Below are 57,671 nucleotides of genomic sequence, written 5' to 3'. Positions count from 1 at the left end.
GGCTACCCTTGAGCAATATCTGTTGCAGGATGAACTGGACATCGCCTTGGTCGAAGGAAATATAGAATCTGAATATTTGCGAGAAATTCCTTTTCTTGAAGACGAACTGATACTTGTGGCTGCTCCAGGCAACAAGGATGTGTTGACCAAGGATGAGATTGCCAGTTGTGACTTCATCATGCGGGAAGAAGGCAGCGGCACGAGGAATCTCTTTGAACAGGTCATGAGGGAGAAAAAACTAACACCACATGTTGTCGGTGTATACAACAATTCCGCTAGTATTAAGCAGGCAGTCATGGCCAATCTAGGTATCACTGCGTTATCTCGTAAATTGGTGGAAAAAGAAATCGGAGATGGCAGCCTCATCAGGCTCACCGTCCCTGGCATACAATTCAAGAGAGATTTTCGGCTGGTTTATCATGTAAACAAATACATCACACCCAGTCTTAAGCTATTCATGGAAATTTGCCAATGCGAGTACTAACATAAGGCTTGGTGCAAGGGATGTAGCAATAACACAAATAACTCTAATCACCGCATATGAGTGATTAGAGTTATTTGTGTTATCTTAATGTATCATGCCCCAGCCTACTCATAGAGCAAGAATGCTTTCTGTAGCTGCTCCAGGAATCGCTCCGCTATAGGCGAAAAGGTGGGGGATTTTTTCCAGACGATGTAAGGTTACGGCCAACGGTTACTTTGATTACGACAAAGATGAGGCCACCATCAAGCGTGAACGCATGGAGAACCGCAAGAAGCTGAACGCCCAGTCGTACCATTGATTATAAGAATGGCACCTATGCTCACGAAGGCGGCGTTCCCGACAATATGCCGGATGATGCCCCGGATATGTTCAAGCAGTATTACGATTACTACAAGACCGAGCGTGGCTACCATCCTCGTTCCTTGAACTCCAATAACGGCAGGAATCTGACTTCGCAGCTGGTCTTCCTCAATACGCCCCAGCTGGCCTATGCAGATGAGATTGACCGCCCAGTACTCCTGGTGCATGGTGAAAAGGCCCACAGCCGCTATTTCTCTGAGTACGCCTTTGAAAAATGACGGGTGTAAAGCCGGAAGGCAAGAGCATGACAGTTGGCAACAAAGAACTTGTCATCGTCCCTGGTGCTATCCACTGCGACCTTTATGATGGCGGTGGCAAGAACGCTATCCCCTTCGACAAGATTGAGCAGTTCGTGAACCCTCACCCGACTAAAGTCGGGTGCTTCCAACGGCATGAATAAGTTCGTGTCATGCTGTCTTTAGGACAGCGGATTGCCTTTCTACGATAAGGCTCTGAACTCAGAAATCTTGTCGGCATTACGCCGCAAGCTCCGCATTCAGGCTAAGTAACGTAGACAAGGTGCAGGTGGTTTTCTTGGTACATTGAGGAACTTTTGCCTCAATGCCCAACCTCGCCTTCGCAGGTAAGGATTTTAGGAGTTCCCGGATAAATTACCGGGCACCAATGTTATAACTGGCGGAAAGGTCACAATGATACCTCTTTATAATTTTCCATAGTGGTAGACAGCATCAAGAATACCCACTCTGGCACCATCAGGGTAGTGGGCGTGAAGGAAGTCATCATGGATGATGAAGCAGCCAAAGGCTGCATTACTTTTACACGGTCTGCCCACTGTGCCTGACATCCTTGCAGGCAGCCAAGAATTGCCGCTGAGTTTCCCGAAGGGATTGCCAGCCTTTTGCAAAATAGGCAAATCTTTTATGGGGAATCCATACAAAATAGCTAAATCTTAAGCTGGACATACTGGTGTAGCTCTTGAGCGAATGCAAAACAAAGTGATAAGAGCATATAACATAAGTCACTCAAAACACTGCATATAAGTGATTCGAGTGACTTGTGTTACCTTTTTTATCTATTTTCCCTTAAAAATAGCCATATTATAATGGGAAATGTGAACGTAGAGAATCAATCTTTCAGTTTCAGCCCGTCATGGAAGGCCTTGCCTACTACCGGCCCCACCAGTCGGTAGGTCTTGGTGGCAATATCGAAAATGATGGGCTGCAGCTTGTCGTAGTCCACTACGCCGTCCGTCAGAACTGCTTCATCTGCTTGCTGAGCAATGATTTTGCCTACCAGAATGCTCGGTTAGCAGCAAGCAGAGCTGTTAGAAGAACGGTTCGTCGCGTTCTATGTGTTTTCAGAACAATTGGGAATGAGCATAAGGAACACTTGCCGTGCAAAAGATGGAAATTTTCGCTCATTTTTAGTATAATTAAAAAAGACGAAGGGATATAATGCTGGCATGACCTGAGAACAGTTTTAGGATGTACTGGTGAGTAAAATTGAGGAGTGAATAGTCAGTGAGAGTATATCTCGATATGTGCTGTTATAACAGGCCGTATGATGACCAATCAAGCCTGAAAGTAGCTATGGAGACACAATCAAAGATTCATATACAAAATCTCATTAAGAAGGGAGTATATGACCTTATAGGTTCATATACATTGGACTATGAGGTAAGCAAGAATCCCTTCGAAATGCGAAGAAAATCCATAGTCAAATTTATCAATGACAATATCAAAGGATACGTAGGTACCGAAAGAGCAGAACTCCTCAAGCCCATTGCTGAGGAACTGATGGGGATGGGAGCTAAGGAAAAGGATGCATACCATGTTGCTTCGGCTATTTATGCCAAATGTGAATACTTTATATCGACAGATATTCGACTGATAAAATGCAAAACTGATAAAATAAAAATGGTCACTCCTATAGAATTTGTAGTTGAAACGGAGGGCGAAAATGATGATGGCGACAAATGATATTATGAATCGTGGTATGGAATGCCTTACGGCTTCATTGGGCATAGTGGAGGCAGAGCACTTCATTTCTACAATCATTAGGGAAAAATTTGACTATACCACTTGGCAGAGACAGTATTTTGATGCTATGGAACCGGGGGCGTTCCATAAAAACGCTGTAGAATATGCAAATGCACATCCTTATAAAGGAAATGCCGAAAGACTTTGAAGTGATAAGAGTAAATAACACAAGTCACTCAAATCACTTATATGCAGTGGTTTGAGTGACTTGTGTTACCCTTATTCATCTGCTTTCCCCTTAAAAATAGACGTATTATAAGGGGAAGTGGAGGTTGATGGCATCATTCACCGGGAGGTTTATCCAGTGGTTCCGCCGAAAACAGAATATAGCCTGACGGACTTTGGTCGCACCATGTCCCCGGTGCTGAATGCTATGTGTGAGTGGGGCAAGGACATATGGCCGATAAAATTCGGCAGGATGCCGTGTGAAAATGGCAAGGAGAGGGGTGTTCAGCGTGAAGGCTACTGATGATTTGGCGAGAATACTTAAGGATAGCACCAGAGCTGTATTCTTCGGTGGTGCTGGTATGTCCACGGAATCTGGCATTCCGGATTTTAGAGGAGCTGGGGGCATATATAGTCAATCCCTCCATCGTGAGTTTCGTCCCGAGGAGATGGCTTCGCATAGTTTCTTGGTGAATCACCCAGAAGAGTTTTTCGATTTCTATCGTAATCGAATGCTGTTCATGAACGCTGAACCTAATGCCGGCCACATGGCTCTGGCTAAGCTGGAGCGGGAAGGCGTACTTCAGGCTGTGGTCACCCAGAATATTGATGGTCTGCACCAGCTGGCAGGGAGTAAAAGGGTTTATGAGCTGCATGGTTCCAGTCTACGCTGGCCCTGTATGAAATGCGGCAAGGTTTATCCCATGGAATATGCCTTAAGAGAAGAAAATAAGCCCATTCCTCATTGTGAAACCTGCGGAGGCGTTGTGCGTCCTGGCGTTGTTCTCTACGAGGAAGGGCTGGATGAGGAAGTTCTAGAAAATGCTGTTAAAGCCATCAGAGAGGCTGATACGCTTATTGTTGGCGGTACATCATTGGTGGTTTATCCGGCGGCAGGGCTGATTGATTATTTCCGTGGCAAACATCTTGTGCTTATAAATAAGACCGCAACAAAAGCAGATTCAATGGCGGAACTGGTTATTCGTGATGCCATAGGAAAAGTGCTGAGCGAGGCAGCGGGGCGTGTTTTTCCTGTCTAATCATGCATTACAAAACTAGCATTCCAACGCTTCGCTAAGACTGTGGGGGATTCCCCTCGGTCCCCTCACAGCATAGATACCATATTGAAATATGCAGAGGCTAATCATGCGGCACCAATCTGGATGTATACCTTTTCGTCAACCGGTCGGCAACATGAGCGTAACGGGCTGTTATCTTCGGGTCCCGGTGCCGCAGCACTTCCTGAACAAGCCGCAAATCCTTGGTTTCCTGATACTCAATGTTTCGCAGTCCCTCTATCCCATCAGGTATAGGATGAGCTTGTTCCTGTATCTGGTAAAATACACAGAAATAAAGAAAATATATTGTATTTTTCTTTATATATGATAGAATATAGATAGATAAGGATGGAGGAGGTGGTTTGCATGGCACAGACAGTAAGTGTAAATTTCAAACTGGATTATGATGTCAAGAAAAGTATGGAACAGGCTTGTGCGGATATGGGACTTTCCATGAGTGCAGCATTTACTATTTTCGCCAAGACGGTAGGTCGGGAAAGAAGAATACCTTTTGAAGTGTCTGCTGACCCGTTTTACTCTGCGGCAAATATCCGCTACTTGGAGAAAAAGATGGAAGCTTACAAGGCTGGGCACTTGCAGGTGGCTGAACATGAACTGATTGAGGATTGACCATGCAGATAAGACGGTTAGAATGGGATATCGATGCGTGGGAAGATTACATGTACTGGCATATGCAGGACAAGAAAACGTTGAAGCGTATCAATGAACTCATAAAAGATATGTTGCGGCATCCATTTGATGGTAAAGGCAAGCCGGAACCCTTGAAGCGAAATTTGCAGGGATTCTGGAGCCGAAGGATTGATGGCACAAATAGAATTGTATACGCAGTCGAGGATGAAAAGGTCATAGTAATCGCTTGCCGTAATCATTATGATAACTGAGCAAAGTCGCAGGAAAGAGAATCTTCTGCGACTTTGTTGTGCGTGTGTATAGAAACAGCTACCGTTCGGTGGCTGTCTAGCAGGTTGGTAAATCTATAGAGACTAATCATGCGGCACCAGTCTAGATGTATATCGTTTCGTCAAACGGTCGGCCACATGAGCGTAGCGAGCGGTAATCTTCGGGTCCCGGTGCCGCAGCACTTCCTGAACAAGCCGCAAATCCTTGGTTTCCTGATACAAATTAGTCCCGCAGCTGTGACGGAAAATATGGCAGGAGCAGCCCGGATTCTTTAGGCCACAGACATCCAGAGTTTTGTTCATGATAGACCGAATCCCGTTACGGGAAATGCGTCCCATCAGGTTCCTATTGGAGGAGGAAAGAATCAGCGGCGTAAGTACGCCGTCTTTTTTTATCGTTCGGTCAGTGGGGATGGCCTTCAGATATTCTTCAAGAACAGCAAAGGTCTCGTCACAGGGATAGATAGGCTCCAGTCTGCCCTTGTGCCCCTTTCCACGAATCATAATTGCCTTAGCCTCCCAGTTGATATCTTCCACGCAGGCCCGGTGAACCTCAATATTTCGCAATCCCTCTACTCCCATAAGATACAGGATGAGCTTGTTTCTGTATCTGGTAAAAGGAACCTTATCCTCATCAATGACGCGGACTATCTCATTCATCTGCTGGGGGGTATAGATGTGCAGAAGGGAATCATCTCTGCTCCCGGCAGTAGGGGCTTCGACTTTAGCAGCTGGATTGACCTGGATAAGCTCCAGTCTCTTGGCGGCAGCATAGAATGCCCGCACAGAGGTTAACATAATTTGGATGCTGTCCGGTTTGTACTGCCGGTTCAGCAGAAATTCCCGGTACATGAGCATCTGGTATTCGTTCATTGCCAACGGGCTGCGTTCGTGGGATAAGCACCAGCGAATAAAGAAATCAATCTGGTTGATGTAGTGCCGCATGGTATCTTCAGACGGATTTCCCTTGGCAATGACCCGGGGAATGAATTCGGCATAATGCAGGATAAAGTATTCCGGGGTAATTTGGTGGACATCCAGAGTCTGGGCTAATGTATTAGTTGTGGTTGTCAAGTTCCTGTTGGACATAGAATACCTCCTCTCAAAAATAGTCAGATAATTATGGGAATATCAATTGGCACGAAAAAGATGGTGGAAATGTTTCTATTTATATTTTAGTGTGGCTTTGAGGAATTAGCAACACTAAATATAACAAAATTCACTTTTGGAAATCAGCTCCACATATACTTGCATTATATCATGAATTTGGTATGGAATCCGAATTCGTTGATATAGAGTACCAGGCTTCCAAGTCCAACTTCAATCAAAAGATATGGAACATGAGCCAAAGCTGCTACAAAGGATTAAGAATAACTTCCTCAAGTACATACTGCCCCTCGATGAGGTCAACGCAACAGCTGACTACGATGGGATAAGGAAGACAAATGTCCTGAAGTGGCTGCTTGAAGGATAAGTATGAGCAGTAATCCAGGTCAAGACAAACAACGCTATATCCCATTCAATCGGTCATAAAATGTATTTTTACGCTCATAAAGGAATGCAAAATGGCAAGAGCCGATTTAAGGCACCTGACAGCCCCTGTGAGCGTTTTTATAATTTAAGCGACAGTTTATATACACGATAGAGATATCATGGCTTACAGACGATTCTACGAGGTCAATTTTTCTGAGAGCCAAGTGAAATTAGCAAATGTTGAGTTGTTAGCATCATCAACTTTAATACTGTTATTAAAGTTGATGACTCTATTAGTGTTTCTAACTCAAAAAATCTCAAAAAAATATCGTACAGGTACCGGATTCCAGCGAGCCCTCCAAAAATATAGTACCATTTATATAGAAGGCAGTGCGAAAAACTGCGAGACAATCTTAGACTCGCTCATGTGGCGAATTACAAAGAAGAGGAGGACTTTGCTATGGAAATAGTTGACTTCATGAGCGGCAGGGAATATCGGGTCAAGCATCAGAAGCTTCGCATCACGAAGATTACTGACCTGCAGGATGCTCACAAGTTGCTTGTGGAAGCATATTTTCGTGTCAGCTACAATCAACGTATCAATCTGAAGGGCTTTATTCCCTACAGTGCTATTGCCAATGAGGCTCGCGGCAAGGGCAAAGACGCATATACCGTCACGCATCATGCTACTGATGACATGATTGACTCGGTTATCTTGAAACTGCCTGTGGGCATTCCCTCAAAAGAGCTCACCCTCTTTGAGCACAACCTGATGAAAGCAGTCTGCCGCACCCTTGTAATGGCTACCCCCACGCTCTCCATTAAGGATATCCGTACAGCTCCCCCTGCTATTGTGGCTCTTATTGAACGTATCGAGAAAAATGGTTATCGTGACCTAAACCTTCCTTTGGATGAAATTATTCGAGCCGTCGAAAAAGATGAGGTTGAAACTGAGATGGAGCTGTGGTCCGGGAGGTCTTTCGTGAATATCCGCTGCGTCAATGGTGTTGATATGGTTTCTGCATCCGCAGAGCTGGTATCCCTGTTCTATATTGTTTCCAATCGTCCACTTTTCGCTGAAGAGGATATCATTGATGAGTACTACTTCTATGACGAAGTTCCCGAAGCACCTGAGGACCTTGGCCAAGAACATGATATCCCTGATAGTCTTTAATGATGATGGCCATCAGAAAGGAGTTCTAACGTGAACCATTTCGTAACCATGTCTTTCCAACAAGTGATTGCAGATTTGCCCCTATATATCCGAAGCTTTTTCTCGAAGGCCGCCATATATAGAGCTAGTTACATCAAAAAAGAAGTCCGTTCTATCGGTTCCAAGTCTTCTGTCAGTATTTGTCTACATCCTGTCCTTTTTGCAGAAGGCGACCAAATCCATACCCCGCAGCTGGCAGGAGCGGAAGTCATTCCAGGTTCCAGCCTCATTCGGACAAGAATTCATGGAGACTTGATATACGACGAGGAAAATAAGATTTTGTTCTTTTTGGAAGCCAAACTTATTGGAAAAAAGAAGCAGACTTCGCAGCTGGATATTCGCCAGAATCACAAAAATAAAACCCGAAAAATCCTTACGTTTTTGTCACATCTTATCCATTATGATGGAGACAATGTGAAGTTACGTTCTATCCAAAATAAACCCCATGTCAATTATAGAACTGTGACTTCATTGGGTCGATAATCTAACTTTTTAGAGCAAAAGAATAAACAAAGCCTATTTAGACAAAAAATCCCAAACATGAGCATTGATATACAGCTCATGTTTGGGATTTTTTTAGATTTTTTCCATTTCAACTTTCATGGATATTCTACGCGGAGTATTCATCTTATCAAACTGGATAATGTAAACAGCCATATCTGTATCTACAGAGACGATTTCTCCCATCCCAAATACTTTATGTGCCACCTTGTCACCTTTATGATAATGGCCGGTTTTCTCTTCTGCTGTACGTTCCATAAGACCTTCCATATCTTTGATATAGCCCAATGCATCTTGCTTTTCTGTATCAGAGATAGTGGTAACATACTCCAGAAGGTTCTCATCAATATCCAAAAGGAAACGTGACGGATATCTGACAGATTCATCGAAATTAACTCCACCTGCAGAAGACAAGTACAACCGCTTTTCTGCTCTGGTCACAGCCACAAAAGCCAGCCTCCGCTCTTCTTCCATTCCTTCGATAGTTTTGACATTCCTGGAAGGAAAAACTCCCTCATTTAGGCCGCATAGGAATACATAAGGAAACTCCAGCCCCTTGGCCGCATGAATAGTCATCAGCTTTACATTGTCGCCGTTCTTTGCTGTGTCGTTGTTAGTGAAAAGAGCCACCCGAGCTAAGTAATCGTCTAACATGGCTTCTTCGCCACAGGATGCTTCATAATCATAGATGGACTGCTCCAGCTCTGCTAAATTGTCTAATCTTTCTTGGTTGCCCTCAGTACGAAGCATTTCCTCATAGCCACTGACCTCAAGAACATCAGACAACAATTCAGAAATCGGCTTGCCCCTGTAACTGGAAGAGAACTCCTCTATCAGTGAGACAAAGGCCCCTGCCTTCGTTCCTTTAAACATCTCATGCTCCAAATTATCAGTCAACGCCTCATAAAGAGTGCAATTGTTCTGCTTCGCATAATCCTGAAGAAACTTCATTCGTGTCTTCCCAACCTTTCTTTTGGGCTCGTTTACAACACGCTTAAAAGACAAATCATCCTTGTAAACAAGCATCCTAAGATAAGATACAGCGTCTTTGATTTCTTTTCTATCGAAAAAATTAGTTCCGCTGTAAAGCACGTAAGGCAGTTTTTCCTTAATAAATAATTCTTCTAATGGGCGTGTAAGATAATGGGCTCTGTAGAGAATAGCAATATCCTTATAAGATACTCCTAATTCGTGAAGTTTGGCAATTTCTCCACATATCCACTTAGCTTCATTTTCTGGAGAATTCCAACTGGAACAAAGAACCGATTCGCCTGCTGACAGCATAGGAATCAAACTCTTCTTAATACGGTTTTTGTTCCTGTCAATAAGAGCATTAGCAACAGCTATAATTTCTGGGGTAGAACGATAATTCTCTACCATATAAATGGTCTTAGCTGGTGAAAACTCTTGGTCAAAATTCTGAATGTATCGGATATTAGCCCCACGCCATGTATATATCGTTTGGTCTGGGTCCCCTACCACAAAGAGATTCTTATGATAACCGCTAAGAACTTTCATTAAGCGGTACTGGAGTTCGTCAATATCCTGGAACTCATCTATCATGATATACTCCAGCTTTTCTTGCCACTTTAAGCGTATTTCTTCAAAGTGCTCTAAAACGTGCAATGTGACTGTGATTAAGTCCGTGTAATCAAGACCGAAACACTTTTTTTCATGATAAAGATAGCCATAGAAGATAATATCTTCAGTGTCAATAGCCTGCTCGTATTTTTCCTTGATTGCTTCCCGAGTCAGGGCAATAATATCCATATAATAATTGGGTTCAGTGCTGGTTTTCCTGTTTTGAATCATCCCCCGAGCCTTAGCATAGGTCATGTCTCTAAGGGACAGACTCCGCTCTTCATAGATTGTCTTCAGCATCGCATCAATATCGCTATTGTCAAGCACGATAAAATTGCGAGGATACTGTATTGCAAAGCTTTCCTCTTTCAGCACCAACAAACAAAAGCTGTGAAATGTGCTTATATATCCTGTATCATGTTCTCCAACAAGCTTACGAATCCGCTTTCTCATTTCCATGGCAGATTTATTGGTAAAGGTAATGCACAGAATATTGCCTGGCATAATGCCAACTTCTTCCACTAGGTAGGCATACCTATGGGAAAGTGCTCGTGTCTTTCCTGCCCCTGCACCAGCAATAACACGTACATATCCTTCTGTTGTCGTCACAGCCTCCACCTGGGCAGCATTAAGACCTACAAGTATCGCATCTTTTTTCATCTTCTCAATTCCTTTCTTTTTACCTCAATCCATCTCGACAAGCAAAATATAGCAAAAAGGATGCCCTTTCTATGGGATTTTTTAAAAAAAGTTTTTTTTTGCAAACCGCGAAAACTCCTGAGGATATACCGGTTTTTCCTTCGTCTTTACATTATTTGCAGTCTGCTTCCCATAAAGAACAACAGAAAGCCGCCATGACGCACAACGTGAATCCGTTGCATGCCATGGCGGCTTTGTACACTCTCTATGAAATTCTTGTTTCCTAATGGCTTATCCTTTGAGTTTTAGCCCGTCATGAAAAGCCTTACCCACAACCGGCCCCACCAGACGGTAGGTCTTGGTGGCGATGTCAAAGACAATCGGCTGGAGCTTGTCATAATCAACTACTCCATTTGTCAGCACCGCTTCATCGGCCTGCTGGGCTACGATTTTCCCAACCAGAATCCCCGTCTCGTCGCTGTAGCTTACGCACTCGCACTCCAGAGTCACGGGAAATTCCTCGATAATGGGAGCGTTGACATGAGCACTCTTGTGGACATGACAGCCAGCCTTCTCTATCTTGTTGACCTTGTTGCCAGTTTCCACGCCAAAGTAGTCAGCGATTTCCACCGTGTCCTTGGTGGCAAAAGCTACGGTGAAGGCATTGGTATGCTTGATGTTCTCCGTGGTCTTGTGCTTGGCCAGAAACAAGGTGATTTCATCAAAATCCGACTGTGCTCCCCAGGCTGCGTTCATGGCGTTGGGAACTCCGTTCTCGTCATAGGTGCCGATGATGAATACGCCCTCCGGGGCGATGCAGGCTTTCTTGCAGGTGAATTCTACACTCATAATTTTACATCCTCCATACCTTCGCTTTCCTTCATATAAGAAATATATTCCTTTCCCCAGACTTCCATGGCCTCCAGCACAGGATGAAACTTCTGGCCGATTTCGCTTAGGGAGTATTCCACCCGTGGTGGTATGGATTCGTACTGGTGACGGATAACCAGCCCATGCTCTATCAGGGTCTTCAGCTGGACGAACAGGGTGGCGTGCGTCATCTTCGGCAACTGACGTTGCAAATCGTTGAAACGCACCGGGCCATCTTCCAGGCTATGCAGAATAAGCATAGCCCACTTGCCGGATATGAGCTTCTGAACCGTAGCATAGGGACACTTCCCGAACCACTCATCCATGAGAACAGGGGGATTTTCGCCATTTTACCCTCAGACATCAAATTCTTCCTTCATGTCCAAAATACCACGAATCTCAGCATGGCCGTTCTCAAGATAAAAGAGCCCCATTTCCCAGCCATTCTTGTCGTACATGTCCATTATCTGGGGCATTATCTCCCGCACCTTAGCCAGCAGGGCATCATCCTTTACTACCTTGGCCAAGCCGTCATAACGCATGAACTCGCCGCCGACCACGGCCAGAACCTCCACCTTGGGATTAGCCACCAGCTGTTTGTAAACATTCTTAAAGGTGCCGCAGCCAAAATATACCTTGCCATCCACCAACATGTGAAAGCCAAAAGGACGCCCCTTCGGCTGGTCACCGTCCGTGGTCAGGAAATAGAAGGTCTTTGCCTTGTCCAGGAATTCGTTTACCTTTTCTGCATTAGTCATAATAGGAAGCCTCCCCAAGTCACTTTATTGAACTGCTTTAATTATACGACTCCCAAAATCACCGTACAAGTACGATTATTTATGATAGTAGGTATCTTTGATGATACCTGCCTGCCATTGACATTTGGGACTTTCTGCGATAAATTCTTACCTATGAGAAAGAACACCAAAACCACCATCAAAGAACAGGGAAAAGCATACCTTGATACCATCCGAGCTATCGAGGACACTCTGCTTGCCACCTATGGCTGCCTGCTCCCCTCCGGGGAAGTTAACGGTCACCCTTGTCATGCCGTGGACGAAAGAGGGTGTTCTGGGCGAACTTAAACGGCAGGGTAAGATTTTGGCGTGGAAGTTGGATAAGGATTATGAAGACGGTAATAACCGCCGGTACTTTATCACACTAGACTCAGACAGGATTTGAAGACGGCGAAAGGCCCCGACATACTGATTGATGTATGTCGGGGCCTTTACTATGGCCTGGCATAAGCCGGATTAGCCCTGCGTACCCCATAGAATTCACGCAAATAAAGGAATGCCTCCCTAACTGTAGGTGGCATATCTACGTGGGCGATGAAATTCTTTCCTTTGGGTCCATAGCCATCGGGAGTATCCTGTAGCCGCTGTGCATCACCCATAAGCAGTTCCACATATCGGTCAATATCCCACATGCCTGCTGGAACTTCTTCATAAGCCAGTCCCTTTTCGCTACCTGTTACCTTCACCTTGTAAGCAGCGTAGTTTACCACCAGCCCCCCGCCTGCATGATGTCGCCAGCCAGCTTCCATGCGTCTTTGCATGGTGGCATCCTGTACCATCAGCACGCTGTCATGGGGAAGTTTTTCCCTTTCCAACAGAGAAAGCAAGAAGGTGATGTTATTACCGCAGTTAGTGGATTCCTTCTCCAGATAATCTGCCGACAGACCATGCTTTTCTTGCAGATACTCATTGAAAAGCTCCGCCTCACAGGCGTCAGAAGGAATTTCACTGCTCAAACAGGCCACCATTTTCCTCCGCAATGTCTCCGTTGTATGCCCTGCCCCACCTACTATTATGTATTTTTCGGCCAGTTGGTTTTCCATAATCTCCGCAAAGACTTCACCGCCAGCCAGTATGCTGCCACCAAAAAGCACGGCCACATCTACCCGTGTAATATGGTACTTATCCTCTAAGGCTGCTGTAGTCAGTTTATCGATATCCCTCGGCCCGCAGAAATTGCCCAATATATTGACGGCCTCTGCAATTTTTGCCATTTCTTCTTGCCCCATAACGCTCCGTCCTTTACACTACTTCAGCAGCCTAGCAAAGGCCCTGGCAGTCCTAAACTCCGGCTCCTTAAAATGGCCGCCCTTATTCCACTCCAGCGTGCAGTCGATGCCATGTTCCTTTAGCCATGCATATCCGTCCCTAATGCAGTCCCCGACTTTGGCCATAACAGCATTCTTGGTCTTCTCTTCCTTATCTCCAAGGCTCAGATATATGTTGGAACATCGAATGGCATGACTCTTCATATAATCAACAAATCCCGGAAACCATATGGAGGGGGAGGCTGCAGCAATGCCCGCAAATCTATCGGTCTGGTATGCCGCCCATAGAGAAAACAGAGCCGCCAGGGAGTAGCCGCCAAGACAATAAACCTTGTCCTCATCCTGACACAACTCCAATATCTCAGTCAGCATTTCCCCCGCACCGTTGCCGAAATCGTCATTTCCAAACACTGCCGAGGCCGGCCAAGGGGATAAATCTTGATTCCAATCATCCACCTTTACCGCCAGAAGGCGAAATTCTTTGTTTGCCAGCCTTCGAATTTCGGCCACTTCTGCCTCAAGTCCTGCCAAATCATGGTCGCCAACTAGCTGAATCAAAACAATATCCGACTGAAGATTGCCGTACTCGTATATACACATCATGACTCTCCTAGAATTTCGTGGCAAAAACACCGAACATTGGCGTTTCACCGTAAAGCAGCCGTTCCTTTTCGTCCCAAAGCCTTTCCGTTAGGTCAAATTCTGCGTGTACTTCGCCAAAGCCCATGCTGCGAAGCAGTTCCACATCCCAATAGGGACGCTTCGTGCCACTTAAAGGCAGCTGCAGCGGGTCGAGGGGTTCCGTAACCTCATCAGCAGTCTCCAGAGCATCGCCATACTGCCTCAGGCATTCCTGCCGCCTGTTTTCTGCCCGCTTAGCCATCCTCTCATCATACAGTGGCATATTCCAATTGGCATCAAACAGCAATAAGCGGCCCCCTGGTCGTAGCAATTTCTGGCATTCTTCGTAGACCTGCCAGGGATGGGACAAAGTCCAGGTAACATTGCGGCTCACGATAACATCAAAGGAGCTTGCGGCAAAATCCAAATGGTTGATATCCATTTGCTGCAAGTCTACACTTACCCCGGTCAAGCCAATCAGCTGTCGTGCCTGAGCCAGCATGCCCTCAGCACAGTCTACGGCCGTCACTTCCAGCCCCATTTTGGCCAGGATGATAGAGAAAAAGGCCGGACCACAGCCTAGGTCCAGCACCCTATGAGTGTCAGCGGGCATCTTTTCCCGCAAAAGCTTCTGCCATGCCTCCACACGAAAACTGGCCAGTTCATCCTGTATGATATTGCCATAATTCTCCGCGTCCTGAGACCAATAACGGGCCATACTTTCTATGTCCATTTTCGTCACCCATATCCTTACAAATCTGCACTTATCCTTGAGTTATCAATAGTTAAACAATCCATCTCGGTATTACATCCGAGTAAAATTATTTTAACTCCGGCAGCCTTTGCTTCTTCCAATGCTTCACCAAAGGCTGGATGTGTTTCGATATTAGCCCGTACTTCCTTTACTTGGGGCATCTGGATGACAAAGGCTAATCCACACCAGAAACCTTCCTGCCGTGCCCTGATTAACTCACGAATGTGCTTTACGCCCCGTTCTGTAGGAGCGTCAGGAAAATAGCCAATGCCATCCTTTTCCAAAGTACAACCTTTAACTTCCAGCAGGTATTTCTTCCCCTGTCGCTCCATATAGAAATCAATACGGGAATCCCCATATTTGTACTCCGGCTTGACGTAGTCAAAGTTTTGCCCTGCCAGCCATTCCTGCACAATTTTGTTGGGTGCTTGACTATCGATATTGACAAGCCCCAGCCCTGTCTTTTCCACCGCAATCAAATCATAGCGTGTCTTGCGATTGGGGTTATCGGCCTCGGATAAGATTACCTTCACACCGGGCAGAAGCAGTTCCCGGCAGCGACCCGTGTTCTTCACATGAACCGTTTCGACGCTTCCATCCACCTCGACTTTAGCCACAAAGCGATTAGGACGTTCAAGAAATTTAGCTTCTTTTGTCTTTGGATATTTCATCAACACCATCTTTCCAGCCGCCTAATGCCATCAATTCCTTTTCTGTAGTTTCACCGGGCCTATGGTAATTAGGAGCACCAATCAAAAAATCCTTCATATGAGCCGCCATAACAGCTGGCAGGGGTTCAACATCACCATGGCATTCAACGACATAATCTGCCGCTGCCCATTGCAAAGACTGAGCCATTTCCTTATGCAGGCCCAGCTGTTTTCTGTTGCCAGACTTGGTAAAAATCACAGGCTCTGCTAAATAACGTTCTACAAATTCCTCTGTGGCTCCATAAGCCATCAATGTAGTACGGACAGCCTTTTTTACCTCGTTGACAAAATCCTTATAGGTTGCCGCCCTTGCGGCAATAATTACTGCTGGTGCATGGGAAACATTATTGGTCAACAGCACCGAATTACGGATTGCCTTAAATCCTGGGATTTTGTTGGCATCCGTATACTGGGAATGATTTTGGTCAAAGGGGTGAATATTGGCATGCCAGGCAAAAAAGTCATTGAGGCTGCCTGCATTTTCATTTTGGGCCTGAATGGCCTCCAAATCCGCTATCTCCACGTATTTATTTATCTTAGCCTGCAAGGCCGCTGTGCATTGTATAAGCATTCCGTATTTTCCCTCCGAATCCAATCATCCAAAAATGCCATTTGTTCCTCCGTATGAAACCAATGCTCTCCATTTTCCATAACCGTCAGCCCTGCATGATACTTTTCTACAAAATCCTTCATGGTTGCCAGCGATGTCAGCTGGTCTTTTTCTCCGAACAGAATCTGCGTCGGTACATTCCATTTGATGGGATGGCTTCTGACGTAGCTCAGATATTCCCAGGACAAATCCTCGCCGAATTCAGTATGTATTATTTCCCGGGCCTCCAGTTCCGCCTCCGTCACATTGGCCCATTTCATCATGTCCATAATAAGCTTTTCCATATCCACGATAGGAGATATGAAATACGCCTTCTGGATAAGCCCGTCTAGTCCAGCATTCATGCTGAAAAATGCCCCAATGCTGTTAGCAATCAGGCAAATATCCTCATGCTTTCTCGCCAGTTCATCCACTGCTGCTCGAATTTCCACCCCCGTTTCCCAGGGTGAAAAGGTATGGTAATCCAACCCAATAACTTCATCATTCGGAAACAACGGCTTGTAGTGCTCGCTTTCGCCGGCACTTCCACTTTTGCCATGTACGTATAATATCTGCATTCGTCTTATCTCCCAACAAAAGTTTTCCAATTCTTAGAACAGCCTTTGATTTCCATCTGCAACTGTTCCAAGAAGCTCGCCGCATGCCCGCCATCCATCTGCACGTGATGGAACTGGAAGGACACGGGCAAAACCGTTTTGAAAAGCCCTTGGCGGTATTTGCCCCACATCACCAGCGGGTTGGAGAATTTTTCTGTATACTGATTCACAATACAATCCAGTTCTGTCTGTATCATGGCCGATGTGCCGATAATCATGCAATCTTCGATAAAACTGCTTTTACATTCCGTCGCTGACCTTTGGGTGAGTTCCAAATAATCCCGATTGAATTGCTCCAAATCATCAGCAAACGGAATGTCGCAAGAGTTAATCCCACTCTGCTTGTTGGCCACAATGACATTTATAGCCATCTTGTCATAGCGAAATAGCTTTCCATCTTCAGGCAACAAATAAAACTCTTCTATCCTGCTGGCAGCTCTGCCGATACACCAGCACATCAGTGCCGTGAATTTTATACCACTCTTTTTCCTCATTTTCAGCAAAGGGCTGACATTCAGCGTCTTTACCAATGTCACCATCGGCATGGGCGATGACATCCACAAGGAAAAGGCCTCTGCACGGCTGCTTTCCTGGGGTGAAATCTCAGTTTTCATCATACCTCCTGCCTTTCAGACACCAGACCGTTTCTTCGGCTTGGACAGTTCAAAGCTCTCGTCTATTCTTCGCTGGCTGACCTTTACATGAAGCCTAAAACTTCCCGCCAGCAACTCATCTGCGTAGAAATAGGCATCTCCATCACGGAGTAAAGCTAACTGCTCCAGCTTATCTGCCAGCAGCTATGGCATTTCCCCGGCTGCCATCTCATGCCATACATCTGTCTCTCTCATTGATATTTTTTCCTCAGTTGACGTTTCAGCCATTCCCTAAGAACCATGGCATGATTCTCCTGCTCATTCTTTGCCGCAAATATCAGCGTCAGATTCTGTGATTTCAGCAAGTTCTGGCATTTGCCCACAAACTCCTCCGCAACTTTATTTCCATCCAGTTCTTCGATATAAGCCTGGGAAAACCCTTCGAAGGGCATTTCTCCCTGATGATAAAGCTTGCGTATTTCCGTACTGGGCGTGATTTCCTTGGCCCACTCGTCAAGATGAGCCGCTTCCTTTTTTATTCCTCTGGGCCAGAGCCTGTCCACCAGCACCCTGTAACCATCCTGTTCTTCATGGGGCTCATATATACGCTTTAATAATATTTCGTGAGTCATAATTCCTTACCTTCTTACATAGCGAGGCCCTTCCTCGCCCATGATTCCACTGGGAACAAAGCCACATTTTGCCAGGACACGCTGTGAAGCTTTATTATCCGGCTCTGTTTCGGCCTCTACACGCAATACTCCAGCCTGTTTCAAAGCCCAATTCACAGCTGCTTTAACGGCTTCTGTAGCATAGCCCTGTCCTTGGAATTCATCGATTATACCATACCCTATTTCCACGGAACCATCTTCATTAAAGCCCTTGAAAGACAAATCTCCAACCTGCACACCATCGTGGCGTGTCACCATCCATATTGCGTACCACTCTCCCCGCTCAGGATGGGCCAGATAACCATCCAACATTTCCTGATAGGCTTTTCTAAGTTCCTCATCAGTCTGCCTCTCGATAATCTGCTCCATTTCCACTTGTGAGGCTACATATAACCTTAACCGTTTTGTTTCTAACGCTATACGATTCATAAAGTATCCACCTGCTCCATCAATTTGGCAAGCAATCTCTCCAGTTTAACGTAACGTGGCAGAAGTCCCCCACCTCTTAGGTGGGGGATGAATGCCACACCATCAAACTAACTTGCAACAAAATATTGCCATGTATTGTTGTGACAAATTTTTGTTGCATTACTCAAAGTCACTTGTTTGTAATTCTTGTTTGGCATCTGAATATACTGACCGTCACCATCTACGATGTATGCAGAAGATGTCCCTGTAAATCCAGAAATCCACCCACGTTTACCAAAACAAGCAACCTCATCGTTCAGATGCCATCCACGAAGTTTCTTCGTGTTCTTGCTGTTCCGTTTCTGCGTAGCATTAGGAGCTTTCCTGCCCTTTCGGGGCGTAGCCTCATGCAATGAACGTTTTTTCTTGCGAAATTGCTTGATATAGAACACATCTTCTGCGTTTTCATTGATACTCTCCACGCCCGTTATGGCAACAGCATCGTTGTAGTGGGTCTTCTCCAACCCCAAATCCTTGCGTTTAGGAGACGTTTCAGAACCATAGGTTATCTCGGCATCAGGATATTTCCTGAACGTCCGAATACGAAGCGTATTCATGAACGGTGACTCCTTGTATTGCTTGACCTTCTTGTGCTCCTTCATCCACTTCCAAAGGATACCTCCTTGTTTATGGTTTTCGCTTGTATGGCAATCAGTGCAGACCGTGATGAGGTTATCTGCCCTGTCTGTACCACCTTCACTTCGATAAACAATATGGTGTGTATGCAGGATTTTACCTTTCTTTTTGCAGACCTGACAGGTGTACTCATCCCTTGCAAAGACGTAGTATCGCACGTCGTAATACCCATAAGTTTGACCATGCTGATAATCTACGCCCTGAATCTCAGGGTTAATCATCTTTGCAGTGTCGAACTTGCCAACTTCAATACGGAGCTTCGGATTCGGAACAAGATTACAAAACTTATCTACCCATGCGAAATTAGCGTCCAGCTTGGCTTGGATACTTGGCGGTAGCCACCCTTCGGGCTTTCTGCGGTTCAGGAAACGTGCCTTGCGGTATCTGGTTTTGCGAAACCGTCTGCTACGGCGGTACTGTACTCTTGTCATAAGCAAAGAATGTACATCCTGCCGAAGCTCAATCTCGCCTTTAGCTAATACCTTGTCTTTGCTAACGACGGCGATGCCAATATGTCTCGCACCCTCGTCAACACCAACAGTCACTTCTTGTTTTGCTTCTCCTGTGGCGTAAGTTAGCTGGATTGTGAATGGCTTGTAACCTACAATCTTAGCTTTCTTTTGTTTTAGGAGAAGCCGTGCTTTTCTTTGGGAACAGGGCATAAGAGCCTGTCCTCGCATATTCTTGACGAATACTCTCAAGATTCGTCCCTCCTTTCAGAGTTAGTTACCCTTCGCCAATGTTGCAAATGCTTGTCGTAATCGACCACTCTAGGTTGACCGTCCCTACCTCACAGGACTTTTACAGACGAGGTTTCCCTCGTACTACCACATGGCAGTGCCTACACAGAGCTATCCGTAAAACAGATACGTCATTTCTGACGCACGGACTAGGGTATCATCCGTGGGTGTGATAACATAAGCAACGTAGTTCCCGAAGAACTTAGGCTAGTCAACTCAGGCTCTTTCAAGCCTCCACCTCAAACGCCGTTGGCGTTAGGTGGGGGTAGTTGACCCTTGAATTGCAGATTATCTTCATCTGAGCGTCTTCGCGGCTCTTTCAGATGATGCTTGCCTGATGCCCGGCGAGCCTTCTTGGCAAGGTGGCGTTCCATCAGCAACCTCTCAATGTTTTCGTTAGTATATTGCCAGCCATTCTGGTGCATGGCATAGGCCCGCTTGCCCAGGGCCATAGCAGCTACTCCATAATCCTGAGTAATCACCACGTCCCCGGCCCGGCAGAGATTGACCAGAGCAAAGTCTACGGCATCCGCTCAGGCCCCGATGACTTTGACCTCACAGTAATCAGACTGCAATATATGATTGGTATCGCAAAGCAGTGTGACCGGCACGCTGTATTTCTTGGCAACTTCCTCCGTCTGCCGCACTACAGGGCAGGCGTCCGCATCAACAAAAATTCTCATATTCTGGCTCCAGCAAATCTTCCATACGACAACACATAGCTTTATCAAGCTTGTACAGAGTGACAGCAGCTGTCTTGTTTATATCCCGATGCCTTTTCTCAAAAAGCTGAATCTGATGCAGTGGAACCCCTCTGAGCCATGGATAACAATCACAGCCTTCGCCCCCTGTTATCATTACTATATCGTTACAAAGAAATTCAATCAATTGACATACTCCCACGGCTAGAAGGCCGTGGTATTCTAGCGTCAATAAACCTTACTTACTGGACGCCATTTGGGGCCTTGAGCGTCACATTATCAAAGCCCCAAATCTTCATCTACCAGCAGCACTTCCACCTGCGTTCCTGACATAGGCCCCCAGAGTGTTACCATGCCCCGGCAAATGCGTTCGGGGCTTTTGCAGTCGTAGCACTTGTCGGCCTTCAGGGCACAGGGCGTCTTGCGTTTCATTTGCTGAGCACGCTTGGGAGCGGCCACATTGCGGGCACGCCAAACACCTGAATCGTAATCAGCGGTCAGCTTGTTGCGGCCGATAATATAGTAGATTCTCTGATGACCAAAGAACATAGAGGCACAACGGTTGCCGGAGCCATCAATGTTAATGATTTCTCCAGTCTCAGCCAAAGCATTGGCCGAAGTAAGATAAACTTCTGTCTGCATAGCCTCTACCCGTGCAGCGGCCTTATCTTCTACTCGCCAATGCCATACCACCTTGTTTTGAGCAACCAGCTTATCGTATACATTAAGAGCCTCTACTGTTGCCGAACCGCCTATGCCCACCGTGGTCTGCTGTATGTTCTCCAGCAAATATGCTGCCACATCTTCAGTTCCAGCGAAAGTATGCACACGAAACCCACGCTCCTCCAAATTTTTACTTACATTGACAAACTCCATGATTCTCCCCCTTCATAATACAAAAAAGCCGAAACAGCTCGCAGTGTTCCGGCTTTGCTTCATATTCATGAATTCGACAAATTCTGTCGAATTCCTTTCCTGATGGTTATCTTAGAAAGGACAATCATCCATTACCCCGTCTAGCTCTTCTCTCGAGCATACCCTCGTTTCGATTTCGTCAATATACTTAGAATACAGTCTCCTTTCAGGGTCAAGGAATTGGTCTGCACATTCTAAAAATAACACCCTTGACGCTATAAAGTCCTTATAATCAAAATTATAATTCACGGCTGCCTTTACAAGGTCTTCCTGTTCAACGCCATTTATTTTGACAAGTTCCATGTAATTCTCTTGAGCCTTGTCTCTGCCTGTTTTCCTTGGATAAACAGCCCAGAACATATCAAAACCTGTATAATAGATTTCGTCTGAATCTGTAGAGTCTATCTCCATCATTAAGGATTCTCTGACCTTTTCATGATGCACAATCTGTATGGCTTTTTCTCCAGAAATACAATCGCTAAGCCAACGAAAGCATTTCCTAAATGCCCCAGAAATTGGCATCGTATCAAAAATGTCAAGCGACATACTATTCATGTCAAATCCAAAATAATTCTTGTAGTTTGCTATGGCGACTGTCGATGCGGAATAGTCGTAAACGATAAAACCTTTCTCTACCAGACCATTGATAGCTTCTTCTACATTGGTTCTAGCCAGATTAAGGTCCGACGTCATATATTCCTCTGGTAAATAATAATATCCGATTGGATTCGTATGCGAATTGGTAAGCAAGTACTCTAAGACATATTTTTCTTTTGGTTTCAATTTATTCAGTTGCCAAACAATGCTTTTCATTTACAACATTCCCTTCTTACCTGTTTTGAAAAAAATGCTCCTTATCGGTTAAAAATCTCATTCGAGATAAGTCGTCACGGCATAAACAAGCCACAACGTTGGACTGCCACAGACTAGACATGATTATACAGAGCGGCGGCTTGGCATCACCGCTTTCGGTGTTTGGAACTTAATCCTTTCATGTCATGTCTCTGCTCAACTACGCCTGCAAATTCATAAGAACCAGAGGGAGAGTTGACTGCTATATTTTGAGAATGTAAAATCTATAAATTTTTCCTAAACATACACTAATGATTTTCTCTGCACAAAGACACAATCCTTGGCTGGAAAAAGCTTTTCCTGTCCATATGCTTCAAGATATTTTCTCTTGGATTTATATGCTTTAAGTACATATCTTTTTCCCTCATACAAAAATATCGCTCCGTCCATTATCCGTTTGGTGTCATTATATCCACGACGAGATTTAGCGACTTTAAGTTTGGATAATACTCCTCTTGCTTCGCTTTCTCCTATCGTATCACACAACTTCTTATACCAATCGCTTAATGCAGGTGTTTTCTTATCCTGCTCAAAGCGAGGCTTGCGATTTTTGGCAATAACAACACCATCAAGTTTATACGTTCTTTCGTACTGTGTCTTTATTATGGCCCTGTCATGATTCCTGAACTGAATGATTGTGAATGCACTACTATCATTAACATTTATCAGCGGAATTCTGCCACCAATAGAAGCTACACAAACAGCATCAAAGCCATGCTCTTTACCGATACCATATTCGCTGCGAAGCTTGGCCGTATTCCGTCCTTTGCAAACGCACAGATTGTTGCCAAAAATATTCTTAAGGCCATCGTATATATGCGGCATGGCAATATTTACGATGGATGCTCCCACATACTTTTTCCTTTTACCAACACGGTCAAGTTCGGCCTTATTTGTATGGACTTTCGTATGACAATCATCACAGAGTCCAACAATATTTTCGGGTCCGTCACTTCCGCCTTTATGCTTCGGAATAATGTGGTGATGATGTTTTATGCTGTTACAACCGCACAAAATACAACGTCCTTCCTGCAAATAATCTATGTAGTCGTTAACGTTGTCGAACTGTTTCGTCTTATTATTCTGATAATCTATTCCCCGAATAGAACCATCGTCCATCCTTTTGAAAGCAAATCTATTGTACTCCAAAGTCCAATATTTTACAGGCAAAATTTTACAAATCTGCCTTACCCCATTTATATGCGTCTGAACGCACTGCCGGGCTGTTGGTGTCAACCAGCCGGCTGGACGTTTTCGGTTGTTGAATTTGGCTTCTGTGTTTATAATGTCTTTCACAGCCAGCACACCATCTTTGTAACCGGGCAGCTTTCTTCCTTCAGGAAACATTGTTGTTGTACCGCATTTCCTTGCCCGCCGTTTCCTACGAAGGCGTTCACCACGGCGGGAAGCCTGACGATATGCCTTGCGTTTGGCCATCAATCTTGGAATTCTCTTGTTCCTGGTGATGATATGAGCCTCATATACAACTTCGCCTTTTTCGTTTATAACAGCCTCGCCGATGTTGATTCTACCTGGGTCTGTACCTCCGTAAAGTGGCTGGGTATATTCCGTGGAATCATACAGAAGCTGGATAACGAATGGTTTTGTTGAGACAGCTTTTGCCTGTCCAGATTTAAGCATCCGACGCACATGACCAAACCGTTTCGTCGGCATCAGCGGGCTGCCGTCCTTATTCAGAACATAAACTACATACATCTCTAAATCCCCCTTCAGAGATAAAGCTTCATGAAAAACATCATGAAGTTGAATTGCCATAGAGACTCGGCGTAGCTTTATGCATTGCGATAGGCTTGGCATCACCTCTCGGTACTTCGGAGTTTGTCCCATGCTACGTCATGTCTCTGCTCAGCTACGCCTGCAGGAGCATTCACAAGCTTTAGCTTCGAAGCTCTATAGGGGCAGCTGCCTCTAAATGGTTAATAATTATAAACTCTTATGGATTAAAGGTAATTTTTATTAACCACATCCTTATTATAGTTTATTTTTTTTAACTAGTCAACGTTTTTTAATAAAAAACTTTACTATGCTTTTTCCGGCGTTGAAGATATTCTCCGAAAATGTTAGTATTTATTTAGTAGTCTACTTGATAAAAAGTATATTCTAAAGTAAATTCTATTTAACTATTCTATATTAAGCAAAATTTTATATACTCAGGATGGTGAATAGCTAATTGGAGGAATTAACGTGTCATTCTACACTAGGTACGAAGAGTGCTGCCGGAGGAAGAATATCTCCCCCGTAAGCCAGACAGCAGCAGACAGCTTACAATGTACTAAGGCCAATATATCAACGTTGGCCAGAACTGGAGCTATGCCCCGGGGCGATATTATTGCAAGAGCAGCCCAAATGCTGGATGTTTCAGCCGATTATCTCTTGGGCCTGACAGATGTTCCCAGTTCCCTAAACGACAGCCTTAAAGTTCTGCCAGAGGAGAAAGAGGCCGTATTGCTGTTCCATGATTTGAACAAAGAGGGACAAAAGGCAGCCATTTCCATGCTAAAAGGATTGTCTTTTCAAAAAGATTATACTTTATTATCAGATAGTTAATAAATTTTAACTATCTGATAATATCCATAGTTCCCATCAACTGCTCGACAGGGTTACATAGACTTGTCGGGCTATTTTTTTGCAGCTTGATATACGACCATGATGTTCCTGAAGAGTATCCCGCCCCAAAATCAAAAAAATAGCAGCCACCATATTACTGGCGACTGCCTGCACTCCCTGTCAAAACAATGGACTGCTGTTTTCATCCTCGTCCATATCAATATTGTTAGGGTCAAAATCAAGAGCACGATACTTCTCCTGATTCTGAAGCTCATTGCGTTTCAGCTCACGACGGCGTTCTTTCGTCTCGTTAATCTGCTCGCTGACTTCATCATACATCTCGTTCAAATTGTCCTCGGGGCTGGGCATACCAGTCAGGAGGGTGTAAACTATGATGTTGCTGATGTTCTCGTTCTTGTTCTCGTAAATGCATGAATAAGCATTGGCCTGCGGGCTGATTTCCTCGACGTAAGTGATATTGTCGTTGACGAGCTCATAAACGCCCTTTTGCCGATAGAACTTCTGCGGAACAATCACTAAGTTTGCAACACCCAAAGCATCTTCGGGGCTGAACTTAGCAAAAGCAGAACGTTTCCACGATTCTCTGATTGCCTTTGCGAAAGCGTCCGTGCCTTTAAGTGCTTCCTTTTCAACAGTAGAGCGAACAACGGATACAAGACCTTTGTAGCTCAAGAGACGTGCAAAGTCCGTGTCGTCAAATGCTGAGTCAGCGGGGATATTTGTGGTCGTCTTCGTGAACCGAACGAAGTCCTTGACAATAAGTTCATTTGCGGAAGCAAGACCACCGTCGAATTGTTCATTATCAATAACAACGTAGGGAACGATATTCTGCCTGTCTGCGTCCACGATGGTCAAGATGTTCGTCAGGGCTTTGATGGCGTTCATGCGAACAATCCAGCTTTCCTTCTTGCGGGGGATTGTCATGCCCAGCATTACCTTATGACCTTTAGATACAAGGTGCTGCATAAGTGGAGCGATACCACCAGTACCCGTACCGCCACCGAGGCCAGCCCACAGAACGTAGCGGTCAACACCCTCGTCCTTGGTTGCCTTCATGATGGATTCGTAAACCTTGTCGAGGTTGGCTTCCATGCTCTCCCTGCCAATATCAGGGTTACGGCCCGCACCGTCTTTGTTGCCAGAGAGAGCAATATGAATCTGATTTTTTGGGGCAATAGCCTTATTGTCAATACCCGACATATCAATGCGGGCTGTGTTGATGGCAAAAGCCAGCTTGCCGTTCTTGCCGAACTGTTCGGCGATGCGGTTACCGCACTGACCAATGCCGATATGAACAAAATTCAACATTGTTATCGAAAACCTTCTTTCTTCTTTGCTTCTAAAATAGCTGCTATCTTCTTCTTTCTTCCAAGGAAATTGCACTCATCGAGCATAAAGCTCAAAGCGTCATTCCCCTCTTGGGTGATAGAATAGACCCATTTGTGACCAATCTTCTTCCGTCGAATGAAGTCTTGAGCGTCCAAAATCATCAGTAACTCCCTGATTTTAGTAGTATTCAGCATTGTGTTTTTTAGAATACTATCAAAAGTAACCGCATCAGGAAATTGGGCACTACTATTTGGGGCGTGGCTATTGTTACAAGCTTCCTTAGTGTATGCAAGAACAAGAGCCATTTCTTCGGATGATTTTGCTGCCATCCTTTGTAGATAGTCCTTCTGATAAAGCCTTGCCTCTCTGGATAGGTGATTGTTTCCTGTCTCCATCTTTTTCCTTCCTTTCATTCTGTTGGTTCCAGGTTCTAACTACCTAAAAGATAGCAAAAGCAAAACCGCATTCCTAATTATTCCCTACTAACGATAATCGTCGCTCGTGATACACGTACCACAAGACGCTGTACGATTCAAGAAATACAACTGTCGTGCTGCGTCACATACAGTACGACAGTTGTATTCCAGAATTCGCAAGTTCCCGTATATAATGACAAGATTTCCGGTTTCCCCATATATATGAGTCAAGAAAAATATACATTGAAAGCTAACCAACCTGAATAATCTGATTTTCTGAACCAAAATCTTATTCTGCTTATCTTCGTTATTCTACATTTTTGAGAAGAAGATTCCTTCTTCCTATCGTACACTCACAACGTACAATATTATTTTTTCCATACTACAAACATGGTGGAAAAAAATGCGTTATAGTAAGGTAATGTATCAAAAACCCCCTTGGAATTAAAAAAAATAGGCCTAAAAAGGCAATAAAGTACCATGGAAAATAAGAGTACTATTTTTTCCACGCACAAAAACCACTAAAAGGCCCCGATTTTGACACTTTCTAAATAACCCTCAATATGTGTGGGAAAAAATAAAAACCCCCGCCTTTTCATAAAGACGGGAGTTCCAATTACCGATATTTACTCTACCCCAAGAGCCTTGAATACCGCATCCTCAGCACTGCTGTAGAAGATAAGATTGAAGCAGCCAATCAGCTCTGCCGGGACAGTGCCGATATCCGCTGCCGACGTAATAGGCAACAGAACCTTCTTGGCCCCGCTATCAAGACAAACCTGTAGGGAGCTGGCCAGTTCCTCAACCTTAATCATTGTGCCACCAATGCTAATGTCGCCCATTACCACCGTGGAGCTGAGCACCGGTTTACCCAGGGCTATAGAGCACAAAGCTATAAGCGTAGGCAACGCCAGCGTGCTGGTCATGCCTAGCCCCTGCAAGTCCTGGTAGTTGATGATGTAGTCTTTGGTGGTGGTGCTGATGGTGCCGCTGATGCGATTGCCATTAGCCTTCAGGAAGTTGAACGCCGTGTTGGAAGCTTCCTTGGCATCCCGGTCAGAACCAATGCCCGTTCGCTCGAACTTGCCATTCCCCGGCAGCATCTGGGATTCCAACCGATAGACGCCAATCATCCCAGACTTGCCCTGGCCAACGGTGTAGACCTGGCCTGGATTCCCCAGGCCCTCAGGAATAAGCTTGCCGCCACCCTGCTCAGGCACTGACACATAATGCTCTTCAAAGCTTTCATTGTCGATGTAGGAGAAATTCACATCATAGAACTCCATCCCGCCGAGCTTCTTCAGCTGCTCTTTCACACGGCGACGCATTTCCAATGCTAGTCGCAGAATTTCTTCCAGTTCTTCTTTTGAGAACTCGCCATGAGGATAGAGCAACTTCAAGAGTCCGCCAACCATCTTCCTAACGGCAATGGTATCCCGCTGATTCAGATTCTTACCAAGGCGGAAATACTTGTCCAAGGCATCACCGTACTGTTCCTTCCGCAGTTCCCTAACGAACTCGGCCAGATAATCCGTAATAAAGCCGTAGTCGTCTGTGAAATATTCGGGGCGGAACTTCGGTATCTCCCAACCAGGGATATAGCAATGCATACGGTCAAGGAAGGCCGTATCAGTACCCATTTCCGGCGGGAACGGGTCAAACAGGCTGGAGGTCTTCAATAACACATCCACGCTCTGATTGATATTCCCGACAAACACCATGGACGCAGACGCAGCTTTCTCCTCTTTGCCACGGGCGAAGGAGCCGGAAGCCATATAGTCCTTCATAATCTGGATGCCGTCTTTGTCCTTGAAGTTGATGCCCGCCACTTCGTCAAAAGCCACACAATCCCACAAACCAACCAAACCTACGGTCTTGCGAGCCATATTGTAAAAGAGGTTGGCCACGGTGGTTTGCCCGCCGGACACCAAGATACTATTGGGCGAAATCTCCTTGAACAGATGGGACTTGCCTGTGCTGCGAGGCCCCAGCTCGCAGAGATTGAAGTTGTTCTCCACCAGCGGAATCATGCGGGCAATAAGCAGCCACTTCTCCCGCTCCTGCAACGAATCCGGCTCCATGCCAATGGAACGGAGCAACACGTCCATCCATTCTTCTTTGGTAAAGGCTTTACGACCTTCCTTCAGCTCATTGATGTCAACATGGGGCATTTGGATAGGCGTGAGCTTCCGAATCTGAATAGGTGTACCGTTCTTCTTGTCCTCTTCGACATATTCATACTCCAACTGCACAATGCACCAGATGCCGCCGCAGAGCAGGCGGTCATACTTCTCCGGGTATTCGTCAGCGATGGGTATCCCCTTCAACCCCAGGTTGGAGAACTCTGCCTCATAGACGTTCTTCTTGATGTTCAGGCTGACGGTGAGCTTATCTATGACCGTATGGCTTCCCTTGGAGCGAAGCACCGACAGGATTTTCTGGGCCTCGTCGGGCCGGACGAAGTTATCGGCCAAAATGTGCTTAACGGTATTTACACCAGCCTCAATCACATTCTCATCATCGGAGCTGCAATACTGCCCCAGCAGAAACTCCAGAACATAGACGGGGACATTGGCCCCTTCCTTGATTTTCTTCGTCAAATCCTTGCGAACGATTTTGCCGTCGAAATGCTCACGAAGTTTTGTTTTTATAATAGTGCGGGCGTCCTGTTCACCCTCCAAAATCTCTTCCATCTTCTTCCTCCGCCTGCCTTAGCTGAAGAAATCGAACTCATCTACAGCAAAGGCGATGTCTATCTGGAATTCCTCACGGGAGAGCGGCAGGCCGTTCTCATCCGCAATGACGAGATAGTACGTTTCCGTGTTATCGTATTTCAGCGATTTTAGGTTAAAACTGCAACGGAATGTCCGCTCCTGCACGTCCTCACTAGTCTTGTCAGCAATAACCGTCACAATATCGCTGATGGTCTTGCCTGAGCTATCCGCAAAGTAAAGCTGGTAGGTAGCAGCCTCCAGATTAGCAGCCACCGGCTCTTTTTGGTAGAAGTTCAGAGAGACAATCATATTGCTGACTTTGCGGCTGGACGAATAGAGGCTGAGCGTCACCGGCTTGGTGTCATACTTGCTCCTGTTGCGTTGGTACTCTTTGGAGTCATTACGCAGGAAGCGATATTCAATTAAGGGAACGACCATCTCCTGCAAACTAATGCCGCCGTGGACAAAGTTCAGCCCCCCCCCCTTAATCTTGATGCGGATGCTCTCTCTGGGAGCGAAGCCTTCATACTCCGTTTCTCCATCAAGAAGCTTCACCGGCATCAGATACTCTGGATTTGCCCCCTTCTTCATGATAGCATAGCGTCTGCCAATCTCCACGTCCTGACTGCTTTCCGTAGTCTTGTCCACCTTAGAATCTTCCTTCAGAGGACTGTTGGTATAAAGAAAACCATGGTCAGCAGTGATGAAAATACGGGTGCCGCTGAATTCATTGGTGATGATTCGCACCATGTTCTTCAACTCGTCAATAGCATCGTCGCAGGCTCCAAAGATGGAGCTATCCATATGACCTGCATCGTCAATGGTATCGTGGTAAATATAAACCACATCGCTGCCACGCACCAAAGCCTGACGTTCTGCTCGTTTCATGCCAATGATTTCCTTGTATTTCAAAGCTACACTCTTTGGGTTGACTGCCTTGAGAAGTTTGTCCCGATTGCCGGCCTCAGAAGACTGGCCATCCGCCAATACGGAAAGTCTATCAGCCTTGCCCGTAAGTTCCAGCGACAGTTTTTCATGGGGCAGCAGAGCCGCCATGCCAAACTTGGTAATAGTGGGAAAAATCCCCTGCATGGAGCTGAGCTCCACCTGACTCTGGGTGCTACGGCGAAGTTCATCCGCAAGGGTTGTGGCCACTTCGTACCGCATAGCATCCGAGATAATGACATACACCCGATTATCCGCTGGAGCCACCTTCATGCGATAGAAATCCGTCTGTCTCGGCACTTCAAGGATTTTGCCGTATTCCCGCAGATTATCCTCACTAGCCACAGACCAGCATTTACCCAGTTCTCCCAGGAACCAGGTGGTATACAGACCCTCTACCCGTTCAACCACAGTGTTGAACAAGTCGGACAAGTCCGCATGATAGTCCTTTAGGATTTCCCCATAACATTTGTGGAACTGGCGGTAGAAGCCATCCATCTGATAGTAATCGGTGGTATATTCCTCCCATAACTCCTTGGGAGCCACCGTATGGAAACCATCTGCATGGTTCTTGTAAAACTCCTGCATATTGGCCACTTGGAGAAGCCCATCATAGAAGTTACGGACATCATCATACCACACGCAGGTGCGACGTTTCTCCACAACGCTCTTGATGCTGGCATCGTCTATGAGATGGTCGCCAATGTCCCTCATGATTTTTACGAGAATTACCTCATTCACGCATGGGAAAACTTCCGTATCCACCAAGTCAGCCACAGACAGCTTAATAAAACGCTTGTGGAGATTCAACTCCTCTTCCACCGTCAAAGCTATATCCTTCAGGTCATGGTCATCCCAGTCATGAAGCCAATCGGAAACAAAGTCATAGCAGTATGACTGGTGCGGCACAGAGATACTTTCCTCTACCCCCTTCAAAAGCTCTGGCCTGATTGTCCGGGTAGCGGCAGTAAGCAGAATATGCGTAGATAACTTGCCTAAATCTGGCTTCTCTGCCTGATAACCAGTGCCCTGGTCCACCATTTTCCAAAAGTCCTCGTCAATCCCATAATTTACGAAATCCTGATAGACACGATTTTCTTCAGCAGCCAATCCACCTTTGAGTACTGCCTTGATGATATGATTTGGCTTTGCTTCCTTGCTCCCAGAAAGAGCTGCCATAATTGCCTTCTTAAGACCTGGCAGTGTGGAAATATTTCCCTTCTGGCTCTTCACTTTATTGCGGCGGTCTTTAGCGTTAAAGAACTTGCGATATTTCTTGAAGCCACTGCGGAGAGCCGGTGTCTGAGCCATCCCCATCTCCTCCATCCAGATGGAGACAAGGTCAGCCCGGAATTCCTCACTGTAAAGCTCGATGTCCAGCAGCCAGTTATCCTCCAGAGATTCAAAGGACAGCGGCACATAGAGAAGATAGTTGCTGTCCGTGTCGTCAATACCCAGCAGCTTCTTGGCCTGAAAGAAATTAGAGCCATTCAGCACCAGCAGCTTGGCATTCTCCAGCTTGATATCCTCCAGCTTATCCGCAAACTCCTTGTCATCGTCGTGCCAGACGATGATGCGGCGTTTGTAGAACTCAGGCAAAGGTTCTGCAAAGCGGCGATTCAGTTCCTCGTTTATTTTTTGTGTATCCATATCATTTATTTATCTCCTGCCACCATTTTCCAGCATTTTCCTGACTTCTTTATCGAAATCGGAGTCAATACGCTGATGCTTGTTAAATTCGTTGTACTCCTCAATAGCCTTAGCATCTGCCTTAGCCTTGGAGATACTGCCCTTATTCGTAAGTATCTTGTATCTACGGAACTCCAGAAAAGCATTGACACTTTCAGCAAACTGCTCCATAGAAAAAGCCTGCTCGTTTTCAATAAGGTCTTCAATGTAATCGAAATATCCCGTTACAGCCCTTTCCAATTTCCTTATCTGAGCCTCGTCCAAATAGTTCTTGGCAACCGTCACATCGGATTTCAAGATACGACCATCAGGAGCATTCTTCCAAGTATTCAGCCCCATGTGCTCTTTGGCTCTATCCGCACGGTGATAGATGATTTCTGCTGCGGTCTCTCCTACAATGGCGTAATGGAATTTATTCTGCACCATGGCATAGAAATCGTGCGTCACCTGCGAATTCCGGTCATAGTCAATGCTACATTCAGCGAAGATGTCCGTAATCTGCTGCCAGATACGACGCTCGCTGGCACGGATAGAACGTACCCGCTCCAAGAGTTCACGGAAATAATCCTTGCCAAAGGCCGTCTTACCTTGCTTCAAACGGTCATCATCCATGACGAAGCCCTTCAGCATATATTCTTTCAGAACTTTGGTGGCCCAGATGCGGAAATTTGTCGCCCGCTTGGAATTCACACGATAGCCGACAGAAATAATGGCATCCAGATTGTAAAACTTTGCTTCTTTGTGCTGCGTCTTACCAGGAATTGCTCCATGTTCAGTGGTTATTTCCATTTTGGAAACAACCACTTGCTCATCCAATTCACCTTCATCGAATATGTTTTTCAGATGCTTACTGATAGCAGGCACCTGCACTGCAAAAAGAGTGGCCATAGCCTTTTGGGTCAGCCAGATGTTGTCATCTTTGATAAACGCATTGACCGAGACTTGCTCCTCTTCCGCCTGATACAGCAGGAACTGCATTTCCTTATCTGCCATTAACGTATTCCTCCAACATTTATTTTGCATCCAACCATATCAACTTACAAGCTCTTGAAATTCCTTATATTCACTCTGATGCTCCCGGATGTAATCCCGCTTAAAGGCCGCAAAGGCCGACTTCGTGCTCAGTCTGGCACGAATCTTTCTTCTCGTGTAAGCTGATTTGTCCTTCCGATAATCACGAAGCAGCTTTTGGAATATGTCCCACTCCTGCTTCAAGTCCTGCATCCGCCGACTCTGAGCAATAATTCTGATGCCAGTATTCGCCTCGTTGAAGACCTTTTCCAAAAGTTTTGCCGTCACAACAGACGATGTTTCCTTATCTCTGGCCTTCACAACCACCATACTGGAAAAAGGGTCATAGCAGCATCTGAGATGCTGTTCCGGGTCTTCGTGGCAGCAGTCAATCACGTCTGTCTCAAATTCCTTCTGATTCTTCCACAGATTGCAGTGAGGGCAGGACCAGAAGAGATTATCCCAGTCATACATCAAATTCGCATTGCCTTTATGGGAAATCCGATGCTCAACCACTGGGTCCTGAAGGTTCTTAGTTCCACAAACATAACACTTATCATGAAATATCGCCTTCAATGCAGTCGTTACATCTGGTTCATTGTAGGACTTCCTTTTGGCCAGCGATTCAGGAGCCGGGTAGGTTCGTTCGCACTTTACCATTACGCCTTCCCCTCTTCCCTTGCCTGCAATTCGGACTGAATCTGCCTGTAGTCTGCCATGATGCCCAGGGCAAGGAAATCTGGAATATCATCCAAGATGTTCTCCAGGTTCCCCAGTTCCTCATAGTCGTCATCAGTCAGTTCATCCTTTTTGGCCAGCTCCTTATAGCGTTCAAAATCCTTTTTCAGCTGGGCGGAAAGCTCCGAAGCTCCAAAATACCCCTCCACAATGCCAGAATAAGGCAGCTTGGACAAACCAGCTTCGCTGCCGACACGCTGTTTCCTGCCCAAATCGTAGATAACCGCATTATCCACCGAACTCAGCACGAAGGGGGAATGGGTGGTTACGATAAACTGGATATTTGGGAACAGCTTCGTCAGATTCTTGAGGACATTGCGTTGCATGGCAAGATGCAGGTGAGCATCCACCTCATCAATCATGACTATCCCTGGCAGGTCGTAGGCATCCGTTACCTTCTTCTCCATCCGCATCATCAAGTCGAGGACAATAGAAAGAATCGCTGCATAGCCACTGGCCAGCTCGTTGAAGCCGTACGGCTGCTTTTCCGGCTCCTTGATACGCAGGTTCATGTTGGCAATGTCAAAGTCGAAATCTATGGCTTCATTGTCATAGATATTCCGCAGCATCTCCTTGACACGTTCCACCCGCTGCCGCAGGCCTTCCACCAATACCGCATTCTCCTGTTGGTTGCGATACATATTCTCCTGAATGATAAGCGTCTTAATATACTCGACAAAATCCTCTCCCGGTGATTCGCTTACGGTATAGGCATCCTTCAGGTCTACTTTCCTTGTTCCCTTCTGGCTTGCTATATCATATTCCCGTTCAGCTTTGTAATAGGAGACTATGAATTTCCCTTGGAGATATTCTTCCCTCATCTTATCAAAATTGCTGAAGTCTACATCTATCCCCGATATTTCAGATATACGTCGTCTTAGCTCCTCATCCTCAGGCGGGTTCAATATAACCTCAATACTATCCTTTACCTCAGCATCATCAGCTACAGTTGCCTTGCCCATAAGGAACTGATTCTTTAAGGGATTATCCCCTAACGTCACCACCTCGCTGTCCCATTTCAGCCTATTGGTGATATTCAGCCGCAATGCCTCCAACAGGCTGGTCTTACCGCTGCCATTAGGCCCGGTTATGATAAGATTCTTGGCTTCCGTATCAGACAGTTCAATGACTGTATCCTTTATATTTCTTACTCTGTTTATACTTATCTTCGCAACAAACGAATCATTCATCCATAACACCTTCCCTTCGTAGCTTTGAAAATCCGAGACACTGTCTCGGATTTTTCTTATGCAGCACATCACTTAATCTTCGCCCCTAAAGGGACTAGATAAAATAACCATTTACGGTTATTTTATATTCGCCAACACATCCTTGAAGATGGCGTAGTTGTGCTTCACGCCGTCGTCCAGGTCAATCTTTATCATCTGGTCGGCCAGGTGGTGGACTTTTTCTTCGTACTCCCTTATCTCCTTGGCCTGGGCCTGACGGGTGTTCAGGAGCTTGGTGAGCTTCACCTTCTCGGAGGATGAGCCTGCGGCGGCGATACGCTGCTCAAGGCTCTCGATAACGGTGCGGTAGCGGGACTGCTGCTCGTGGATGTAGTCGGTGCGGATACGGGCGAGGGTGTCCGGCTGGTAGCGGTGCATATAGATAAGGCACTTGAAGCCGTTTTTCTTGCCGCTGTCAAAGAGCCAATAGATGGGGCGTTTCTTGTAGGTCTTCACATGGTCAGTGTAGAAACCGCTGACGAAGTAATTGCGAATAACCTCACGGGAAGTCCCCCTGCCCCCCAGAGCATCGGCAATGAATTGGAGGTTCTCTTCCAGCGTGTCCTTGCCATAGACCACTTCCACGAACTTTACGAAACGGCCTACAATGTCGTCCTCGAAGTATTCATCATCACAGATAGGAATAATGGCGTCCCTATCCGGCAGGAAGGTCTTGTACTTGCTGTCATCCCATTCGCCGCCGGCGTAGGCCAGCCCCTCCACATCAAGGGAGTAACGGCCAAACATACAGCCTACGGCGTAGGAGATAAAGGACTTTATCACGTCTTCTTTAGTGAGGACGTAGTTGTTCCCCTTTATAGAGTCAGGGATTTCTTCCTTGGTGTCATAGATACGGGCTACGGTTACATCCTTATCGTCAACATCTGGAGCGAGTTCTTCACCAAGGCCATAGATTTCGATGAATATACGATTCAGTTCCTCCTCATTGGATTTCAATTTAGAGAATCGAGCATTAAACTCTTGCTTATATAATTCATACACATTGTTCAAAAAAATGACTTTGTGCTTTGTATTAAGTAATGGATGCTTAATAAAGTCCCACGATTTCTCAAAAGAATCCCAATCTGCTTTTACCAATGCTACACTATCTCTTACGATACAATCCACATTATAATTATCAGACTTTATTATAGGAACCAAGGCCATTTGTCCAACTTCAAATTTCATATTAGGAGCTAGTATTTCAAGAAGTTTTTGAGATACAATAGAGTTCAATAACCCGAAATAATACCACAAGCCTTTTTCGGCAAACACACATGGTCCAGATGCATTAAAAATATAATCAGAATTTTGATATCTAAATGCAATTTTTCCAGATGCAGTTGTATCATTCCAAGAAATACCTTCGTGGAAGTAATATTGTATATTTTGTGGCCTTGACCTTAGTTTATTATTTTCATCCTTAAAGTTCCTTATTTCATAACCATCATTTTCCCAGTTAACAATATACTCATTATTACCATACCACCTTCTAAAATCTCCTCCTTTTGTCATAGGAAACCATTTTTTACTCTTTTTACCGTTAATTCCGATTTTGTCATACGATACTTCATACCACAATCTCGTAAATCGTTCATTATCTCCAGTCGTTAACCCCTTGCGTGGAGCTGCATACTCGGATAATGGTTTATTATTATTAAGAATATCTAGGAACTTTCTGCTTATCCAATAAGCTATTTGATAACTCGCTATCTTCAAGAACTTATCTGGTTCTGTGATAAATTTTCCCTTTCCCTCAAAAAACCATTTTTCTTTCTGCTCTAAAGAATCAACAGCTCCCATTTCATCAAAAAGCATTCTAAAGTCTGCTAAATATCCTTTTGTATGATTATTTTGAACAACAAACACTACCGTACCAAAATCAGAACCAAAAATGCCTCTGCCACAATGCAATGTAGTAACAAATGTGTGATATTGCAATATTTTCCTTCTTAATTCAGTAAAACTAGATTTTGACATCCATACCGGAATATTTATCATGGACATATAGCCAAATTTCTTACACATAGCTATCGTTTTTTCCATAAAAGCAGAGCTAAGGTCTGACCTGCTATCAGGATAATTCTTCTTCATAAATGCCGTTAAATCAACTGACATATTGTTACTGCCCATATACGGAGGATTGGTCACCACAGCATCATATTTCTGCCCCATAATGCATGCCTGTTCCACGAGTAATGGCAGTCTATCCGTCACTTCTCCCAGCCAAGCTGCCATTGATAGGTCAAGTGTACTGTTTTCATGTAAGTTCTGCACAAACTCCAACAAGGCATGGTAATCCTTGTCCTCTACGTTCAGAATAGAGCCATATTCCTTGGCATCTTGGAACTTCTCTATCAGGTAATCTGCCATTTGCACATACATGCTGTCAAGATTAAGCTGTTCGCCACTCATACCAATAGTCATATCAGACCACTTGGTAAGACCATTACTTTCCTGTATTGCCATCACATGGGGCTGAATCCCCCTGCTAAAGAATCTGCGGTCATACTGTCTTGCCTTCATCATCACCGCAAAATAAGCCAGCTGTGCTGCACGGTCATCAATATCAAGGCCATAGAGGTTATTGGTCAGAATCCCCTCCACTGCCTCACGAGCCGTATGTCCATAGTCCTCGTAAATCTGCACCAAAACATCAAAGAGGTAGCAGAGGATATGGCCACTGCCCATGCAGGGGTCAATGACCTTGATTTCCTCTGGTTTCATATTGGCATAGCCCTTGCGAATCTCGTCTAGCTGCTTCTGCACCTCTTCTTCCTGCTCTGCCTCGTCCAGATAATACTTCCAAGTGGACTTCAGGGTATCATTGGGATGCCCCTCCAGCCACAGACGGCCCAGACTGTTCTCCACCATATAGCGAACAATCCAGTCCGGGGTGAATAACTGGGTGGCAGCAGGGATTTTTTCCTTGGTGACCTTGATGTTCTTCTTCAAGTCAGCAAAGACCTTATCCTTCGGCTCCGTGTTGTAATACTGGTAGAGCCAGCCAATAATCTGCACCTGCTCCTGCCAGTCTTCCTCGGGGATAAGCTCAATCATCTGCTGGAGGACGCTGCCCTCCCGGAGCAGGTTCTCCGGTAGCAGCAGTTCCGTGTAGTCCTCGATACGCTGGAACATCCCCGGCAGAATGCTGCTCAAGGCATTGCACTGGACAATAAGGAGATAGCGATAAAGTTCCTCGGTGTTATTGGCATCCTTCAGCTCATAGACCTTGTCCATGTTCAGGCCATCCAGCTCCAAGTGGATAGCCTCTGCCAGAATCTGGGGCTTGAATTCCCCTGCATCATTGGTGAATACCCTCACATGGGAGGGCAGGTAGCCGTTGACCTCCATAAAGCGGAGAGCGGCGAAGCGGTTGAACCAGGTATAGGCGGCTTCCTCCAAGACCTGTTCGTAGCCGTGTTCCTCTACCTTCTTTATCAGAGCTGCACGCTGCTTCTTCTCCACAGCAGACAGCAAATACCCCTCAACGCTGTCTGCATTAGGGTCAGCATTGCCGTCAGCCGTGATGCCAAAGCGAAGTGCCCGCTGGGAGACACGCTCGATTAGCTCCCGCCTTGCCCAAACCGCATATTTCTTTATCGCATTCTTATCCATTATCTCGTTTCTCCTTTAGTCAAGCTGGATGCCATCGCAATCCTTCAGCATGGTCTTCATGCGTTTGCGGATGTTCTCCACATATTCATCAATATCTTCGTCGGTCTCGATAGTACGCTTGGGGAACATCTGCCATCTGGAGATTGGCTTGACCTTCTTTTTCGGTTTCTTGACAGGAGGTTCCGGGGTTGCCGGAGTTTCCCGCACCATCTGGGATGCTTCCTCTTTCTTCCTCAGTTCCTCTATCCGATTCAGATAATCGTCCTTTTTCATCCACATTGTGGGAATCTGGCCATCCAGCATGGTCAGCACCTTGATGTCAGCCAGACGCTCCTTCTTGTCTTTGAAGTAGTTCTCTGCCTCCAGGAAAATGCCCCTGGCCTGAGGATAGTCCTCATATTCGTCATGGATTTCCTTCAAGCACTCGTCCGCATTGGCGGATATTTCCTGACGCTTCTGCTCCAGCATGGCACCATGCTTGGTACGGACAGCAGCGAGCAAACCGTTCAGTTCCGGGATACGGCTGTAGTTAAAGCTGCCGCTGGCAGGTATAAGGGTAATCAGACGGATGGTATCCAGTGCCTGCTTTGCCTCTTCATCCTTCTCGATATGTTCACGGTCAGCCCACAGGTCTTTCTCATACTTCACGGCTTCATCGAAAAGTGCTGCCTGATTCTTGAAGAAGGCCTCAACCTTCTGCATTTTTTCCTTCAAGTCGAAGATTGTATCTTCCTTCTTGATGACATACTCGATAAGGGCCTGATTATCCTTCTGCTGGGCGAGGATGTCATTCATAGTTTCTACGGCATTAGCCACCTTGAGCTTGTCCGGGTACTTGTGGCTGCCATAACGGCTGAGCAGGCTTTCGTAATGAGCCTTTTCCTGGGAGAATTTCTCCACAATATGCAGGACAAGACCGTCTTCGTCCTCCGGCACATCCATTTCGTCGAAGTAATCCCGCAGGAGTTCTCTTACGGTACGGATTTTCTGGGCAGAAACCACCATACGCTTGGCAATGCTGGTCTTGCCTGTTTCGCTCTTCTTGCGGAGCATGTCGATAAGCTTGGGGTTGGTGGGCTGAATGGTTGCACCACCGTATTTGATGGTAACTTTCTGGTCGCATATAAGTCTTGCCACCACATAGGCAATGTCGATTTCCTGCCAGCCAAAGGGCACCGCCTGATATTTGCTCTGGACATCTGCCATGGTGGTGGGCAGCTTGCGATTGGCCTGCATCTCCAGATATTCCTCAATCTTGGCGGCTGCCCCGCCGTTGGGGTCTTCGCCTATGAGGAAATTGTCCTGCCCTTTCAGGACAGCGGCAATATCTGCCTCCGTGTCGGCATTCTTGCCAATAAGATTCAGCTCGCTGTAGACATGGGCCACCAGATACTCCAGAGCCTGACTCAGTTTCTGCTCGGCACTGCCGTTCTTTATCTCGATATGTTCGCCAGCCACATAGAACTCAGCCTCTTCAATGGCCTTTTTCAGTTCTTCTCTGGCTTCCTGTTCATATTTTGTCGCTTCGTCTTGATGGCCGCGGATAATATCCTGCACTGATTTGGCCAGCTGGGCCACGTTACGCTGCTTCACATACTTGCGAATCTTCATGGCGTTTTCCAGAGATTCGTAATAGGAAGTATCCGCCAGCACCACCACTGCCTTTCCTACGGAATCTGTGGTCAGACGCAGAGCCGTCTTCTCCACCTTGTCCGTGGCCACGGTGAGGATTTGCAGCAGCATACCGCCATTGCTGGCCCCAATCCCCGTATTATCTACCTTCTGGTCAAAGGGGAAGTTATACTGGCCGTATTTTGCCTTTTTCGTGGTGTAGATGTCACCAAAAATCATGCTGCCGATGCGGGAGACGATTTCCGCCGTGGCAACCTCGGTGTTGCGATAAATATCCCGCTGAATGTCCTGCTCCTCATCGGTGAGGAAGTTGTAGACTTCCCCGGTGCGGCCAATATAGTTCTGACTGAGGAGACGCTCCAGAGAAGCCCGCACCTGTTCACGCATATTGATTTTGTCCATGCGGATATCGTCAGCCATCAGGATGACAATGTTATCGATATTCGCCTTTACATCATCTACATAGCGGATAAGGTACAAGAGTTTCAGCACATCTACATCCTGAGGCTCAAGGCCGCTGCCGCTTTCGGCAGCCCGTTCGCACCGTTCGATAACCCGACGGATGGAGCTGTCCAGGAAGGTATGCACCGTATCATAAAACAGATGGAAGGGAGCCAGGGCGTACTCGTCCTTGGCCTCGATTTTCTGGGCCGCCTCCTGGAAACCAGACAGCATGGAGCGTTCACCGCCGGACAGATGCTTGCCGGAATTGCCATGCTTGCGGATTTCTGCAAAGACCTTCTGCATCAGAATGAACTGGTAGGGCACGAAGGGGAAATTGCGGACAAATTCCGTGCTGCCGCTATATCCCTTGATGTCCTTAATAGCCTCGGAAAAGCTGAAGAGATTGCGGAGGACGGAATCGTTCTTCTTATAGACCTCCTCCAGCTCCTGTTTTGCCTCATCCTTCTTGAGGAGGATACGCTTCTGGATAACCTCATCAGCTGAAGCAGAAGACAGGGAGAGACGGGTCTTGAAACGTGCCTGAATACGGGAGAACTCGTTTTCACGGGCCTTGATGATTTCGTCAATGGCTTCCTGACCGGTGCAGACCACCCAAACCTTGCCTTCGCACTCGCTGCCAATTTTCTCCACCAAGGACTGGAGGTTGATAAGGAGGTCGGTGTCACCGCCGACATACTGCCCCACTTCGTCAATCATGAAAAGCAGACGGAAGTCTTCCGGCTGGGCATTCACATATTCCTTGATTTCCGAAACAAGCTGGGCGATGGAAGTCTCGACTTCCTCCGTGCCGTTGAACCAGTTCTGGGCAGCACTTTCACTCATGCCCAGGACATCCTGCAGCGTCTCCACCACATCATCCTCGAAGAACGCAAAAGCATCCCGGGAGTTGAGCCAGCTTTCCCCGTTCTTTTTCTCGAAGACACGACGGAATTCTTCCGTCTTGCCCTGACGCTCAATGAACTGCTCTAGTTTGGCTACTTTCAAGTTCTCCCCGTAGAAGCCCAGATAATTATAGAACATCTTGGCGAACACCCGCAGTACAGCAGTCTTATCCTTGTTGATGGAGCCTTCTATGTCGATATTGAAAAGAATCGTATCGGTATGTCCCTTGGTGGCGTTGTCTATCAGCATGAAGGTGGCAGGGTCATCCGCAAACTTCTTGCGGAAACGTTCTACCGTACGCTCCCCCTGCACTTCCCTGTTCTCCAAGAGATAGGACAGCATCTTCAGAAAGTGGGATTTACCACTGCCGAAGAACCCGGAAATCCACACGCCGATGTCTGACGTTCTCTCGTTAAAAGAGTCACCATAGTTATTGAAGAACGTGATGAAGTGTTTCTTCAGTTCCTTGGTAATGACGTATTCATTCAGTTCCTGCACCAGAACATCGTTAGCATCCTGGTCAACCTTGACCACGCCGTTGATTTTGCGGTTGATGTCCTCTTGGAACATGTTCTCGATTCTCATGTTACTTCTCCCTATAATTCCAGTTCTCTTTATACAACGTTAAATGCTCGATAATACGGGTTTGGCGTCAGCTTGTCGAACAGCCTCACATAGCGGCCATCAAAGCTGCCTGGATACATAACCAGTATTGGCCTGTTAAAGTGCGGCTGCATGGCCTCCAAAAGGTCATGAACCCGAATGAAGGGAAATACCTCACCGACGCCTGTAAGCAGGATAACCTCATCATCATCCGATAGCTCTTCCTTCATTTTTTCGATGAATGCAGCATTGTTCGCCATTCTCGTCAATTGTCCCAATATGAATTTGGTTCCCTTTTTCTCTTCTTGCTGAGGAATACGCGACGTAATCCGCTTGTCATCGCAGATGGAGAGAAAAACCTTATACAGATTGTACTCCTTCAAACGGCAGGCGAGGTTGCTGTCACTGACCAGCTTCTCCGTAAAATGGCGAACCGTCATTTCTTTTTGAGGCTCGTAGCAGAAGATGCGTATATTCACCTCGTTGGAAAGGCCTTTCCCCTCCAGGAACTCCTGGCTCTGGATAAGACGCTTCAAGTCATCGAGGCGTTCGTTCAAATCGTTCATCTATATGTTCTCCGTTCTCTTTAATTCAGGCAGTTGAATGCAGGCAGAGCTATCTCCTGCCCCGCAGCCCGAATGGCATTCTCCAAAAGAGGACTAATCAGTACCGGATTCAGCCGTTCTGCCTTGGGGCTGTCCAGATACTCGTTCTCCACCAAAGTCTTGACGATTACCTGTCGCACCTTGGCGATGGTACTATCGCTCCATGCAGCCACCCAATCGTCCTGTTCCTGCAAACGCAGAAAAAATCCGTTCACGTCCACCTTGCTGAAGGAACTGTCCAATTTCCGATACTTCTCCCCTACAACGGTCAGCATGAAGTCCCAGACCAAACGGTACTGCCGCATCATGGCGTAGAGACACACCTGTTTGGCCACGTCACTCGGTTCGTTGGCAATGGCAGACACCAAGGAATCATCCCCCATAGAATCAAGACGTCTAAGGCAGGTCTGAACCATACGACGAACTGACTTCTCTGTAGGATACTGGAACAAATTATCCTCCAGAACACGGGCAATGATGTCCTCCTTGCCCAGTCCTTCCAGAACCAGTTTGGCCGTCGTTCTCATCTCATAGAACAAAAACTGTTCTCTTGTTATCACAGCACTGTACGGGCTGGCAGCCTTCAGTGCCCTGTCCGTTTTCTCCGGCATTGCTACCTCCAGTAAATCAATCGTTCGTTCTCTTGTTGCCAAATACCCGCTCCATGCCATCGACACTGATAAGCCATGTATTACCTGACTTCCTAGCCTCTGTCGCCGTAAACCTGGCTGGTGCTTTGGCGTAACCAGTGCAAGCTTGTCTGACCGTTATTGGAGCCAGATTCCACAGCTGTGCAGCTTCTGTAGCCGTCATCACTTTATCTAATACGTTTTCCATTAAGACATATCTCCATAAAACAGATAAACACCACGGTACCATTATACAAGAAAATTACGACATTTTCAATCGATATTGATTGAAAACCTAGAAAAAGAGCTCGTTACCTCATCATTACGGCATCGAACCGTTTTTTGGTTCGTCGATAGTGTTTTTTATGGCATCGAACCGTTTCCGTTCGTCGGAAAAACGTCGTTTTGAAATAAAACGCTGTTCTAATCGAACGAACGGCGTTCTTTGTTGTTCGCTCAACCGTTCGAACGGCCAATTAGACGATGTTCTGTCCAACGACAACAGAACCGTGTGTTTTGGGTCTGCTGAAGAACATTTTATTTTTCATCGAACCTGAATGTCTGTTTCCTGAACTTACCTTTGGCTTACTGTACATACTTCTAAATAGTGCCCAAGATGAGGGGGAGCCCCTCCCTCCCTCTCGGGCAATTTTTTCAATGGGGACCATCCAAAGAACTCCCTGGGGGGATTAGTGTTGGTGTTCGTAAAGAACCATCTTGGGCATATTGGCTTAGTACTGAATGTTCTCTTATATTACTTATAGATAACTCTTCGCAAATTTTGACATCATTATCCCACGCAAAGCCAGTAACCACGGGGCTCCACGGCACTTCGAGGTCATGTTCAGTGACTGAACAAATCTGCTTGTATTTTGTTCAGTCGTTGAACATGACCTCTTGTTGAAACGACAAAGAACATGAACAACCACTTATTATCGACACCTCTGCGAAGCACCGTTGATGACGTAATGTCGGTAGTTATTATCCAAAGCCCATACGTTTTACGCATCACCGAACTTCCAATGAAACGTTGCGTTGACACTCACCACCGTATCTGTATTTTTATTATTTATAAGTGTTCTTTCGCGATTAAAATTTTTTCATATTATTTCCAGTTTAAGCTATACTTTTTGCTATTTTTTGTTCAGAGGGCCTCACTCAAAAAAAAATGGTTATCACAAAAGGAGAATTTATCATGAACCACAACCACTGCTACGAAAAAAATCTTTTCGGCAAAGCAATTTACACAAAAACAGTAAAATACTGGAATGAAAAAACCGGGAAGTACAAGATTTGGCATCGTACAAACGCCGTAAGATTTTGGGAACGGGTTAACTTCTACGAATTATTCGAAGGTAACATCACCGACATTGGAAGAACCTTTTTGCTCATACATAACATCAACAATAATAATGTTGTGTGCAGGTGGGATACCAATTCGCATCACCAAGTTCCTATCGATGGATACGAACAGCTGATGGATTTTATTGATATTTGCAACCGAGGTACTTTCAAAAAATTCTATGATAAACTCGTTGCGAAAAAAATCATCGCCGAAATCGAGGAGAACGATGTTCGGGATAAGAGCAAGACGTATCGACACTTTGTCATCAATCCATTTTTTGGAATGAAAGACGGGGGTATCAGTCCTTCGACTTATAAGCTATTTCACGAATCCATATCACCTTATCTGACAGATATGGCAAGGCGAGACCTTGCTTATCTCGTTGCCTTAGAAGAAGGACGAATTACATCGTCTGATACAAAAGGCAATCAGCCGTCACTTATCAAGGATAATGAAGATACTTCACCGAATCCAATAGATATATTTAACGAATATATCTTACGAGGAAACGAACCAATGACCTACAAAAAAAACATCGGCATGATTGCTTCTCCAGTTAGCATGGATACGGACATTTACTACTTAGTGAATGGTTCTGAAAAATATTTTGACAAAAAACCATCCAACAAAGACATAACAGAATTCCGGAGCTGGTTTATCGATATCGACGCCGGAAGAGATGAACATGGGAGATATTTTGATGATAACGAAGTCAGAGCACGCAAGCAGTATATGTGCGAAACAGTGCTTACAGCACTAGATAAAGCTACGCCAACCTTGATTGTGGAGACAAGAAATGGCTATCATATATACTGGGCTTGTGGAATGAATATTTCTGCAGAAGAATGGAATCGAATCGAGCTTAAGCTGATTGATATCATTTCTATCGCTGACAAAATGGTCAGAGATGCCAGCCGAGTAATGAGATATCCAGGCACAATGTGGATAAAAGCAGACGAAAGGCTTTCTCCATTCGAAGTAAAAGCCATTAAGGGAAATCCTGTTCGACATGGTGTCGAAGATTTTGAAGCCATTCTTGATGTTTATGCTGATAGCATTACATCCTCTTGCAACAGCTACTTAGAAAAATATCCCTCGGTTGCTCCTAAAAAGGCACAGAAATCGTCTAAAAAAGTGGTTTCCTTCAGCGACAAGACGAGCACTTGCTCTAAGCCTTCGGAAAGCATCACCAACATTAAAAGCCTAAACACTTCCTCTGCTCCAGCACTAAAGAAGACAATTACTGACAAAGATGAGGCTCGCAACATTGCTCGCTCTATCAGTATGTCCGATTGGCTTCATATCGATACCTCATCCTCATTCCGTTGTATCCTACCCGGGCATGAAGACAAGCACCCTTCGGCCTCCATTTATCACAATGGTGACCACGACAGATACCTTTGCCATTGCTGCAATGATGGAAAAGGATTAGATTCTATCGATTTAGTGCGATACGTTAACGGGTGTTCTTATCAAGATGCTGTCGAATATCTTTGTTGCATTCAGGGTTATGAATACAACTCAAAACGGCGTAGAAGTGCATAATCTAAAAATCGAAAGGAAGGCTGACCATTATTTGACCATTTTTCCTCTCACACCACTGTGCGTACCGTTCGGTACACGGCAGTTCTCTAGTTTTCACATACTTGCTCATAATAGCTCGTCAGGCTTATATTACCTTGGCGGGCTATTTCTTTTTCCACTACCAGGACAGGCTATCCTGAAGATGGAGACAAAGTATGGGAAGATATGAATTTTAGCACACTTTATGTCGAGGTAAAGGGAGAAATGGATGATGATAGTCGTGAAAAGATATGGGCCTTTTCTAAGTATCATCCTCTTTACGTTGTGCAAGATATTCCTCTTTGGGAAGGAGATGATGCTTTTGATTATTTAGATGTGTTGACTAAATTTGGGAAGCTAGACCAACTGTACTATGCTTATGATACCGTGGATGAGGATGGATATGTAGAGGGAATCTTTGTTAACAATCAGGGAAATCCTGCCTTAGCGAGACCAGACCATGACTTATCGAAAATGGATGTAAAACGGATGTTTTCTGCTTTCAATGAAGCAAGGTCAGCACGTTTCGAGCATGGTAAACGGAGCGATAGCAGTAATATATGGTCACCAATGAGAGGCGTTTGGAAATGGGGGAGGTCATAGCAGTCAGCATAGAAGCTAGCCAGGTAGGTGAGGAGTAGAGTCGATTGTGGTAGCATGACTTCGCTTAATAGTTGTCTGAATTCCTAATAAAAAGGGACGAACGGATAGAGACGCCGGTTGTCCTTTTTTTATAAGAAAAAATTTAGGAAATATGGGAAGTTTTGCTATGTTTATAGAGACGAATTATTTTAAAAAGCTCAAGAAAGGAGATTTTATGACTATGAGCAAAATACGCACCGCTGTAGGGCAATCAATGGGAGGAAGACTTGAGTACACTCCTGGGAGGAAAAAAAAGATTAGGGCAAAAGCGAAAAAAGAAGCTCAGTATGCCAAAAGGAACTGTGGCCCATGTCGTAGCAGCCATCCCCCTAAAGAAGTACTTAACGAAATGTTAAAGAAATATGGTTTGCACGCATGATATAGAGTTTGTCAAGATAAGTGTGTAAGTTTTTTTACCATAAGAAAAAGCGGTCCGAAAGGGCAATGTCATTAAGTTAGAGGTCAGATTTCGTTCTGACCTCTTTCTTACGCCATAAGCCATTAAGTTAAGGCATCAAAACAGTCTCCCATGCACGGACACCCCAAGTCCAAGCATGGGAGACTTCTTTTTTGGTTCTTTTGGGGCTATGTTTTGCCGCCTCCATCCCGATAATGGAGTATAGACACCAGAAATCATTAAGATTTAGGCACACCAAACAGGGCAGCCCCCATATCCTGAACTCCCCTGAAGGGTATTCCTATTCAGTTGCAGTGTGGTTACGCCACTCGATAGACAAAGGCAACGGCAGACTTTATCTTCACGTTCCGCTCATCCTGCCGTCCCTGCCTGATGGGCTGCTTGTATTTGAGTAGTTCCTCGTACAGTTTTTCTATCGGCTCGTTGATGTGCAGCCTGAAGAATCTGCGTGTGGACAGACACGCCATCTTGAAGTCGATATTATATGGATATTTCGTGGCGTTTTTCTCGACAACAGGATTTTCTGTGTCTTCTACAGCCTGTTTTGTCGCCTCTGCTTGAGCTGTTTCCCATTTCTCAGCCGCTATGATATTCCTCCCCACAACATTGAACATGATGAGACGGGCATAAATCTCCATCTGGACAGCCTCGTCCTTCTTGCTGTGGAAGTGAATACCACCGAGGGAATATTTCATGTCACGGAAGCTCGTCTCGATGTCCCAACGCATGTGGTAAAGCTCCTTCATTTTGGCAACAGGAAATTCAAGCCTGTTGAGGTTCGTAACCAGAACCTCCCAGACGTCCTTCCCCGTGTCCGGGTCGTTTATGAGAAACTTTACGGCACGGAATTTGATTGTGCATCTGTCTTCAAAATCCCATCGCTGGGTTACTGTTTTTGGGGAACGGGTTTCTTTGTTGTGTCGCTTGGGGGCGTTGATTTTGTAGACCGTTTCTCCAGCAGAACGCCTTTTCATATATTCTGCATACGAAGTAGTCACTGGAATAGCAATCTCCATGTCGCACTCTTCATCGGGAAGATTGCTGATTTCCTTAAAACCGTCATTCGTTCTCACCCGAATGACATAATGGCTGTTTGCCGTGCGGTTCAGCGTCTCGATTAGATTATAGCTCTCATAGCCCCTGTCCATGATAATAATGGACGGGTCGTCTTTGGGCATACGCCCAATCATTTTCAAGGCAGCAGCTCTCTCGTCCCAAGAGTTTCTGGGCTGCAATACGCAATCCATATATTGACAAGAAGCTATGTCATACATAATATTGCCGTGAATCTGGCAGTGAGGTTTAAGAGACTCTCCGTTTCTTTTGTTCGTGTCCACGACAAAAGCCGACTTCGGATTCCACGGCGTTTGGAAGTCCGAGCCGTCAATAGCATACAGGCGGTATTTTCCGTTGAACAGCTTCTTCGGGGCAGATTGGTTGTAGTCAGACAGCAAATCCTCGAAGACAGGCAGGGACAGCTTGTCTCTTGCCTGAACATAGGCAGAGGCAGTCATCCTCTCGGAAAGCTCTGGGAATGCCTCCTGCAATTCAGCGTTGAGGCTGTTGCCCTGCATATTGAGCATGACCTTCACGAGCTTCCCAAACGGCAGTTTGCTCTTGCGGGTGAAGTGCTGTGGCTGTTTCCTGTAACGGTCGATGTTCTCCGCTATATGGGAAATGGAGGTATTGAGGGCGTCCATTGCGTTCAGTTCACGTTCCTGCATGACGGTCAATGCCTCCTTTCATATCAGAGCCAGAGCTTGCTCATAGGCCATGGTTTCCTATCGAGTACTCCATCTTATATAAGAAGCTATACATCAGCTTGACGACGTTTTTCTATGCGGATTTCCCGCTCGGATTTGTGGCTTTCATCATACAGGATGTGGCTACCCCTACGAGCAAATTCGTGCAGGGAAAGAAAAATTGCGTCTAAAAAATTTTTGAGACAAAGAAAAAACCACAATATACAGATAATCTTTTGTCTTGACTATCTATATGCTGTGGTTTTTCTCAACAAAAATTTTTTGGCAGGCTTCCGAGCAGGGTTTTTAAGGACGCTTTAGACACGTTTTACGTTCGCTTTTTTGTGAAATTTTACAGAATTTGTTGGGCGTTATGGAGCATAATCCCCATTTGCAATCTGTAAGCAATCTAACTAAATCAATATGTTGTTCTTTATCAGACGATTATGACATATATATAGATTATGATTCTTGTTCCCTAAAATTATATTATTATATCATATTTTGTATTCTTATGTAGAAATTGGGTACACCTTTTTTATGAACGATTTAGCATAAAACAGCTTGTGGCAGGCTTCTGGAAACTCGTTATGGCGATTTGTTCTCTTCATACAGACAATCATCTCTTAGAAAAGAACAGAGCCCTTGAGACAGACAACGAAGCCATGAAGGTCAAGGACGCTACTTTTGAAAAGAAGTTTGCCGAGATGACCGCCAAGAACGCTGACATGGAGAAGGCTTACAGACAGCTCATGTCCAAGGTTGATGGTCTTGCAACAGAACTGGCGTCCCTCAAAGAGGCAAGCCAGAAGTAAGCTCTCTTTCGTCTTCGTATAAATATAAAAAGGACGCTATCCTCATTCACAGGGGATAGCGTCCTTTGTCGTTCAGGCCTTATTTCTGGGGCATACCCAATAATTACGCCCCGCCAATTACAACCTTCTGCATGTTTTTGCATTTGGGGCACTTGAAGGATGAGGTTCTCTTTTGGTGCTTTCTCGGTGCAGTTGTTAATGTGCCTCCACCTGTTTCAACAAATCCACATTTTTCACATTTCTTCTTGTATTTCATAAGTGTTCCCTTATCTTCTACGATAATACACCCTTGCTCTGCCACCACCATAAAGATTCATCTCCTTATTTTCTCCAAAAGGCTCCTTTTTATCGTTGCCACAGACTTGCTGCAAAATCTGTTTAGGGTTTCGCTGTCGGATAAGGCTATAGCTGTGTCGTTGAATCTCCTAAAATCTGGAGTCTCATCAGAGGCACTGCCACCGCCACTTGGCAGATATTCATACGTCAGCCACCAGCTCTCGTTCATCATGGGCTTTATGGATAGGACGGCGGAAATCTTGTCCAAATCGGCTTTGTCTACGTCCTTGACGTTCAGTTGTTCCCCGTTGCGTGTTACACAAAACCCGACGAAGAGATTGTTGAATATCTCGATTCTAAGCCAGACATCAACCCCTGTGGAGGTAACAATGTCCTTCAGATGGTAGTTTATCCCCGGATAGACGCTTGCCGTTTTGTAGTAGTTGCCAACTAGGTTTTCCCACGAAACGAACGAATCCTTGCCTAATTTCTCCAAATGGTATTCGCTGGCAAGGCCCGCCATTTCCCTTTCGAGGGCCGTGAACATATTCTCCATGACTTTCGTCTTGGCATCATCTATCGTGTTGCTTATTTCAATCCCAGCGATGAGTTTATCCTTGTCGCTCAGCAATTCATCTATAATCCTGCCTCTTTCCACGACGTCAAACCTCCCAGCAAAGTTCTTTACGGCATACATGTACTGGCTGATATTCTGTCGCATCAGCAAGTCATCTTCGTTATCAGCAATATATCTCAGCCACGACAGAATATCTCTTGCAAACGAAATGCACACCAAGTCATCAAGGTCTACGCTTAAATCCAGACCTTTCCTGCTAAGTTTCTGGGAATAATCGGACGGAGGAGTACCATGTATGGTCAGGTAATAAATCTTTGCGTCCTTGTCCTGTTCCTTGGCGTAGTCGTAATAGACAAGGCACTGGGCTTCCTGCTCTTCCGCATATATTTTGACTTCTATGGGGATAAAATGCTTGGCGTTGCATATAACTAGGTCTATCCGCCTGTCTTTGCCCAAATACTTGTCGTGTATAGGATATTCCTTATAGACCTTAGCTCCATCCAAGTATTCGTCCAAGTCATTTGGAGGAATCTTCAACACCAGCTTCAGGAACTCCCTTAAATACTTGTCGCCCTTTTTGTGCTTCCCGTGCGGGTCTATAATATCGCAGATAAACCTGCACATTATTACTTCCTTAGTGCTTATCCCCAGCACATTGTAGACGTCGTATAATTTTTCCTTCTCGTCTTTGTCCAGCATTCTGCATACATAATCAAGCATTTGGCTGACCATACGGAAACAGCCTCCTTTCTGGATTGCCTACTTCAGACCAGCGACAATATTCCTTATCAGGTCTATGATTTGCTGCTCTATGGTGTAGTCGTTCCTGTTGAAGCACATCAGGTCTTTATACCAGTACCCGCCCCAATCCCAGAAGGCGGGTTTCTTCTTCATATTCAGGGGATTTTCGCCCATCATATCACGAAACTCCTGAACGCTGTGGTTGTCAGCTCTTGCCAGCTCGGCCCCCAGTTCAATCATGTTGTCGGGACGCCAGTCTATATAGAAGGACAGAGTATATTTCACCCCGTTGGCGGATTGTCTGTCTACGCAGCAATAGGCATGGGTGGGGAGCATTCCTTTCTCGTCTCTTTTCCTTGGTATTTTAACTCTGAAGTTTTCTAAGTCGTGTATTTTCTCGCATACTGATTTCATAATATCTTTGCTGTAGTTCCGTCTAATCCATACCTCATCTTCCATTGCAGACGCTTCCAAGCTGTTTGTGGACGTTATGGAGGAACTCTTTAGGATTACCCGCAAGTTGCGTAGCTCTTCTTCCGATACGGTCTCATCATCATCTATTTGCAGGGCCTTTATGAAGTGGGGCATAAATCTCTGTATGCTGGCCCTCTTTTCTTGGAGCATATTTACTGGAGTATCCTTGGGGAGGATTTCATCGAATATATCGTCGTTGTCGCCAGTCCCCGATAATTCCTGTAGAATTTGTGCGTCAACATCGTTTGAAACCAGATAGGTATAAAGCTCCTCGAAGCCAGTCTGCAAGCAGACCACTGTGAACAATATCCTCTGCCTGATGTTGTTCGGAATGTTCATCACGGTTCCACGAGATACAAAATCCAACAACTGATAGGTGTTGAACAATCGTTTCATTGCTCTGGGGTTGAATCCTATGGATGTCCTGATAAGAGCCGTAAACAGCTCATTATCATTGCCTTCGACGCTTATTCCGATTTTGTTCATCATGTCGCCGACATATTTGCTTACGGAATAATGGGCGACGGGCATCTTGAATGGCAACTGTATTATTTTGTCGAAGAAGTTCCTTCCTTTTTGGGCACTTACGTTATCCCCGTACTTCTCCCGTATCCCGGTCGTAACCACCTCATAATCCACAGCAAGTATGAACACGCAGTTTTTGCAGTCAAGGAACAGCTTCAGAATCTCCAGAAGCTCTACGGCTTTGGCTGGCTCCAGCCTGTCTAGGTCATCTACAAATATTACCACACGGTTCTTTTTCTCTTTGGCTAGTTTCTCATCAACCAACTTTTGGAAGTTCTCTTTCAGGCGTAATATCTCTTGAGCAACGTCCACGTCCTCGGTCGGGGTGGTAACATCCCTAATCATGCCTGCTGCTTCTCCGCCAACAACAGCGTCCGTGGCTACACAAGCTACCTTGCGTGTAAAACCCAGAACGCCCTTGGCAACGGTAGACAGTACATTTTTCTTGCCACCCAGACCTTTTATCAGGACATCAATCATGGAGAAGGCCAAGCCATTGCCCATACGGAATTGGGAGAACTGCCATGTATTGAACCAGATAGGCCAGACAGTATCAAGCATGTTCTCTTTTATCATGTTCATCATGCTTGTCTTGCCGCTGCCCCAGTCTCCTTGGATGGAAATGGTCATTGGCGTTTCACAGGTGTTTATGAAACTGCTTAGCCCCGTAACGTAAGGCTTTACGGAAAACAAGTCCTCGTCCATGCTCAGCAGTGGGACGTCTGTTACGCCTACATTACTCATGAATATCCCTCCATGTACGATTATTAGTCTATCTGTTCGATTAAATCGCTGACAGGCTCAAACCGCCTGTCAAAAGCTAGAACAACTTTTGTTCTAGTATATTCTTTTCGGCAAGCGGATTCTCCTCCTCAAAACTCTCCTAATGGGCAAAATAGCCCCAATCCTAGAGTGTATGCGGGCTTATCCAGAAGCAAGGTCATTACTTGAGAGACCAAAACCAGTTAGCCAAGCAAGCTGCGGGCCAAAAGTCCTATGGAGTTTTGCTATATTTGGAGCAACGAGGTTTAGAAGCTAGAATCTGAACCCAGACAGGAAAAGGTTCTTTTTGAAGGAAAGGAAGATTTTTTATGAAAAAGAACGGTTTGAAGAAAAAATTAGCATTAACGCTGGCGGTGCTGGGAGCCATTAGTCCAGCAGCAGGCATAGATACCCTGCTGACAGACTTTGGAGCCGTTGCTATTGTGGAGGCGTCAACAAACTCTTCTGTTGGTGAAGTATCCGCTTTTGCCAAAGACAGCGACCCCAAGGGCTATTTGCTTTGCGACGGACGGGCTGTGAGTCGTACTGAGTATGCAGAGTTGTTCGCCGAGATTGGCACCAAATATGGTGCTGGCGATGGCGAAACCACCTTCAACCTTCCTAATCTGACAGACGGCAGATTTATTGAAGGAAGCACGGAAGCCGGAGAATACAAGGAAGCAGGGTTGCCAAATATTGAAGGCAAAGCTCCTATTGATTGGTATGCAGCAAGAGTAGCACACCAGTCTACTGACCCTTTTTATGAAGTCAATCCCGGAGAAAGAGGCGACGATGGTTACGTTTCCCATGTTCCGAGTTGGACAGGCTCGGGCGGATATGCAGAACACCAGGTTTGGTTCGACGCTTCTCGTAGTAGTGAAGTTTATGGTAAATCCGATACTGTACAGCCAAACTCTCTGACAATGCGTTATTACATCAAGGCTACAAAAACGGCAGATGGCGGAGACGGTAAAATCCAAGCGGGCGATACTGATACAATTTCTGGCGATACTGCATATAACGAGTTACGTCCTGCTGACGGTAATTATGTCAAGAAAGACAATACCACAGCGGACAACTTAACGGCACTGGATTCCCAGACCAAGGCTAATGAGGACGCCATTGCAGCAGAAGCAGAAAACCGTGCTAATGCGGATACCGCACTGGCTAACCGTATTACGGAAGCAGAGGAGCAGGCGAAGGCTGACGCTACGGAAAAAGCTAATCAAGCCAAGCAGGATGCCATCAATGACGCTGCACAGAGGGTATCGGACGCAGAAGAGAGGGCTAAACAGGACGCTGCCGATAAAGCCAATCAAGCAAAGGAAGACGCAATAAAGGACGCTTCCCAAAAAGTAGCTGACGCCGAGGAACGAGCCAAGCAGGACGCTTCGGATAAGGCAAGCCAAGCCGAAGCTAATGCTAAAGAAGACGCTGCCCGCAAGGTATCAGAAGCAGAAGATAGAGCGAAAGAAGACGCCTCTGAGAAGGCTAAACAGGCCAAGGAAGAGGCTATTGCCGACGCCTCCCAGAAAGTAGCCGACGCAGAAGCTCGGGCAAAGGAAGAAGCTGCTAATAAAGCAAAAGAAGCCGAGGAGAATGCCAAGGCTGACGCCGAAAAGAAGGTGTCGGACGCTGAATCCCGTGCAAAGCAGGACGCCACGGACAAAGCCAATCAGGCAGAAGCAAACGCTAAGGCGGATACTGCCCAAAAGGTAGCCGACGCAGAAGACAGAGCGAAAGCTGACGCCGAGAGTAAAGCCAAGGCTGCTGAAGAAGCTGCCAAGGCAGACGCTTCCCAGAAAGTGTCCGAAGCAGAAGCCCGTGCCAAAGAAGACGCAACCGACAAAGCGAACGCTGCCGAGGCTAATGCCAAAGCCGATGCTACAAATAAGGCTAATGCTGCTGAGAGCCATGCCAAATCCTATACCGACCTTGTGACGGACGCAGCTAAGACCTATGCCAAGACGTATACGGACGAGGTTGCCAAGACCAAGGCAAATGTGGGTCTCGATAACATTACTGAAGACGGCAAGGACGTCATTCGAGAGCTGGCAAGAACAGAAATTGGAAACATCACTCTTGCCATTGATGGAATTGACACTTCTGGAGATACCATTATCGTCAACAAGCCTATGGAAACCAAGGACATCTACGTTGATGGCAAGATAAACACCACGGGCGACGCTGAAATCGGCGGAAACATTCACGGCAAGGGAGACCTGCTGATTGATGGAGATTCCCATTTCAAGGGCAATGTCGAAGTAGACAAGAATATGGCTGTCCACGGTGATGTTATTCTTGATGGCAGATTCTTTGCTAAAGAGGCGGCTGCCTTTTGGGATAACGTAACTATTGCCAAGAACCTTACTGTTGGCGGGAACTCCTATGTTTATGGTGACTCTGTTGTAGACGGAGACATCTACGGCAAGAGCTTCAACATTGGCAGCGAGCGATATATTGACGAAAACGGTATCAATGCCAACGGACACAAGGTTCGCAACGTAGCCGATGGCGAAATCGGGCCTAACAGCCTCGACGCTGTGAATGGTCGCCAGCTCCATAACAGCATTTCCAACCTGAACACCAAGCTGACAGGCAATGTCAGTGAGGTCGCTGCCGGGGCCGCTGCTATGGCTAATCTGCACCCGCTTGAATACAACCGAAACGATAAGGTATCCGTATCGGTGGCTGTTGGTACTTACAAAGACAAAACCGCCACTGCCGCAGGCGTATTCTATCGTCCGAACGCTAAGTCCATGATAAGTGCCTCTGGCTCTCTGGGCTATAATGATAACATGTTCGGTCTCGGTTATTCCCAGCGGTTCGGACAGACCTCCGAAATCGAGGGCATGACCGAAGAACAGCTTCGGGATAAGGTTGAGGAGCTTAACGAAAGCAACGAATCCTTGAAGGGCGAGGTCTCGGAACTCTCCAAGAAGAACTCTGTTCTGGAATCTGCCTACAACGCCCTTATGGCGAAGGTAGACGGCTTGATGGCTAAGATTGGTTTCTCCGATACCACCGAGAAGTAAATATAATTCTCCACACTCAAAAGGGAGTCAACGTCAATAACGACGTCGGCTCCCTTTTCGAATGCCCAATATAGGCGTTCCTTTTCGGCAAGCGGATTCTCCTCCCCAAAACTTTCCTGCTGAGGTCAATACAGGCATAAAAATAGCCCCCCGCATGTGCGTATGTGGGGTCTCGAAATTCAACAAGATGGTGACTGAGTTTTGTGACGGTGGGGAGTGATTTTCGACAATAGCGAAACGGCTTCCATCTTCCTCGTTAAATGTCCGCTAAACAAGGACAATAAAAAAAGCCCCCTCCAAACGGAAGAGGGGACTGTTTTACGAGGTTGGGGCTTAACTTAATGACATTGTCCGAAAGGGCCGCCTTTTCTATGTAGTGAAACCTTAATATTGCTCGTATTTTAGCATCCTTGCCTGGATTTTGTCATCTACAGCAAGCTGGTTCCGTACCATAGACCACCGCATAATGGGATGTCCCTGCCATTTTTTATATAGCTCCAGAATACGCAGATAGAGAATCTTGCGAACCGCGTTTTCATGGGGGAAGGCACCTTTTCTGGTGACTTTCCGAAAGCTGGAATTAACGCTCTCAATAGCGTTGGTAGTATACATCACGCGGCGTACAGCACTGCCATAATGGAAAAGCCCACGTGCATCCAATTTCGCTCCCATACGCCCACGGCTCCAGGGTAATGTTTCCAAGCTTCTTTAAATCGGTCAAATTTGGCAATAGCTGCCTTGAGGTTGACAGCACCATAGATTTTCTTAAGCTGGGCGGTATATTCTTTGTAATCCTTGGAAGGGATGTACTTAATGGAATTGCGGATGAGATGCACGATGCAACGTTGTACCACAACCTGAGGGAAAATAGCCTTTGCTCCTTCTTCCAAGCCGGAAACACCGTCCATGCTGATGAACGCCACGTCTTCGACACCGCGAACCTTGATTTCATCAAAAATCTGTATCCAGTTATGCTTTCCTTCAGTGTCGCTAATCCACAAGCCTAAAATATCCTTGATGCCATCCAAATCATAGCCAAGAATTACATAGACAGCACAGTTTTTCGTTTCGTATTCCTGCCGGATAGGGACATAAAGACAGTCTACAAATATAAATGTGTAGAAGGGCTTAAGCGGGCGATTCTGCCAGGCTTCAGCTTCTTCCAGCACACGGTCGGTGATGTTGGAAATGCTTTCCGCCGACAGGCTGAATCCGTAAATATCTTCAATGGTCGAGGATATGTCACGCTGACTCATCCCACGGCCATACATGGAAAGGACTTTATCCTCGATGCCTGTAATATCCTTCGAACGCTTAGGAATAGCCTGTGGCTCAAAGGAGCCGTCCCGCTCACGAGGAACGCTGACGGGGATTTCACCAAAACTGCTTCGAACGGTCTTGTCGATATAGCCATTGCGGCGATTGTCTGTATTCTTGCTGCCGTGGTCGTTAGATGTATAGCCCAG

General features: G+C 45.9%; 54 protein-coding genes and 4 pseudogenes (1 of these 58 running past the window's edge). 20 read left to right on the top strand and 38 right to left on the bottom strand.

The annotated features are described in order from the left end of the window. From T320_RS08340 to T320_RS08315, 8 genes and pseudogenes are all read left to right on the top strand, one after another. Nucleotides 1-484 carry the 3' portion of a LysR family transcriptional regulator gene (locus T320_RS08340; RefSeq protein ID WP_037354805.1) on the top strand. It extends 380 nt beyond the left edge of the window, so the window shows 484 of its 864 coding nt (coding positions 381-864); the start codon falls outside the window, past its left edge; the stop codon is at nucleotides 482-484. Nucleotides 485-828: 344 nt separating this feature from the next. Further along, the gene (locus T320_RS14970; RefSeq protein ID WP_051608677.1) at nucleotides 829-1,062 is read left to right on the top strand and encodes an alpha/beta hydrolase family protein; all 234 of its coding nucleotides are present in this window, start codon (nucleotides 829-831) and stop codon (nucleotides 1,060-1,062) included. Then, nucleotides 1,059-1,244, top strand: a complete 186-nt coding sequence (locus tag T320_RS14965) for a hypothetical protein (RefSeq protein WP_231465872.1) — start codon at nucleotides 1,059-1,061, stop codon at nucleotides 1,242-1,244. Before T320_RS14970 ends, T320_RS14965 begins: the two co-directional genes overlap by 4 nt. A 346-nt stretch (nucleotides 1,245-1,590) precedes the next feature. Continuing rightward, nucleotides 1,591-1,758 (top strand): hypothetical protein, encoded by a 168-nt coding sequence (locus tag T320_RS14620; protein WP_156032783.1) that lies wholly within the window; start codon nucleotides 1,591-1,593, stop codon nucleotides 1,756-1,758. A 567-nt stretch (nucleotides 1,759-2,325) separates the two neighbouring features. Next, nucleotides 2,326-2,784, top strand: coding sequence for a hypothetical protein (locus T320_RS08330; protein WP_051608676.1), 459 nt, complete (start codon nucleotides 2,326-2,328; stop codon nucleotides 2,782-2,784). Beyond that, nucleotides 2,765-2,992: a hypothetical protein gene (locus tag T320_RS08325; protein ID WP_037354804.1), complete on the top strand. Its 228-nt coding sequence runs from the start codon at nucleotides 2,765-2,767 to the stop codon at nucleotides 2,990-2,992. Before T320_RS08330 ends, T320_RS08325 begins: the two co-directional genes overlap by 20 nt. A gap of 114 nt (nucleotides 2,993-3,106) precedes the next feature. Then, nucleotides 3,107-3,313 (top strand): annotated as a pseudogene (locus T320_RS14375) (winged helix-turn-helix transcriptional regulator); the annotation flags it as partial. Next, on the top strand, nucleotides 3,276-4,049 hold the full coding sequence (locus T320_RS08315; RefSeq protein ID WP_051608674.1) for an NAD-dependent protein deacylase: 774 nt from the start codon (nucleotides 3,276-3,278) through the stop codon (nucleotides 4,047-4,049). The pseudogene T320_RS14375 and the gene T320_RS08315, both read left to right, overlap by 38 nt. Nucleotides 4,050-4,149: 100 nt before the next feature. Here the strand turns inward: T320_RS08315 and T320_RS14960 are convergent. Beyond that, a pseudogene (locus tag T320_RS14960) lies at nucleotides 4,150-4,284 on the bottom strand (recombinase); the annotation flags it as partial. 149 nt (nucleotides 4,285-4,433) lie between these two features. Here T320_RS14960 and T320_RS08310 point away from each other — a divergent pair. Next, nucleotides 4,434-4,697 carry a type II toxin-antitoxin system RelB/DinJ family antitoxin gene (locus tag T320_RS08310; protein WP_037354800.1) on the top strand — a complete coding sequence of 88 codons (264 nt, stop codon included), beginning with the start codon at nucleotides 4,434-4,436 and terminating at the stop codon, nucleotides 4,695-4,697. Between the two features lie 2 nt (nucleotides 4,698-4,699). Then, nucleotides 4,700-4,969 (top strand): Txe/YoeB family addiction module toxin, encoded by a 270-nt coding sequence (locus T320_RS08305; protein WP_037354798.1) that lies wholly within the window; start codon nucleotides 4,700-4,702, stop codon nucleotides 4,967-4,969. A 102-nt stretch (nucleotides 4,970-5,071) separates the two neighbouring features. Here T320_RS08305 and T320_RS08300 read toward each other — a convergent pair whose 3' ends face one another. Next, on the bottom strand, nucleotides 5,072-6,076 hold the full coding sequence (locus T320_RS08300) for a tyrosine-type recombinase/integrase (RefSeq protein ID WP_051608673.1): 1,005 nt from the start codon (nucleotides 6,074-6,076) through the stop codon (nucleotides 5,072-5,074). A gap of 844 nt (nucleotides 6,077-6,920) precedes the next feature. Here T320_RS08300 and T320_RS08290 point away from each other — a divergent pair. Further along, the gene (locus tag T320_RS08290; protein WP_037354793.1) at nucleotides 6,921-7,634 is read left to right on the top strand and encodes a hypothetical protein; all 714 of its coding nucleotides are present in this window, start codon (nucleotides 6,921-6,923) and stop codon (nucleotides 7,632-7,634) included. A gap of 30 nt (nucleotides 7,635-7,664) precedes the next feature. Further along, nucleotides 7,665-8,156 carry a hypothetical protein gene (locus T320_RS08285; protein WP_037354791.1) on the top strand — a complete coding sequence of 164 codons (492 nt, stop codon included), beginning with the start codon at nucleotides 7,665-7,667 and terminating at the stop codon, nucleotides 8,154-8,156. Nucleotides 8,157-8,249: 93 nt separating this feature from the next. Here T320_RS08285 and T320_RS08280 read toward each other — a convergent pair whose 3' ends face one another. Continuing rightward, complete coding sequence (locus T320_RS08280; protein WP_037354789.1) at nucleotides 8,250-10,415, bottom strand: ATP-dependent helicase; 2,166 nt, start codon at nucleotides 10,413-10,415, stop codon at nucleotides 8,250-8,252. A gap of 71 nt (nucleotides 10,416-10,486) precedes the next feature. On the opposite strand from T320_RS08280, the gene T320_RS08275 reads away from it, so the two are divergent. Beyond that, the gene (locus T320_RS08275) at nucleotides 10,487-10,681 is read left to right on the top strand and encodes a hypothetical protein (protein WP_037354787.1); all 195 of its coding nucleotides are present in this window, start codon (nucleotides 10,487-10,489) and stop codon (nucleotides 10,679-10,681) included. A gap of 4 nt (nucleotides 10,682-10,685) precedes the next feature. Here the strand turns inward: T320_RS08275 and T320_RS08270 are convergent, their stop codons facing one another. Genes T320_RS08270 through T320_RS08260 form a run of 3 tightly spaced genes read right to left on the bottom strand, consistent with a single transcriptional unit; the run spans nucleotide 10,686 to nucleotide 12,022 of the window. After that, a complete protein-coding gene (locus T320_RS08270) occupies nucleotides 10,686-11,243 on the bottom strand; it encodes a flavin reductase family protein (RefSeq protein WP_037354785.1) in 558 nt (185 codons plus the stop codon). Then, nucleotides 11,240-11,590, bottom strand: a complete 351-nt coding sequence (locus T320_RS08265; RefSeq protein ID WP_037354784.1) for a winged helix-turn-helix transcriptional regulator — start codon at nucleotides 11,588-11,590, stop codon at nucleotides 11,240-11,242. Before T320_RS08265 ends, T320_RS08270 begins: the two co-directional genes overlap by 4 nt. Nucleotides 11,591-11,620: 30 nt before the next feature. Then, complete coding sequence (locus tag T320_RS08260) at nucleotides 11,621-12,022, bottom strand: pyridoxamine 5'-phosphate oxidase family protein (protein ID WP_037354781.1); 402 nt, start codon at nucleotides 12,020-12,022, stop codon at nucleotides 11,621-11,623. A 153-nt stretch (nucleotides 12,023-12,175) separates the two neighbouring features. Between T320_RS08260 and T320_RS14845 the strand changes: the two genes are divergently transcribed. After that, entirely contained in the window at nucleotides 12,176-12,349 is a 174-nt protein-coding gene (locus T320_RS14845) for a hypothetical protein (protein WP_197019400.1), read from the top strand. 146 nt (nucleotides 12,350-12,495) lie between these two features. Here T320_RS14845 and T320_RS08250 read toward each other — a convergent pair whose 3' ends face one another. The 15 genes and pseudogenes from T320_RS08250 to T320_RS08180 all read right to left on the bottom strand — a co-directional run bounded on the left by T320_RS08250 (nucleotide 12,496) and on the right by T320_RS08180 (nucleotide 23,972). Continuing rightward, nucleotides 12,496-13,290, bottom strand: a complete 795-nt coding sequence (locus T320_RS08250; protein WP_081824801.1) for an ElyC/SanA/YdcF family protein — start codon at nucleotides 13,288-13,290, stop codon at nucleotides 12,496-12,498. Between the two features lie 18 nt (nucleotides 13,291-13,308). Further along, a complete protein-coding gene (locus tag T320_RS08245) occupies nucleotides 13,309-13,932 on the bottom strand; it encodes an alpha/beta hydrolase (protein ID WP_231465871.1) in 624 nt (207 codons plus the stop codon). Between the two features lie 7 nt (nucleotides 13,933-13,939). Further along, nucleotides 13,940-14,683, bottom strand: a complete 744-nt coding sequence (locus T320_RS08240; protein WP_037354776.1) for a class I SAM-dependent methyltransferase — start codon at nucleotides 14,681-14,683, stop codon at nucleotides 13,940-13,942. 17 nt (nucleotides 14,684-14,700) lie between these two features. After that, complete coding sequence (gene sfsA / locus T320_RS08235; protein ID WP_037354774.1) at nucleotides 14,701-15,375, bottom strand: DNA/RNA nuclease SfsA; 675 nt, start codon at nucleotides 15,373-15,375, stop codon at nucleotides 14,701-14,703. Then, entirely contained in the window at nucleotides 15,347-15,985 is a 639-nt protein-coding gene (locus T320_RS08230; RefSeq protein ID WP_156032781.1) for a DUF6933 domain-containing protein, read from the bottom strand. Before T320_RS08230 ends, sfsA begins: the two co-directional genes overlap by 29 nt. Then, a complete protein-coding gene (locus T320_RS08225) occupies nucleotides 15,946-16,581 on the bottom strand; it encodes an alpha/beta hydrolase (protein WP_051608672.1) in 636 nt (211 codons plus the stop codon). The genes T320_RS08230 and T320_RS08225 overlap by 40 nt, the downstream gene beginning before the upstream one ends. 5 nt (nucleotides 16,582-16,586) lie before the next feature. Next, nucleotides 16,587-17,237 carry a CatA-like O-acetyltransferase, family 2 gene (locus T320_RS08220; RefSeq protein WP_231465870.1) on the bottom strand — a complete coding sequence of 217 codons (651 nt, stop codon included), beginning with the start codon at nucleotides 17,235-17,237 and terminating at the stop codon, nucleotides 16,587-16,589. A 227-nt stretch (nucleotides 17,238-17,464) separates the two neighbouring features. After that, the gene (locus T320_RS08215) at nucleotides 17,465-17,845 is read right to left on the bottom strand and encodes a DUF488 domain-containing protein (protein ID WP_037354765.1); all 381 of its coding nucleotides are present in this window, start codon (nucleotides 17,843-17,845) and stop codon (nucleotides 17,465-17,467) included. 6 nt (nucleotides 17,846-17,851) lie between these two features. Beyond that, nucleotides 17,852-18,313 (bottom strand): GNAT family N-acetyltransferase, encoded by a 462-nt coding sequence (locus T320_RS14235; protein ID WP_072024001.1) that lies wholly within the window; start codon nucleotides 18,311-18,313, stop codon nucleotides 17,852-17,854. Between the two features lie 107 nt (nucleotides 18,314-18,420). Further along, the gene (gene iscB, locus T320_RS08205) at nucleotides 18,421-19,689 is read right to left on the bottom strand and encodes an RNA-guided endonuclease IscB (protein ID WP_037354764.1); all 1,269 of its coding nucleotides are present in this window, start codon (nucleotides 19,687-19,689) and stop codon (nucleotides 18,421-18,423) included. A gap of 278 nt (nucleotides 19,690-19,967) precedes the next feature. Beyond that, a pseudogene (locus T320_RS14840) lies at nucleotides 19,968-20,249 on the bottom strand (DUF188 domain-containing protein); the annotation flags it as partial. A gap of 12 nt (nucleotides 20,250-20,261) precedes the next feature. Next, nucleotides 20,262-20,411, bottom strand: a complete 150-nt coding sequence (locus T320_RS14835; protein ID WP_197019399.1) for a hypothetical protein — start codon at nucleotides 20,409-20,411, stop codon at nucleotides 20,262-20,264. 297 nt (nucleotides 20,412-20,708) lie between these two features. After that, nucleotides 20,709-21,305, bottom strand: a complete 597-nt coding sequence (locus T320_RS08190) for a lactate utilization protein (RefSeq protein ID WP_037354760.1) — start codon at nucleotides 21,303-21,305, stop codon at nucleotides 20,709-20,711. Nucleotides 21,306-21,416: 111 nt separating this feature from the next. Then, nucleotides 21,417-22,157, bottom strand: a complete 741-nt coding sequence (locus T320_RS08185; RefSeq protein ID WP_037354757.1) for a hypothetical protein — start codon at nucleotides 22,155-22,157, stop codon at nucleotides 21,417-21,419. 276 nt (nucleotides 22,158-22,433) lie between these two features. Further along, nucleotides 22,434-23,972 carry an RRXRR domain-containing protein gene (locus tag T320_RS08180; RefSeq protein ID WP_197019398.1) on the bottom strand — a complete coding sequence of 513 codons (1,539 nt, stop codon included), beginning with the start codon at nucleotides 23,970-23,972 and terminating at the stop codon, nucleotides 22,434-22,436. Between the two features lie 555 nt (nucleotides 23,973-24,527). Between T320_RS08180 and T320_RS08175 the strand changes: the two genes are divergently transcribed. Continuing rightward, a complete protein-coding gene (locus T320_RS08175; protein ID WP_197019397.1) occupies nucleotides 24,528-24,764 on the top strand; it encodes a hypothetical protein in 237 nt (78 codons plus the stop codon). A gap of 180 nt (nucleotides 24,765-24,944) precedes the next feature. Here T320_RS08175 and T320_RS08170 read toward each other — a convergent pair whose 3' ends face one another. From T320_RS08170 to T320_RS08115, 12 genes are all read right to left on the bottom strand, one after another. Continuing rightward, on the bottom strand, nucleotides 24,945-26,093 hold the full coding sequence (locus T320_RS08170; protein ID WP_037354753.1) for an FtsZ/tubulin family protein: 1,149 nt from the start codon (nucleotides 26,091-26,093) through the stop codon (nucleotides 24,945-24,947). Nucleotides 26,094-26,095: 2 nt separating this feature from the next. Continuing rightward, nucleotides 26,096-26,509, bottom strand: coding sequence for a hypothetical protein (locus T320_RS08165; protein ID WP_037354751.1), 414 nt, complete (start codon nucleotides 26,507-26,509; stop codon nucleotides 26,096-26,098). Nucleotides 26,510-27,156: 647 nt separating this feature from the next. Further along, a complete protein-coding gene (gene brxL / locus T320_RS08160; RefSeq protein ID WP_037354748.1) occupies nucleotides 27,157-29,223 on the bottom strand; it encodes a protease Lon-related BREX system protein BrxL in 2,067 nt (688 codons plus the stop codon). 18 nt (nucleotides 29,224-29,241) lie between these two features. Next, nucleotides 29,242-31,839 (bottom strand): BREX-1 system phosphatase PglZ type A, encoded by a 2,598-nt coding sequence (gene pglZ / locus T320_RS08155; protein ID WP_037354745.1) that lies wholly within the window; start codon nucleotides 31,837-31,839, stop codon nucleotides 29,242-29,244. A 9-nt stretch (nucleotides 31,840-31,848) separates the two neighbouring features. Continuing rightward, complete coding sequence (locus T320_RS08150; protein WP_037354742.1) at nucleotides 31,849-32,871, bottom strand: virulence RhuM family protein; 1,023 nt, start codon at nucleotides 32,869-32,871, stop codon at nucleotides 31,849-31,851. Nucleotides 32,872-32,910: 39 nt separating this feature from the next. Next, nucleotides 32,911-33,549, bottom strand: a complete 639-nt coding sequence (locus T320_RS08145) for an HNH endonuclease family protein (RefSeq protein ID WP_037354741.1) — start codon at nucleotides 33,547-33,549, stop codon at nucleotides 32,911-32,913. Continuing rightward, nucleotides 33,549-34,817 (bottom strand): AAA family ATPase, encoded by a 1,269-nt coding sequence (locus T320_RS08140; RefSeq protein WP_037354739.1) that lies wholly within the window; start codon nucleotides 34,815-34,817, stop codon nucleotides 33,549-33,551. Before T320_RS08140 ends, T320_RS08145 begins: the two co-directional genes overlap by 1 nt. Nucleotides 34,818-34,934: 117 nt before the next feature. Continuing rightward, nucleotides 34,935-38,474, bottom strand: a complete 3,540-nt coding sequence (gene pglX, locus T320_RS08135; protein ID WP_037354737.1) for a BREX-1 system adenine-specific DNA-methyltransferase PglX — start codon at nucleotides 38,472-38,474, stop codon at nucleotides 34,935-34,937. A 15-nt stretch (nucleotides 38,475-38,489) separates the two neighbouring features. After that, the gene (brxC, locus tag T320_RS08130) at nucleotides 38,490-42,038 is read right to left on the bottom strand and encodes a BREX system P-loop protein BrxC (protein WP_037354735.1); all 3,549 of its coding nucleotides are present in this window, start codon (nucleotides 42,036-42,038) and stop codon (nucleotides 38,490-38,492) included. A 29-nt stretch (nucleotides 42,039-42,067) separates the two neighbouring features. Then, nucleotides 42,068-42,622: a DUF1788 domain-containing protein gene (locus T320_RS08125; RefSeq protein ID WP_037354732.1), complete on the bottom strand. Its 555-nt coding sequence runs from the start codon at nucleotides 42,620-42,622 to the stop codon at nucleotides 42,068-42,070. Nucleotides 42,623-42,642: 20 nt separating this feature from the next. Then, complete coding sequence (locus T320_RS08120; RefSeq protein WP_037354730.1) at nucleotides 42,643-43,272, bottom strand: DUF1819 family protein; 630 nt, start codon at nucleotides 43,270-43,272, stop codon at nucleotides 42,643-42,645. A gap of 16 nt (nucleotides 43,273-43,288) precedes the next feature. Then, a complete protein-coding gene (locus T320_RS08115) occupies nucleotides 43,289-43,498 on the bottom strand; it encodes a helix-turn-helix domain-containing protein (RefSeq protein WP_037354729.1) in 210 nt (69 codons plus the stop codon). A 987-nt stretch (nucleotides 43,499-44,485) separates the two neighbouring features. Between T320_RS08115 and T320_RS08110 the strand changes: the two genes are divergently transcribed. The 3 genes from T320_RS08110 (at nucleotide 44,486) to T320_RS08100 (ending at nucleotide 47,219) form a co-directional block, all read left to right on the top strand. Continuing rightward, entirely contained in the window at nucleotides 44,486-46,180 is a 1,695-nt protein-coding gene (locus tag T320_RS08110; protein ID WP_037354727.1) for a CHC2 zinc finger domain-containing protein, read from the top strand. 204 nt (nucleotides 46,181-46,384) lie between these two features. After that, nucleotides 46,385-46,801 carry a hypothetical protein gene (locus tag T320_RS08105; protein WP_037354725.1) on the top strand — a complete coding sequence of 139 codons (417 nt, stop codon included), beginning with the start codon at nucleotides 46,385-46,387 and terminating at the stop codon, nucleotides 46,799-46,801. A gap of 166 nt (nucleotides 46,802-46,967) precedes the next feature. Further along, entirely contained in the window at nucleotides 46,968-47,219 is a 252-nt protein-coding gene (locus T320_RS08100) for a hypothetical protein (RefSeq protein WP_037354722.1), read from the top strand. 338 nt (nucleotides 47,220-47,557) lie between these two features. On the opposite strand, the gene T320_RS08095 is transcribed toward T320_RS08100, so the two are convergent. Further along, complete coding sequence (locus T320_RS08095) at nucleotides 47,558-48,982, bottom strand: IS4 family transposase (RefSeq protein WP_037354720.1); 1,425 nt, start codon at nucleotides 48,980-48,982, stop codon at nucleotides 47,558-47,560. A gap of 584 nt (nucleotides 48,983-49,566) precedes the next feature. Between T320_RS08095 and T320_RS08085 the strand changes: the two genes are divergently transcribed. After that, nucleotides 49,567-49,815: a hypothetical protein gene (locus tag T320_RS08085; RefSeq protein ID WP_197019396.1), complete on the top strand. Its 249-nt coding sequence runs from the start codon at nucleotides 49,567-49,569 to the stop codon at nucleotides 49,813-49,815. A gap of 103 nt (nucleotides 49,816-49,918) precedes the next feature. Here the strand turns inward: T320_RS08085 and T320_RS08080 are convergent, their stop codons facing one another. The 3 genes from T320_RS08080 to T320_RS13995 are packed head-to-tail and all read right to left on the bottom strand — an operon-like array spanning nucleotide 49,919 to nucleotide 53,152. Beyond that, nucleotides 49,919-50,122, bottom strand: coding sequence for a hypothetical protein (locus T320_RS08080; RefSeq protein ID WP_037354713.1), 204 nt, complete (start codon nucleotides 50,120-50,122; stop codon nucleotides 49,919-49,921). Between the two features lie 6 nt (nucleotides 50,123-50,128). Continuing rightward, entirely contained in the window at nucleotides 50,129-51,400 is a 1,272-nt protein-coding gene (locus tag T320_RS08075; RefSeq protein WP_037354711.1) for a PDDEXK-like family protein, read from the bottom strand. A 27-nt stretch (nucleotides 51,401-51,427) separates the two neighbouring features. Next, nucleotides 51,428-53,152, bottom strand: a complete 1,725-nt coding sequence (locus T320_RS13995; RefSeq protein ID WP_051608671.1) for a KAP family P-loop NTPase fold protein — start codon at nucleotides 53,150-53,152, stop codon at nucleotides 51,428-51,430. Between the two features lie 347 nt (nucleotides 53,153-53,499). On the opposite strand from T320_RS13995, the gene T320_RS13990 reads away from it, so the two are divergent. Next, the gene (locus tag T320_RS13990) at nucleotides 53,500-56,205 is read left to right on the top strand and encodes a tail fiber protein (protein ID WP_051608670.1); all 2,706 of its coding nucleotides are present in this window, start codon (nucleotides 53,500-53,502) and stop codon (nucleotides 56,203-56,205) included. A 384-nt stretch (nucleotides 56,206-56,589) separates the two neighbouring features. Here the strand turns inward: T320_RS13990 and T320_RS14225 are convergent. Beyond that, a pseudogene (locus tag T320_RS14225) lies at nucleotides 56,590-57,671 on the bottom strand (IS256 family transposase); the annotation flags it as partial.

This window comes from Selenomonas sp. FC4001 (assembly GCF_000701565.1).
Classification (GTDB): Bacteria; Bacillota; Negativicutes; order Selenomonadales; family Selenomonadaceae; genus Selenomonas_A; species Selenomonas_A ruminantium_B.
Note: the sequence above shows the minus strand (reverse complement) of the source record. Positions and strands in the feature narration are given on the sequence as shown.

Excerpts from the sequence above, each read along its gene's own strand:
- T320_RS08150 (WP_037354742.1), bottom strand. The coding sequence starts at position 32,871 with ATGGCAGATAAGGAAATGCAGTTCCTGCTGTATCAGGCGGAAGAGGAG.
- T320_RS08120 (WP_037354730.1), bottom strand. The coding sequence starts at position 43,272 with ATGCCGGAGAAAACGGACAGGGCACTGAAGGCTGCCAGCCCGTACAGT.
- T320_RS08110 (WP_037354727.1), top strand. The coding sequence starts at position 44,486 with ATGAACCACAACCACTGCTACGAAAAAAATCTTTTCGGCAAAGCAATT.
- T320_RS08300 (WP_051608673.1), bottom strand. The coding sequence starts at position 6,076 with ATGTCCAACAGGAACTTGACAACCACAACTAATACATTAGCCCAGACT.
- T320_RS08260 (WP_037354781.1), bottom strand. The coding sequence starts at position 12,022 with ATGACTAATGCAGAAAAGGTAAACGAATTCCTGGACAAGGCAAAGACC.
- T320_RS08290 (WP_037354793.1), top strand. The coding sequence starts at position 6,921 with ATGGAAATAGTTGACTTCATGAGCGGCAGGGAATATCGGGTCAAGCAT.
- T320_RS13990 (WP_051608670.1), top strand. The coding sequence starts at position 53,500 with ATGAAAAAGAACGGTTTGAAGAAAAAATTAGCATTAACGCTGGCGGTG.
- T320_RS14620 (WP_156032783.1), top strand. The coding sequence starts at position 1,591 with ATGATGAAGCAGCCAAAGGCTGCATTACTTTTACACGGTCTGCCCACT.
- pglX (WP_037354737.1), bottom strand. The coding sequence starts at position 38,474 with ATGGATAAGAATGCGATAAAGAAATATGCGGTTTGGGCAAGGCGGGAG.
- T320_RS08095 (WP_037354720.1), bottom strand. The coding sequence starts at position 48,982 with ATGCAGGAACGTGAACTGAACGCAATGGACGCCCTCAATACCTCCATT.
- T320_RS08140 (WP_037354739.1), bottom strand. The coding sequence starts at position 34,817 with ATGAATGATTCGTTTGTTGCGAAGATAAGTATAAACAGAGTAAGAAAT.
- T320_RS08080 (WP_037354713.1), bottom strand. The coding sequence starts at position 50,122 with ATGGTGGTGGCAGAGCAAGGGTGTATTATCGTAGAAGATAAGGGAACA.
- T320_RS08105 (WP_037354725.1), top strand. The coding sequence starts at position 46,385 with ATGAATTTTAGCACACTTTATGTCGAGGTAAAGGGAGAAATGGATGAT.
- T320_RS08265 (WP_037354784.1), bottom strand. The coding sequence starts at position 11,590 with ATGGATGAGTGGTTCGGGAAGTGTCCCTATGCTACGGTTCAGAAGCTC.
- T320_RS08240 (WP_037354776.1), bottom strand. The coding sequence starts at position 14,683 with ATGGACATAGAAAGTATGGCCCGTTATTGGTCTCAGGACGCGGAGAAT.
- T320_RS08185 (WP_037354757.1), bottom strand. The coding sequence starts at position 22,157 with ATGAAAAGCATTGTTTGGCAACTGAATAAATTGAAACCAAAAGAAAAA.
- T320_RS08075 (WP_037354711.1), bottom strand. The coding sequence starts at position 51,400 with ATGGTCAGCCAAATGCTTGATTATGTATGCAGAATGCTGGACAAAGAC.
- T320_RS08180 (WP_197019398.1), bottom strand. The coding sequence starts at position 23,972 with ATGGCAATTCAACTTCATGATGTTTTTCATGAAGCTTTATCTCTGAAG.
- brxC (WP_037354735.1), bottom strand. The coding sequence starts at position 42,038 with ATGAGAATCGAGAACATGTTCCAAGAGGACATCAACCGCAAAATCAAC.
- T320_RS08170 (WP_037354753.1), bottom strand. The coding sequence starts at position 26,093 with ATGTTGAATTTTGTTCATATCGGCATTGGTCAGTGCGGTAACCGCATC.
- T320_RS08245 (WP_231465871.1), bottom strand. The coding sequence starts at position 13,932 with ATGATGTGTATATACGAGTACGGCAATCTTCAGTCGGATATTGTTTTG.
- T320_RS08145 (WP_037354741.1), bottom strand. The coding sequence starts at position 33,549 with ATGGTAAAGTGCGAACGAACCTACCCGGCTCCTGAATCGCTGGCCAAA.
- T320_RS08175 (WP_197019397.1), top strand. The coding sequence starts at position 24,528 with ATGCCCCGGGGCGATATTATTGCAAGAGCAGCCCAAATGCTGGATGTT.
- T320_RS08230 (WP_156032781.1), bottom strand. The coding sequence starts at position 15,985 with ATGCTTATACAATGCACAGCGGCCTTGCAGGCTAAGATAAATAAATAC.
- T320_RS08270 (WP_037354785.1), bottom strand. The coding sequence starts at position 11,243 with ATGAGTGTAGAATTCACCTGCAAGAAAGCCTGCATCGCCCCGGAGGGC.
- T320_RS08280 (WP_037354789.1), bottom strand. The coding sequence starts at position 10,415 with ATGAAAAAAGATGCGATACTTGTAGGTCTTAATGCTGCCCAGGTGGAG.
- T320_RS08310 (WP_037354800.1), top strand. The coding sequence starts at position 4,434 with ATGGCACAGACAGTAAGTGTAAATTTCAAACTGGATTATGATGTCAAG.
- T320_RS08190 (WP_037354760.1), bottom strand. The coding sequence starts at position 21,305 with ATGGAGTTTGTCAATGTAAGTAAAAATTTGGAGGAGCGTGGGTTTCGT.
- T320_RS14970 (WP_051608677.1), top strand. The coding sequence starts at position 829 with ATGCCGGATGATGCCCCGGATATGTTCAAGCAGTATTACGATTACTAC.
- T320_RS08275 (WP_037354787.1), top strand. The coding sequence starts at position 10,487 with ATGGGATTTTTTAAAAAAAGTTTTTTTTTGCAAACCGCGAAAACTCCT.
- T320_RS08325 (WP_037354804.1), top strand. The coding sequence starts at position 2,765 with ATGATGATGGCGACAAATGATATTATGAATCGTGGTATGGAATGCCTT.
- T320_RS14835 (WP_197019399.1), bottom strand. The coding sequence starts at position 20,411 with ATGAGAATTTTTGTTGATGCGGACGCCTGCCCTGTAGTGCGGCAGACG.
- T320_RS14965 (WP_231465872.1), top strand. The coding sequence starts at position 1,059 with ATGACGGGTGTAAAGCCGGAAGGCAAGAGCATGACAGTTGGCAACAAA.
- T320_RS08115 (WP_037354729.1), bottom strand. The coding sequence starts at position 43,498 with ATGGAAAACGTATTAGATAAAGTGATGACGGCTACAGAAGCTGCACAG.
- T320_RS08250 (WP_081824801.1), bottom strand. The coding sequence starts at position 13,290 with ATGGGGCAAGAAGAAATGGCAAAAATTGCAGAGGCCGTCAATATATTG.
- T320_RS08305 (WP_037354798.1), top strand. The coding sequence starts at position 4,700 with ATGCAGATAAGACGGTTAGAATGGGATATCGATGCGTGGGAAGATTAC.
- sfsA (WP_037354774.1), bottom strand. The coding sequence starts at position 15,375 with ATGAAATATCCAAAGACAAAAGAAGCTAAATTTCTTGAACGTCCTAAT.
- T320_RS08225 (WP_051608672.1), bottom strand. The coding sequence starts at position 16,581 with ATGCAGATATTATACGTACATGGCAAAAGTGGAAGTGCCGGCGAAAGC.
- T320_RS08215 (WP_037354765.1), bottom strand. The coding sequence starts at position 17,845 with ATGACTCACGAAATATTATTAAAGCGTATATATGAGCCCCATGAAGAA.
- T320_RS13995 (WP_051608671.1), bottom strand. The coding sequence starts at position 53,152 with ATGAGTAATGTAGGCGTAACAGACGTCCCACTGCTGAGCATGGACGAG.
- T320_RS08125 (WP_037354732.1), bottom strand. The coding sequence starts at position 42,622 with ATGAACGATTTGAACGAACGCCTCGATGACTTGAAGCGTCTTATCCAG.
- T320_RS14845 (WP_197019400.1), top strand. The coding sequence starts at position 12,176 with ATGAGAAAGAACACCAAAACCACCATCAAAGAACAGGGAAAAGCATAC.
- brxL (WP_037354748.1), bottom strand. The coding sequence starts at position 29,223 with ATGGAAGAGATTTTGGAGGGTGAACAGGACGCCCGCACTATTATAAAA.
- T320_RS08315 (WP_051608674.1), top strand. The coding sequence starts at position 3,276 with ATGGCAAGGAGAGGGGTGTTCAGCGTGAAGGCTACTGATGATTTGGCG.
- T320_RS08100 (WP_037354722.1), top strand. The coding sequence starts at position 46,968 with ATGTTTATAGAGACGAATTATTTTAAAAAGCTCAAGAAAGGAGATTTT.
- T320_RS14235 (WP_072024001.1), bottom strand. The coding sequence starts at position 18,313 with ATGAATCGTATAGCGTTAGAAACAAAACGGTTAAGGTTATATGTAGCC.
- T320_RS08165 (WP_037354751.1), bottom strand. The coding sequence starts at position 26,509 with ATGGAGACAGGAAACAATCACCTATCCAGAGAGGCAAGGCTTTATCAG.
- T320_RS08220 (WP_231465870.1), bottom strand. The coding sequence starts at position 17,237 with ATGATGAAAACTGAGATTTCACCCCAGGAAAGCAGCCGTGCAGAGGCC.
- pglZ (WP_037354745.1), bottom strand. The coding sequence starts at position 31,839 with ATGGATACACAAAAAATAAACGAGGAACTGAATCGCCGCTTTGCAGAA.